This is a genomic window from Massilia sp. NBRC 108631 (genome assembly GCF_059704565.1).
This window is the reverse complement of the sequence record NZ_BAAKJE010000133.1, coordinates 1-56,402: the sequence shown is the minus strand read 5'-3', so window position 1 is coordinate 56,402 and position 56,402 is coordinate 1. Positions and strand designations below refer to the sequence as shown.

Genomic DNA, 56,402 nt, shown 5'->3' with positions numbered 1-56,402 from the left:
GTTCGAGGTGGCCCGCGCGCGCGCGCTGATGCTGAGCGGCGCGCCGCTGGCGGTGCGCCTGCGCGGGCGCATCGGCCTTGAGCTGCGCATGGTGGTGCAAGGCGGCCTGCGCATCCTGGAGTCGATCGAGGAAGTCGAGTACGACGTCTTCCGCCGCCGCCCGAAACTGACCCGCAAGGACTGGATGAAGGTGATCTGGCGCGGCCTGCGGATGAAAGCGCGGATGAAACGCGCCATGAAAAGCCCCTCCGGCGCGGCGCTTCCCTTAGAATAGCGGCTTCGATCGCCTCACCCTTGCTTTTTTGACCATGTCACCAGACGAATACTGCCAGCAAAAAGCCGCCGCCAGCGGGTCCAGTTTCTACTACAGCTTCCTGTTCCTGCCGCAGGAGCGGCGCCGCGCCATCATGGCCTTGTACGCGTTCTGCCGGGAAGTGGACGACACCGTGGACGAATGCACCGACGAATCGGTGGCGCGCGTGAAGCTGGCGTGGTGGCGCAAGGAGATCTCCGGCATGTACGAAGGCAAGCAGACGCACCCGGTGACCCAGGCGCTGCAGCCGCACCTGGCCAGCTATCAGCTGAAGCAGGAACACATGCAGGCCATCATCGACGGCATGGAGATGGACCTGAACCAGACCCGCTACCTGGACTATGTGGGCATGTCCAAATACTGCTGGCACGTGGCCAGCGTGGTGGGCATCCTGTCGGCCAGCATATTTGGCGTGAGCAATCCGCAAACCTTGCAATTCGCCGAGAAGCTGGGCCACGCTTTCCAGCTGACCAACATCATCCGCGACGTGGGCGAAGATGCGCGCAAAGGCCGCATCTACCTGCCGGTCAATGAGCTGCAGCAGTTCAATGTGACCGCCGCCGACCTGCTGAACGCGCGCCACAGCGAGAACTTCGAGAACCTGATGAAGTTCCAGATCGCCCGCGCGCACAAGGCTTACGACGAAGCGTTCGCGCTGCTGCCGAAGGAAGACCGCCGCGCGCAGCGTCCCGGCCTGATGATGGCGGCCATCTACCGCACCTTGCTGACCGAGATCGAGAACGACGGCTACCACGTGCTGACCCAGCGCATCTCGCTGACGCCGATCCGCAAGCTGTGGCTGGCGTGGAAAACCTACATCCGTGGCTGACGCAAAATGACACGGGGGACTGCGCGCACCGTTGCCGTGGTCGGCGCCGGCTGGGCCGGCTGCGCGGCGGCGCTGGAGCTGGCGCGCGCCGGCTGCACGGTAACGCTGCTGGAGGCGGCCCGCACGCTGGGCGGACGCGCGCGGCGCGTGGAGATGGACGGCCGCCAGCTCGATAACGGCCAGCACATCATGCTGGGCGCCTATGCCGAATCGCTGCGGGTGATGAAGCTGGCGGGCGTGGACCTGCCTGCCGCGATGCTGTCGCTGCCGCTGCAGATGCGCTACGCGCCGGGCGCCGGCGGCATGGACTTCCTGGCTCCGCGCCTGCCCGCGCCGCTGCACCTGCTGGGCGCGCTGCTGCGCGCGAAGGGCCTGGCGCGCGAAGACAAGCTGTCGCTGGCGCGCTTCTCGACCACCGCGCGCTGGATGGACTGGCAACTCAACACCGATTGCAGCGTCGATGAACTGCTGCAGCGCTTCGACCAGACGCCGCGCCTGATCCAGCTGATGTGGCGCCCGCTGTGCCTGGCCGCGCTGAACACGCCGACCGACCGCGCCTCGGCCCAGGTATTCCTGAACGTGCTGCGCGACAGCCTGGGCGCGCGCCGCAAGGCATCCGACATGCTGATCCCGCGCGCCGACCTGACCGCCCTGTTCCCCGACGCCGCGGCCGCCTGCGTGGCCCGCCGCGGCGGCACGGTGCACGCCGGCGCCAAGGTAACCGCCCTGGCGCAATTGCCCGATGGCCGCTGGCGACTTTGCGCCACCGGCGCCGGCCTTGCACAGCTTGCCGGCCCGGCTGCGGCAAGCGGCGCGGCCTCCCCCTGGAGCGCCGAATTCGATGCCGTCATCCTGGCCCTGGGCGCGCCGGGCACCGCCGCCATGCTGCGCGGGCTCGCGCCGCTGCAGGCACTGGCGACGCAGCTGGAAGCGTTTACACCCGAGGCCATCACCACCTGCTACCTGCAATACGATGGGAACGTGCGGCTCGGCATCCCCTTCTACGCGCTGCTGGACAATCCAGACCATGGCCACTGGGGCCAGTTCGTGTTCGACCGTGGCCAGCTCGATGCGGCGCAGGCGGGCATGCTCGCCGTGGTCATCAGCGCGTCCGGCAAGGCCGCAGGACTGGGACAGGCCGCGCTGGCCGCCGCCATCGCCGCGCAGCTGGCCGCCGTGCTGCGCCGCCCGGAGCTGGCGCAGCCTTCCTGGAGCCGCGTCGTCACGGAAAAGCGCGCCACCTACGCCTGCACTCCCGCCCTCGCCCGTCCGGCCAACGCCACCGGCCTGCCCGGACTACTGCTGGCAGGCGACTACACTGCGGGCGATGACGCGGCCGCCAACTACCCCGCCACGCTGGAAAGCGCCGTGCGCAGCGGTGTGGCGGCAGTCAAAATATTGCTTAAAAACAAATAACCGCCCCAGCATGGCTCAGCTGCAAACCATCCCCGGCTATCCCCGTCATACGTCGTCTGCCCCGTCATTTATGCATCCTGTCGCACACCGGTGGTCTGTACAAGTTCGTTTGCGTACAGTCGCATCATCGGTAGTGAATCAATATGGACCTAAGGACGGAGCAGCAAATGACACTCGGACTGACTTTGAAAACCCTGGCAGTGCTGGCCATCGTGGCCGCCAGCACGGTTGCCATCGTGCTGAGCGAACACTTCAGCGCGGCAGTTTCCCTGTCGCAACACGTATCGTTTTAACCGCGGGAGTTCTGGATGGATAAGCAGGCTTACCTGGACGCGCTGCAAAAAGCCCTGGCGGGACTGCCGCCGGACACGGTCGCCAAGACCCTGGCCTACTATGAGCAGCGTTTCGTCGACGGCGTAATGGCCGGGCGCACCGAGCAGGAAATCGCCGCCGACCTGGGCGAACCGCGCAAGATCGCCATGACGCTGCGCGCCAACGTCCACCTGTCCGCCTTTGAACAAAAGAAAACCCCGGTCAACGCCGCCCGCATGGCCGTGTCGGTGGCCGGACTGGCCATCTTCAACCTGTTCATGGTGGTGCCGGCCATGGTGTACGCCGCGCTGCTGGCCACCATCTACGTGTGCGCCTTCAGCTTCTACCTGAGCGGCATCGTGATCACCGCCAGCGGCCTGTCGGGCACCAACGAACTGGTACTGGATGGCCCGCTGCGCGAATTCATCCACTTCGACGGCCGCGACGGCGAAGGCCACCGCACCCAGACCAAGATCGCCATCGACCACCAGGGCATCCAGATCTACCAGGAACCGATGGACGGCTACGACGCCGCGCCGGACGCCGGCCAGGCCGATGCGGACAACGCCGACGGCGACGACAGCAACAGCCGCTCCGGCAAGATCATCGAGAAAGCCGAGCGCATGGCCACCAGCGCGGTGCACATCTCGACCGACCTGGACGGCGAATCGCGCACCACGCAGTCGGTGCTGGGCATGACGCTGGTGATAGTCGGCATCCTGCTCAGTTTGCTCAGCCTGGTGGTGACCAAGTACACCATCGTCGGCATCAAGCGCTATATCCAGATGAATTCCTCGCTGTTGCGGGGCCGCTAAGGCGGACAGGAGCACACCATGAAAGCCTTACTCAAAGTCGGAATCAGTATGCTGTTGCTGGCATTCGTGCTGATCGCCGTCTCCTACAGCATGCTGCGCGCACACGGCGCCACCAATCCGTCCAGTGCGCAAGGCCGGGCGCCGGCCAGCGAGACGCGCGATATCAGCCACGGCATCACCTCCGTCGAACTGAGCGGCCCGATCGACCTGACCCTGCGCCAGGGCGACAAGCCATCCCTCAAGGTGCGCGGCGAACAGCGCCTGCTGGGCAACGTGGAAACCGAACAGGAAGGCAACACACTGCACATCGGCACCAAGGGCATGCTGTTCCACCACCGCCGGCCGTTGCAGGTGGAGCTGGTACTGCCTTCGCTGTCCGAGCTGGAAATCCACGGCAGCGGCGACAGCACGGTCAACGGCTTCAGCGGAGAAAAGCTGTCGGTGCAAGTGCACGGGCCGGGCAACCTGAACTTCAACGGCCGCTTCAAGAAAGTCGACGCGGGCCTGCACGGCAGCGGCGACCTGACGCTGAACACCGGCGCCAGCGACGTGGTGACGCTGGAGATGGTCGGCTCCGGCCAGATCCGCAGCAGCGGCAGCTGCAAGAGCCTGAACGCCGAATTGACCGGCTCGGGCGACCTGGATGCGCAGCACCTGGCGTCGGACCAGGTGGTGGTGAACCTGAAAGGCTCGGGCACCACCAACGTGTTCGCCCGCAAATCGGTGGAGCTGACCCTGAACGGCAGCGGCGACATCCGCGTGTTCGGCAACCCCGACAACCGCAATGTGAGCCGCACCGGTTCCGGCGAGGTTAGCTGGGATCATTGAGCCGGGCCGCGGCTGATACGCGCTGCGCCTCCCCCCGCGCCCCGCGCGTGGCAGCTGTCGCAGGGCGGCTTAGCTCCGCAGGGGCGCCACCGGCCGCAGCCAGCGCAGCACATCCTCACCCGCCGCCTGGCCGCTGGCCAGGCAGGCCGTCAGCAGATAGCCTCCGGTGGGCGCTTCCCAGTCCAGCATCTCCCCGGCCACGAACACACCCGGCTTCGCCTTCAGCATCATCCCCTCCATGGCTTCAAAGCGCACTCCGCCGGCGGTGCTGATCGCCTCGTCAATCGGGCGCGGCGCGCGCAAGCGCACCGGCAGCATCTTCAGCGCCCGCGCCAGCTGCGCCGGGTCGGCATACTGTTCCGCGCTGGCGCACTCGCGCAGCAAGCCTGCCTTCACGCCCTTGATGCCCAAACGGCTCTGCAAGTGACTGGCCATGGAGCGCGAGCCGCGCGGGCGGCTGAGCTCATCCAGCACCCTGGCCGCGTCCAGGTCCGGCAGCAGATCCAGGTGGATCAGCGCACTGCCATCGGCAGCGATCTGGTCGCGCAAGGCGGCCGACAGCGCGTAAATCAAGCTGCCCTCGACGCCGGTGGCGGTGACGACGAACTGGCCCTGCTTGCGGAACAGCTGCCCGTCCGCCCCGGTCGAGGTGATGGCCACCGTGGTCAGCGGCTCCCCCGCGTGCCTGGCACTGAAATGCGCGCTCCAGTGCACGTCGAAGCCGCAGTTGGCCGGAAGCAGCGGCGCCACTTGCACGCCCCGTTGCTCCAGCACCGGCACCCAGGCGCCGTCCGAGCCCAGCCGCGCCCAGCTGGCGCCGCCCAGCGCCAGGATGGTGGCGTCGGCCGCAACGGCCAGTTCGCCGTCCGGCGTGGCCAGCAACAACGCGCCATCCTCGTCCCAGCCTGTCCAGCGGTGGCGCTGGTGGAAATGCACGCCCAGCTCGCGCAAGCGGTGAAGCCAGGCGCGCAGCAGCGGCGCGGCCTTCATCTCGGTGGGGAACACGCGGCCGGAGGTGCCGACAAAGGTCTCGATGCCCAGGCCATGCACCCAGTCGCGCACGTGCTGCGGCCCGAAGGCGTCCAGCATGGCCTGCAGGATGGCGGCACGCTTGCCGTAGCGGGTGACGAAGGTCTGGTACGGCTCGGCGTGGGTGATGTTCATGCCGCCGCGCCCGGCCAGCAGGAACTTGCGGCCCACCGAGGGCATGGCGTCGTAGACGTCGATCTGCAGCGGACGGGCGGGGTCGGCACGCTGCGCCAGCGTTTGCGCCGCCATCAGGCCGGCCGGGCCGCCGCCAATGACGGCGACGCGAAATACATGATTGTTCTGAGACTGCATGGGGGAATCCCGGGTGAAATATTGAGGCAATCCGGCATTCTAGGGCATACTGGCACGCATCTACCACATCCACCAACTCGAGGGGCAGTCATGGGTGCAGCATTCTGGATCAAGCGCTATTTGCTGGCGGCGGTGCCGCTGTTCGCCATACTGGCCGGTGTGGAATACGTGAAGGGCACGCCAACCCAGGCCGACATCCTGAGCGCCGGCGTGTGGGCCGCCGTGGCGGCCGCCATTTTCGTCGGCACGCAGTACCGGCGCTACCGCAAGAATCAGGAGTGCGCGCCCTGCGACGCGGTGGGCAAGCCCACCAAGGCGAACAAGCCCAACACACGGTCCTGATTCGTCCCGGCCTCAGCCGCCGGTAACCGGCGGGAAGAACGCCACTTCGGCGCCCTCTTTGACCACCGTCTCCGGCTGGCACATCACCTGGTTGCAGGCCATGCGCAAGGCGCGGCCTTCACCCAGGGCTTGCGCCCAGGCGCCGCCACGCGCCACCAGCAGCGCGCGGATGGCCGCCACCGTGTCCACACCGGCGGGCAGTTCAAGCATTTCGGTGGAGGTGCCCACCGCTTCGCGCACGCTGGCGAAGAATTTCAGAGTAACGTTCATCTCAACTATCAAATCAATTCGGAAAATGGGATAAATCGCACCGTGTCGCCGGGCTGGATGGCCTGGCCGGGAGGGTTGTCGACCAGTCCGTCGCCCCACACCGTGGACGTCAGCACGCCGGAGCTTTGGTTCATGAACAGCTCCAGCCCGCCCTGCTCGTTCAGCCGCGCCCGCAGGAATTCGTTGCGCCGGTCCGCTTTCGGCCAGCTGAAATCGGCGCGCAGCTGGTAGGCCTTCGGCGCCAGCGCTTTCGCATCGCCCACGCCTTGCATGCGCAGGATGAACGGCCGCACAAACAGCAGGAAGGTGACAAAACTCGACACCGGATTGCCGGGCAAGCCGACAAAGAATGCATCCCTCACCTCGCCAAAGGCCAGCGGCTTGCCCGGCTTGACGGCGATCTGCCACATGTTCAGGCGGCCCTCCGCTTCCACCGCAGGCTTGATATGGTCTTCCTCGCCGACGGACACGCCCCCGGAGGTGATGATCAAGTCGTTGCCTTCTGCGGCCTGGCGCAGCACGGAGCGGGTGGCGTCGAGCGAGTCGGGCACGATGCCGAAATCGCTGATTTCGCAGCCCAGGTTTTCCAGCAGCGCGCGCAGGGTGAAGCGGTTGGAGTTGTAGATGGCTCCCGGCGCCAGCGGCTCGCCGGGCATGGCCAGCTCATCGCCAGTGAAAAACACCGCCACGCGCAGCTTGCGCCGCACCGGCAGTTCGGCCAGGCCGACCGAGGCGGCCAGCCCCAGTTCCTGGCTTCGCAGGCGGGTACCCGCGGGCAGGATCACGCTGCCGTTGCTGATGTCCTCGCCGGCACGGCGTATCCACTCGCCGGACTTCGGGGCGTGCCCGATGGTGACGACGTTGCCGGTCAGCTCGCACTGCTCCTGCATCACCACCGCGTCCGCGCCCTCGGGTATCAGGGCGCCGGTGAAGATGCGCGCCGCCGTGCCGGGCAGCAGCGGCTGGCCGACGTGGCCGGCCGGGATGCGCTGCGACACGGTCAGCGTGGCAGCGCCGCTGGCGCAGTCGGCCGCGCGCACGGCGTAGCCGTCCATCTGGGTGTTGTCGTGCGTGGGCACGTTCATGCCCGAGACCTGCGCCTGCGCCAGCACGCGGCCGTTGGCTGCCAGCGTGGACAGCGTTTCCACGTCCGCCACCGGGCGCGCCGCGGCCAGCATGAAGTCGAGCGCCTCGCGCACCGGCATCAGAGGTTTCATCAATTACAGTCCCGTATTAGTGGCGATGTAGTCCTTCATTTTGGCCACGTCGGCCGGCATCACGACGAAACGCTGCTCCAGCGCCTCGATGTTTTCGAAGCCGGCCGGACGCTCGGCATCCTCGCCCAGCGCTTCCAGAATGGTTTCGTTGAACTTGGCCGCCAGCGCGGTTTCCAGCACGATCATCGTCACGCCCGGTTCCAGGTTCTCGCGCGCCACCTTGATGCCGTCGGCGGTGTGGGTGTCGATCACGATGCCGTAGTCGTCGGCCACGTCGCGGATGGTGTCGAGGCGGTCCTTGTGGGTGGACTTGCCGGACTTGAAGCCGTACTTGGCCACCTTGGTGAACTCGTCGCCGTCGCTGCCAGGGTAGCCGGACAGGTCGAAGCCGCCGTGGGTTTCCACCTTCAGGAACAGCGCGCGGGTGCGCTCGGCGTCGCGGCCCACCAGGTCGTAGATGAAGCGCTCGAAGTTGGAAGCTTTCGAGATGTCCATCGACGGGCTGCTGGTATGGTAAGTCTCGGCGGACTTGCGCACGCGGTACACGCCGGTGCGGAAGAATTCGTCCAGCACATCGTTTTCATTGGTGGCGGCCACCAGCTTGTCGATCGGCAGTCCCATCATGCGGGCGATGTGGCCGGCGCAGATGTTGCCGAAATTGCCCGACGGGACGGTGAAGGACACCTTCTGGTCGTTGCTGGCGGTGGCGGCCAGGTAGCCGCGGAAGTAGTACACCACCTGGGCCACGACGCGCGCCCAGTTGATGGAGTTGACGGTGCCGATCTTCTGTTTAGCCTTGAAAGGCAGGTCGTTCGATACGGCCTTCACCATGTCCTGGCAGTCGTCGAACACGCCTTCGACGGCGATATTGAAGATGTTCGGATCTTGCAGGCTGAACATCTGCGCGGTCTGGAAGGCGCTCATCTTCTTGTGCGGCGACAGCATGAATACGCGGATACCCTTCTTTCCGCGCATGGCGTATTCGGCGGCGCTGCCGGTGTCGCCCGAGGTGGCGCCGAAGATGTTCAGTTCAGCGTTCTTCTTGGCCAGCGCATATTCAAACAGGTTGCCCAGCAACTGCATGGCCATGTCCTTGAAGGCCAGCGTGGGGCCGTTCGACAGCGCCTGCAGCACCAGTCTCCGGCCCTTGGATTCTTCCAGCACGCGCAGCGGCGTGATGTCGGCGGGCGATTCGCCCTCGCGCGCGTTGCGGTACACGTCGGCGGTGTAGGTCTTCGCGGTCAGCGCCTTCAGGTCGGCTTCCGGAATGTCGGTGGCGAACTTCTTCAGGATCTCGAAAGCCAGTTCGGCATAGGACAGCTTGCGCCAGGCGTCGAGCTCGGCGCCGGTCACTTGCGGGTACTCGGTGGGCAGATACAGGCCGCCGTCCGGCGCGAGGCCGCCCAGCAGGATATCGGAGAACTGTTGCGGAGACTGCGATGCGGCCGACGCTGCGGCGCGGGTAGACACATATTGCATAGATGAGAAAGTCCGGTTGGCGTGCGAAATCGAGCGCCTATTATAGTGCGGCTCGGCCTTTGCTGTTATATCGCATTGTTTTATGTATATTTCGAATAAGGGCGCGACAGGTGGTTTTACCAAAAAAGCAATCTGGTATGATTGTCATTTCCGCACTCTCGTACTCCCATGAAACCGCAAAAGATCCTGCTCCTCAGCGTGTCGGCCGGCGCCGGCCACATGCGCGCCGCCGAGGCGATCCGCGCCCATGCCGGCGACAGCGTGCAAGCCATCCATCTGGACGTGATGGATTACGTCAGCGCCGGCTTCCGCAAGCTCTACACCGACTTCTACATCACGCTGGTGAACAAGCTGCCCGCGCTGTGGGGCTATCTGTACCAGGCCACGCATGACGCGCCGGCACGCAGTTCCATGCAGCGGCTGCGGCGCGGCGTGGAGCGGCTCAACACGCGCGCACTGATGAAGGAAATCGGCGCCTTCCAGCCCGACGCCATCATCTGCACCCACTTCCTGCCAGCCGAGCTGCTGTCGCGCGCCATTGCCAAGGGCGAGCTGCATTGCCCGGTGTGGGTGCAAGTGACCGACTTCGACCTGCACCGGCTGTGGATACAAGACAACATGGCGGGCTACTTTGCCGCCAATGACGAGGTGGCGTTCCGCATGCGCGCCGCAGGTGTGTCCGCCGCGCGCGTGCACCAGACGGGCATCCCCATCATGCCGGCGTTCGGCCAGCCGCTGCCGCGCGCGGCCTGCGCGGCAGCGTTCGGGCTGGACCCGGCGCGCCCCACCTTGCTGATGATGGGCGGCGGCGCCGGCCTGGGCAGCCTGGACACCGTGGCCGCGCGCCTGCTCGCATTGGAGGGCGACTTCCAGCTGATCGTGCTGGCGGGTAAAAACGCGCAGGCGCTGACGGCCCTGCAGCAGCTGGCTCTGCGCCATCCGGGCCGGCTGCTGGCGCAAGGCTTCACCAGCCAGGTGGAGCGCCTGATGGCATGCGCGGACCTGGTGATCACCAAGCCGGGCGGGCTGACCACGTCCGAGTGCCTGGCCATGGGTCTGCCAATGATCGTCAACTCGCCCATCCCCGGCCAGGAGGAACGCAACGCCGACTTCCTGCTCGAGCAAGGTGTGGCGCTGAAGGCCTTCGATCCCGTAACGCTGGAGTACCGCGTGCAACTGCTGCTGCGCGATCCGGCGCGCCTGGCGGAAATGGCCGGGAAGGCGCGCGCGCTGGGCAGGCCCGACGCGGCCCGCCGGGTGCTGGAGCGCGTACTCGCTCAACCGGAAGCGCCGCGGCAGTTCGCCAGCGCGCGTGCGGCATGAAGGCGCCGTCCGCCATGGCCTGCGCCGCGTTGCTTGCAGCCCTCATGACTGCCACCGCAGCAGCGACAGCGACGGCTGCTTCGCCGGCTAAGCCCGCGCAAGTTGAGGCAGTGACCGCGCGCAACCAGGACTGGGCCACCCTGATCCACGAGCCCGGCAACCTGTACAGCGTGACGCCGACTTTGTTCCGCAGCGCGCTGCTGCGGCCGGACGACGTCAAGCGGCTGCAGGCCCTGGGCATCAAGACCGTGGTCAGCCTGCGCGCCTTCCACAATGACAAGAAAGTCCTGCGCGGCAGCGGCATCAAGCCGGTCAGTGTGCCGATCAACACCTGGGACATCAGCGACGGCAAGATCATCCAGGCGCTGCGCGCCATCCGCGCGGCCGAGCAGCACGGGCCGGTGCTGCTGCACTGCCAGCACGGCGCCGACCGCACCGGCCTGGTGACGGCCATGTACCGCATCCTGTACCAGCAGCGCAGCAAGGAAGACGCGCTGCGGGAAATGAAGGAAGGCGGCTACGGCTACCATTCGGTCTGGAAAAATATTGAATCGTACCTGCGCAAGGTGGATGTGGAAGCTATCCGCGCAGGCGTGGAAAGGGAACTGTGATGCAGCGCACCACCCTGCTGGCACTGCCCGCCGCCCTGCTGTGCCTGGGCGCCGGTGCGGCCGAGGCGATCGACCCGGCCAGGCTGTCCGAGAAGGAAGTCACACTGCACGAAGTGCACTCGAAGGCTGAGCCGAAAGGCAAGGCCTTCGTCGCGGCCACCATCATCGGCGCACCCATGTCCAGGCTGTGCGCCATCATCCAGGACTACGCCGCCTATCCGGGCTTCATGCCCAGCGTGTCGCACACGGCCCTGTCCAAGGCAGCCAGCGGCAATCCGCTGGTCGATATGACGCTCAAGTTGCCACTTGGAAAAGTTAAGAAATACCGCTTGGAAATGACGCCAACAGTCAGCGCGCAGCAGTGCCGGCTGGCGTGGATCATGGCGCCGTCCGCCGGGTTGAGACCCGAGGAAACCATCGCTGGAACGGACGGCTACTGGCAGCTCTCGCCCGTCGCCGGCGACGGCGCCAGGACCGTGGTGCAGTATTATGTCTACACCGATCCCGGTCCCGTACCGCTGGGCGCTGGCTGGATCGTGGACAGCATGAGCAAGGACAGCCTGCCCAAAACGCTGGAAGCGCTGCGCGCCAGGGCTGCGCGCTAGGCGCCAGGCAGGCCGGCCCCCTTGCCATCCACGGCGGCGCCCCCACCTGAACCGCTATGAACAAGCGCACGCCTTTGCCTGGCCTTGCCGGGGACTTCCATCCCGCCGTTGCGGCGTGGTTCGGTGCGGCTTTCCCATCCGCCACCGAGGCGCAGCAACGCGCCTGGCCGCAGATCCAGGCCGGCCGGCCCACGCTGGTGGCCGCGCCCACCGGTTCGGGCAAGACCCTGACCGCCTTCCTGGCCGCCATCGACGCGCTGGTGCGCGCCAGCAGCGGCGGCCCGCTGCCGGACGAAACCCGGGTACTGTATGTATCGCCGCTCAAGGCGCTGTCGAACGACATCCGCCTGAATCTGGAGGCGCCGCTGGAAGGCATTGGCGCGCAACTGACGGCCATGGGCATGCCGCCGCACGGCATCCGCGCCGCCGTGCGCACCGGCGACACCACCACCGCCGAGCGCAACGCCATGCGGCGGCGCGCGCCGCACATCCTCGTCACCACGCCCGAGTCGCTGTACGTGCTGCTGGGTTCCGACAGCGGACGCGCCATGCTGTCGACCGTGCGCACCGTGATCGTGGATGAGATCCACGCCGTGGCGGGCAGCAAGCGCGGCAGCCACCTCACGCTCAGCCTGGAGCGGCTGGATGCGCTGTGCGCGCTGAATGCACCGGACGGGCAACGTCCGGTGCGGGTGGGCCTGTCGGCCACCCAAAAGCCCTTGTCCGCAGTGGCCGATTTCCTGGTCGGCGGCGGCGGCGACCATGCATGCGCCGTGGTGGACGTGGGGCACGTGCGTGCGCGCGACCTGGCGCTGGAACTGCCGCCGGTTCCGCTTGACGCAGTGCTGCCGAACGAAGTGTGGGAGCGTGTCTACGACCGCATGGCCGAGCTGGTGGTACTGCACCGGACCACACTCATTTTTGTCAATACGCGGCGCCTGTCGGAGCGCATCGCGCGCCACCTGGGAGACCGGCTGGGCGCCGGGCACGTGGCCGCGCACCACGGCAGCCTGGCCAAGGAATACCGGCTGGCGGCCGAGCAGCGGCTCAAGAAGGGCGAGCTGCAGGTGCTGATCGCCACCGCGTCCCTGGAGCTGGGCATCGACATCGGCGACGTGGACCTGGTGTGCCAGGTGGGCTCGCCCCGCAATATCGCCTCCCTGCTGCAGCGCGTGGGCCGCTCGGGCCACCACGTGGGCGGCATGCCCAAGGGGCGCCTGTTTCCCACCTCACGGGACGACCTGATCGAGTGTGCCGCGCTGCTGGACTGCGTGCGGCGCGGCGAGCTGGATGCGTTGCGCATACCGTCGGCGCCGCTGGACGTGCTGGCGCAACAGATCGTAGCCGAAGTGGCGTGCCGCGAATGGAGCGAGGACGAGCTGTTCGAGCTGGTGCGCCGTGCGCAGCCCTACGCGCAGCTGGGGCGGGCGCGCTACGACCAGGTGCTGCGCATGCTGGCCGAAGGCTACACGACGCGCAACGGCGTACGGGGCTCCTACCTGCACCGCGACGCGGCCAGCCGTTCGCTGCGCGGACGGCGCGGCGGCAAGCTGGCCGCCGTCACGTCGGGCGGCACCATCCCGGACAATGCCGACTATACGGTACTGCTGGAGCCACAGGGGCAGTCGGTGGGCACGGTGAACGAGGACTTCGCCGTGGAAAGCCTGGCGGGAGACGTCTTCCAGCTCGGCAACACGTCCTACCGTATCATGAAGGTCGAGGCAGGCAAGGTGCGGGTGGAGGACGCGCACGGCGCAGCGCCCAACATTCCGTTCTGGCTGGGCGAGGCGCCCGGACGCAGCGATGAACTGTCCGCCGGCGTGGCGCGCCTGCGCAGCGAGATCGAGCGGGAGTTGGCTGCGGCCGCCAGCGGCGGCGGTGAGGCAGCGCTGGACCGCGCCGTGGCCTGGCTGGAAGAGCATCTCGGCATGCACGACGCAGCCGCGCGCCAGATCGTCGACTACCTGGCCGTGGCGCGCGCCGCCCTGGGCGCCCTGCCGACGCAGAATACGCTGGTGATGGAACGCTTCTTCGACGAATCCGGTGGCATGCAGCTGGTGATCCACGCGCCTTACGGCAGCCGCATCAACCGCGCCTGGGGCCTGGCGCTGCGCAAGCGCTTCTGCCGCACCTTCAACTTCGAACTGCAGGCCGCCGCCACCGAAGACGCCATCATCCTCTCTCTATCGACCAGCCACAGCTTCCCGCTGGACGAAGTATGGCGCTACCTGCGCTCCAGCAGCGCCGAGCAGATCCTGGTACAAGCCCTGCTGGACGCCCCGCTCTTTAACGTGCGCTGGCGCTGGAACGCCACCACCGCCCTGGCCCTGCCACGCTTCACCGGTGGCCGCAAGGTCGCGCCGCAACTGCAGCGCATGAAAAGCGACGACCTGCTGGCGTCGGTGTTTCCGGACCAGGCGGCGTGCCTGGAAAACATCGTGGGCGAACGCGAACTGCCCAGCCATCCCCTGGTGGACCAGACGCTCGATGACTGCCTGCATGACGCCATGGACAGCGAAGGCTGGCTGGCGCTGCTGCGCCGCATGGAGGCGGGTCACGTGCGCCTGCTTGCGCGCGACCTGCCCGCGCCTTCCCCGCTGGCCATGGAAATCCTGAACGCCCGCCCCTACGCCTTCCTGGACGATGCACCGCTGGAAGAGCGCCGCACGCAAGCCGTGATCAACCGCCGCTGGACCGATCCCGCCAGTGCCGGCGATCTGGGCGCGCTGGACGCGGACGCCATCGCCGGGGTGGCTGAGGACGCTTGGCCAAACGCGCGCACCGAAGACGAAATGCAGGAAGCACTCGTTGCGCTGGCCTGCCTGACCCACGAAGAGGCGCAGCGGCAGGAGGGCTGGCCGGCATGGCTGGCGGCCCTCGCGCAGCAAGGCCGCGCCACCCGCCTGCGGGGCGGCGGCAGCGGTAGCGCCGGCGATCCCGCAGCCACAGGTGGCGGCGGACCTGATCTGTGGGTCGCCCTCGAACGCCTGGACTGCCTGCAAGCTGTTTATCCCGGCGCCACGGCGGCCCCGGCGCTGACTGTCCCCGATAGCCATCGCGGCAACGGCCCGGACGACTGGACGCGCGACGCCGGGCTGGTCGAGCTACTGCGCGCCCGCCTCACCGGCTTCGGGCCGCAGCCGCTGGCCGCCATCGCAAGCGCACTGGCACTGCCCGAAAGCACCGCCGCCATCGCCCTGGCCCAACTGGAAAGCGAAGGCTACGTCATGCGCGGCCGGTTCACACCCGGCGTGGCGGAGGAAGAATGGTGCGAACGGCACCTGCTGGCGCGCATCCACCGCTACACCATCAGGCGGTTGCGGCGCGAAATCGAGCCTGTCGAGCAGCAGGACTTCATGCGCTTCCTGTTCGACTGGCAGCACCTCACGGACGACACGCAACTGCAAGGCCAGGACGCGCTGCCCGCCGTGCTGGCCCAGCTGGAGGGCTACGAAGCGGCCGCCGGCGCCTGGGAAGCCGACCTGCTGGCGCCGCGCCTGCGCGACTACTCCATCCTGTGGCTGGACGACCTGTGCCGCGCCGGCAAAGTGGTGTGGACCCGCGTCGGCGCGCCGCGCTCAGCAGCGGGCGGTCCGGTGCGCAGCACGCCCATCGTACTGCTGCCGCGCCGCCAGGCCGCGCTGTGGCACGGCTTGAACGGCGCCAGCGAACCGCCCGAGGTGTCGTCCCGCGCCGCCGCCGTGCTGGAACTGCTGCAGCGCCACGGCGCCATGTTCCTGGACGAACTGCAGCAAGACGCGCGCATGCTGCCGGTGGAGCTGGAAAACGCGCTCGGCGAGCTGGTGTCGCTCGGCCTGGTGAACGCCGACAGCTTTGCCGGCATGCGCGCCATGCTGCTGCCCGCATCCAAGCGCGCCAGCAACGACAAGCGCCGCCGCCGGGGCGCCGGCCCTACCATGGAAGAAGCGGGCCGCTGGGCGCTGGTCCGGCGCGACGCCGCAAACACGGCCAGCGCGCTAGCCCCGCCCGCAGCCGGGCTCTCGGCGGTCCGCCCCGCCGGAGCCAGCGCCAGCACCTCCACACCCGGCAAACCTGCCCGCAAGCCGCGCCTGCCACCCGAGACGCTGGAGTACGTCGCCATGATCCTGCTGCGGCGCTATGGCGTGATGTTCTGGCGCTTGCTGGAGCGCGAGGCATCGTGGCTGCCGTCCTGGCGCGAACTGCTGCCGGTTTACCACCGGCTGGAAGCGCGCGGAGAAATCCGTGGCGGGCGCTTCGTGGCGGGCTTCTCCGGCGAACAGTTCGCGCTGCCCGAAGCCATCCCCTTGCTGCGCGAAGTGCGGCGGCGCCAGCACAACGGCAGCCTGGCCTGCATCTCCGGCGTGGACCCGCTCAACCTGTGCGGCACGCTGCAGCCCGGCGACAAGGTGCCCGCCGTGCCGGGCAACCGCATCCTGTTCCGCGATGGACTGCCTGTGGCGACCATCGTTGCCGGCAAGCTCAGCTATCTGTCTCCGCCCGGCGCCGAACGCGAACTGTTGCACGCGCGCCTGGTGGGCAGGCGCTAACGCGATCAACCACGCCCGCCAGCCGCTGTGCCCAAACCCCGCGCAGCAGAAGATCGGCAAGCTTCCCTATGGTCACTACGGTGCCGTCTACCTTCTTGAGCGCGACCGGTTAGGGATCATCCCGAACGTGGAAAACCGGGCGCTGGCGGGAGTCAAGTACGTAAACGTAAGGCCCGGCCAGCACCAGCATTTAATGCTAAAATCCGGCGACGTACTTTGATGTCATTTTTACATTGGAGGCATTCATGCGTCGTCTGCTGCTGGCAATTTCCTTTGTGTGCGGACTGGGCAGCGCTCCAGTGTACGCCACGCCCACTCAAACCAGTTTTGCCGCTGACGGCTATTCCGCCACATGGGACTGCCGCTACCGGTCCGATATGTCGCGCTGCAACCCGGTCAACCCGACGCTGAATGGCAGCACGACGCGCTGGCAGTCGGGTGCCAGCTCCAGCGCTTCGAGCCCCCGGGGCGAAGCATGGTCGCTGGCCACGGCTGACGCGGGCGCGTATTTGCCTATCCTGAAAACCTATGCCGCCAGCAATGCCGACTATGTGCCGGATGCGCCGAACGGCGAGACGTCCATGGCCGACGCCAATATTTGGGGCGTGCAAGGCTACCGCTACTCCGGCGCGACGCCGTTCGAGCTGACAGTGAGCGTAACGCTCGACTCGCAGTTCTCCCCTGCCGTCGCCGGCGCGGGATACAACCATTCGTTCTTCGCGGTGAGCCTGTTCGACGTTGAAGGCTATGCGTTCGACTACAATCAGAATGCGGCGAGCGGCAGCACCTGCCCGATTCTTCGGACGGCAACCGGGCCTGGCTGCGCAAGCTTGCCCGCGATCTTCGCGCGGGACCAGAAGTTCCTCTACGACACAGGCTCCGTCACCACCACGGTTTCATACCTGCTCAATCCCGGCCAGGCCTTCTATGTCGGCGCCTACCTGGATGCGAACGTATGCTGTGGCGGCGTGGTGGACTCGTCGCACACGCTGACCATGCGCTTCAACGACGCCACCATGCTGGACAGCTTTGCAGTAACCATGGTGCCCGAGCCGGGCCAATGGGCGCTGATGCTCTCCGGCCTGGCGCTGCTTGCCGTTGTCAGCAGGCGGCGTGGTTCACGGTGACTACGTGGATGGCGAGGCCGCCCAGCGAGGTTTCCTTGTATTTGACCTGCATGTCGGCGCCGGTCTGGCGCATGGTTTCGATCACGTCGTCCAGGCTGACGAAGTGGGTGCCGTCGCCTTTCAGCGCCAGCGAGGCGGCGGTGATGGCCTTCACCGCGCCCATGCCGTTGCGCTCGATGCAGGGGATCTGCACCAGCCCGCCGATCGGGTCGCAGGTCATGCCGAGGTGGTGCTCGATGCCGATTTCGGCCGCGTTCTCGATCTGCAGATTGGTGCCGCCCAGTGCCGCCACCAGGCCCGCCGCGGCCATCGCGCAAGCCACGCCGACTTCGCCCTGGCAGCCGATTTCGGCGCCCGAAATGGACGCGTTGCGCTTGCACAGCATGCCGATGGCCGCAGCCGTCAGCATGAACTCGCGCACGCCCTTGACCGGATCGCTCGGATGGCAGTCTTCCGCGTAGTAGCGCAGCACTGCCGGGATGATGCCCGCCGCGCCATTGGTGGGCGCCGTGACAACGCGGCCGCCGGCTGCGTTTTCCTCGTTCACCGCCATCGCGTACAAGCTCACCTGGTGCAGCGCGTCGTGCGGCAGCGCGTTGGCGACGTCGCCGCCTCTGGCTTGCAGCCACAGGCCGGCAGCGCGGCGTTTCACGTTCAGGCCGCCCGGCAGCTGGCCGGCGGTTTCCAGCCCGTGCGCGATGCAGTCGCGCATCACGTGCCAGATCCGGTCCACGCCGGCGTTCAGCTCATCTTCCGAAACGCGCATCAGCTCATTGGCGCGCAGCATTTGCGGGATGGTCAGGCCGGTGCGTTTGCCGTGTTCCAGCAGCTGGGCCATGGTGTCGAACGGATATGGCAACTCGACCGCTGGCCGGCCGTCGATGCCGCCGGTCTCGCCCTTTTCGCGAATGAAGCCGCCGCCCACCGAGTAGTAAACTTTGCTCAGCACCGAGCCGTCGGCGCGCTTGAGCGTGAAGCGCATGCCGTTCGGGTGCTCGGGCAGCGTTTCGGCCTTGTGGAACAGCAGGTTCTGCGCGCGCGTAAACGGCACCGCATGGGTGGCGAGCAGCTTCAGCTCCTTGTTCGCTTCGGCCGCAGCGAGCATGGCGTCCACTTGCGTGGGGTCGACATGCTGCGGCGTTTCGCCCATCAGGCCCAGGATCACCGCCTTGTCGGTGGCGTGGCCGACACCGGTCAGCGCCAGCGAGCCGTACAGGGCAGCTTCCACCTCTACCACGTCATCCAGCGGACCGGCGTCGACCAGGAAACGGCGCGCCGCCACCATCGGTCCCACGGTGTGGGAACTGGATGGCCCGATGCCGATTTTAAACAGGTCGAAAACGCTCATGTCCATTGGATGTCTCTTTATAGTAGTTAGCGGGTAGCTATTCAGGCGGCCTGGCCCAGGCTGACGTCGATGTTCGCCAGCATGTCCTTGACCATCTCTTCGGTGCCGACCTTGGCTCGCCAGCCCCAGTCGGCGGTCGCGTGGCAGTCGTCCAGACTGTGCGGCCAGGTATCGGCAATCGCCTGGCGGCTGTCCGGCTTGTATTCGATCCTGAACCCCGGCACGGAGCGGGTAATCGCCTCGGCCAGCTGCGCGGGATTGAACGACACGCCGGCCACATTATATGAGGAACGGACTTTAATTTGTGACGCAGGTGCCTCCATCAATTCCACAGTTGCGCGGATGGCGTCGGGCATGTAGATCATCGGCAGCGTGGTCTGCGGGCCGAGGAAGCACTCGTAGGTCTCGCCGCGCAGCGCCGCGTGGAAAATGGCGATGGCGTAGTCGGTGGTGCCGCCGCCCGGAGGCGACTTGTAGCTGATGATGCCGGGGTAGCGGATGCTGCGCACGTCCACGCCGTATTTCAGGAAGTAGTACTCGCACAGGCGCTCGCCGGCCAGCTTGCTGATGCCGTAGATGGTGGTCGGGTCCATGATGGTCAGCTGCGGCGTGTCGTGCGACGGCGTGTTGGGGCCGAAGGCGGCGATCGACGATGGCCAGAACACGCGCAGCGGCTTGCCCTCGGCGCCGCGCACCCGCGCAACTTCCAGGATGTTGAGCAGGCCGTCCATGTTCAGGGTCCAGGCCTTCAGCGGGGCCGCCTCGCCGGTGGCCGACAGCATGGCCGCCAGCTGGTACACCTGGGTGATGTTTTCGGAAGCCACCAGGGTTGCCAGTGCGTCCTTGTCCAACACGTTCAGCACCTGGTAGCGCGCTGCGTTGTAGACATTTTTGGCGCCGATGTCGGTGGCGATGACGTTTTGGGCGCCATGTTTCTGCGCCAGCGCGTCCACCAGTTCACTGCCGATCTGGCCGTTTGCGCCAATTACTAAAATGCGTTCCATGCTGTGCTTTCTGTTCTCTGAGTTAGTTCTTCAGCAAGCCGAGTTCCCGGCCTGCCTGCTCGAATGCTGCCAGTACCGTGTCCAGTTGCGCGCGGGTGTGGGCGGCGGACAGCTGCACACGGACGCGGGCCTGGCCCATCGGTACTACGGGGTAGAAGAAGCCGCTGAGCAAAACGCCCAGCTCGTACATTCGTGCAGCGAACTTCTGCGCTACGGGCGCTTCGAACAGCATCACCGGCACCACCGGGTGGGTGCCCGGCTTGATGGTGAAGCCGATGCGCTCGATCTCCTTGCGGAAGTAGGCGGTGTTCTCGTGCAGGCGGTCACGCAGCTCGGTGGAGGCGGACAGGCGCTTGAGCACGGCCAGCGAGGCGCCGGCGATCGAGGGCGCCAGGGTATTGGAGAACAGATAAGGGCGCGACTTCTGGCGCAGCGTGTCGATCACTTCCTTGCGGCCGGAGGTGAAGCCGCCCATGGCGCCGCCCAGGGCCTTGCCCAGGGTGCCGGTGATGATGTCGATCTTGCCCAGCACATTGTGATGCTCGTGGGTGCCGCGCCCGGTCTTGCCCATGAAACCGGAAGCGTGGCATTCGTCGATCAACACCAGCGCGCCGTATTTCTCGGCCAGCTCCACGATCTTGTCCAGCTGGGCGATGGTGCCGTCCATGGAGAACACGCCGTCGGTGACGATGATCTTGTTGCGCTTGCCGGCGGCGTCCTGCAGCTGCTTTTCCAGGTCGGCCATGTCGTTGTGGGCGTAGCGGAAGCGCGCGGCCTTGCACAGGCGGATGCCGTCAATGATGGAGGCGTGGTTCAGCGCGTCCGAAATGATGGCGTCGTTCTCGTCGAACAGCGGCTCGAACACGCCGCCGTTGGCGTCGAAGGCGGCTGCGTACAGGATGGTGTCTTCGGTGCCCAGGAAGGCGGAAATGGCCTGTTCCAGTTGCTTGTGCACGGTTTGCGTGCCGCAAATGAAGCGCACCGACGACAGGCCGTAGCCGTATTTCTCGGTCGCTTCGATGGAAGCCTGGGCCACCCACTCTTCGCCGGACAGGCCCAGGTAGTTATTGGCGCACATATTGATGAGCGTGCGGCCGTCCTGCGCCACCACTTCCGATCCCTGGCGGGAAGCGATCACGCGCTCCGGCTTGTACAGGCCCTGTTCGCGCAGGGTATCCAGATTCTGCTGCAGGCCGGTGTAGAAGGCGTTTTTCGCTTGCTCGCTCATGATCTTCCTCTTTTGGTGGTGTGGGGTTATGCTGTGGGTTGAGTGGAGTTTACTCCAATTTTTTCACCGCACTCCTGAAATCCGTTATTTCGAACTCAAGTTCAATATAATGGATATTACCGAAGGCCAGTGAACTTTGCAACATATAAAAGAATGAAAACCGCATGAGCGCATCCGTCCCAAACAACGCCCCGCCGGAAGTCGGCGCCGCCCTGCAACGCCTGCGCCTGGCGCGCGGGCTGACGCTGGAAGACCTGTCGCGCATCGCGGGGGTATCGAAGTCCATGCTGTCGCAGATCGAGCGCGAGAAGGCCAACCCCACTATCGCCATTACGTGGCGGCTGGCCAATGCGCTGGGCGTGGCCATCGGCGAACTGCTGTCCGAGTCGGGCAAGAGTGTGGAAACGATCAGGGTGCTGGACGCCCACGAGACGCCCACGCTGCCCGGCGCCCACGCCGGCTACACGATGCGCATCCTGGGCCCGATGGAACTGGCAGGCAAGTATGAGTGGTACGAACTGACGCTGGCGACCGGCGGGGAACTGGTATCGCAGGCGCACGACCCAGGCACCACCGAGCACCTGACGGTGCTGCACGGGGCGATGGAACTGGAAGTGGGCGGCAGCAAGAAGAAGGTCAAGATGGGAGGCACCGCCCGCTACCCGGGCGACCTCGATCATGCCATCCGCAATGCGGGCAAGACCGAGGCCAAGGCGATTCTGGTGGTGATCCACCGCTAAGCGGCGCCGGGCTGAGCAGGGCTACACAGGACGCGGCGCCGGGGGCCATTTACAACGGAAAATCGACGGTACGGCGCTCGCGGTGACTGGCTTGGGCTGCCTCGATTACGCGCACCACGTTGAGCGCATCCGCCGCCGCCACCGGGACCGGCAGGCCGGCGTTGATCGCCCGCCCCATGCCGGCGTAGTAACTTTCGTAGCTGCCGGCCAGCGTGGGCAAGCGTTCGGCCACCGGGACGCCGGCGGCCATCACGGTCACCGTGGCGTAGTGAGCGCCTTCGTCGCCGCCCCAGCCCTTGTCACCCGGCCTGGCGCCATGCTTCAAGGCGGTTTCCTGCCCGTCTATGCCGTATTTTGAGAAGCTGCCTTGCGTGCCGTGTACCTCGTAGCGCGGACCGGGCGCGCACACCTGCATGCCGGCACGCAGCACCGCCTTGCAATGGCCGTAGTCCATCGTAAGGTGGAAATAGTCCTCCACCAGCGCGCCCGCGCGCTGCACGGACAGGTCCGCCGTCACTGCGCGCGGCATGCCAAACAGCTGAAGCGCCTGGTCTATCAGATGGGAGCCCAGGTCCCACAGGATGCCAGCGCCCGGTTGCTGCTCCTCTTTCCAGCGCGTCTTCACCTGCGGAGCATAACGGTCGAAATGGGCGAAGTAGGAGTGCACCTGTCCCAGCCGGCCGGATTCGATGCAGTTGCGCAGCGTAAGAAAGTCGTTGTCCCAGCGGCGGTTGTGAAAGGCGCTGAGAAGCAGGCCTTTCCCGTTCGCCAGCGCGACCAGGGCTTCGCCCTGCTCCGACGACACCACGAAGGGCTTGTCGATCACCACATGCTTGCCGGCTTCCAGCGCGGCGCGCGCCAGCGCATAGTGGCTGGCGTTGGGTGTGGCGACGACGATCAGGCCGATGTGCGGGTCGGCCAGCATGGCCTGCGGCCCGGCGTCCAGGACCACGCCCGGATAGCTGCACCGCACCTCGTCCGCGTCGGCGCTGCTGCTGGAAATGCGCGCCAGCCTCAGGCCCGACGAAGCGGCGGCGGCGATCAGCGGCGCGTGGAACACTTTGCCGGCGAGGCCATATCCGATCAGGCCTACGGAGCATGCTAGCATGGCTTGCCTTTCTGTTCATGTTGATCTATCGCACACCCCGCAACTATAGCCTATCGGAACGGAGGCTTACCAGTTCGCCTCGCGCTCCGGGGTGGATGTGATGCGGTGCACCGACAGGTCGGCGCCCTGGAATTCCTGTTCGGGGTCGAGCCGCAGGCCGAGGGTGGCTTTCAGCAGGCCGTAGATGACGTAGCCCGACACACCGGCGATGGCCACGCCCAGTGCGGTGCCGGTCAGCTGCGAGACGAAGGACACGCCGCCCATGCCGCCCAGCCCCTTCAGGCCGAAGATGCCGGCCGCGATGCCGCCCCAGGCGCCGCACAGGCCGTGCAGCGGCCACACGCCCAGCACGTCGTCGATCTTCCATTTGTTCTGCGCCAGAGTAAACATCCACACGAACACGGCGCCGGCGATGCCGCCGGTGACCAGCGCGCCCAGCGGGTGCATCAGGTCGGAGCCGGCGCATACCGCCACCAGCCCGGCCAGCGGGCCGTTGTAGGCGAAGCCGGGGTCGTTCTTGCCCATCAGGACCGCGACCAGGGTGCCGCCCACCATGGCCATCAGCGAATTCACCGCCACCAGGCCGTTCATCTTGTCGAGCGCCTGCGCGCTCATCACGTTAAAGCCGAACCAGCCCACGGTGAGTATCCATGCGCCCAGGGCCAGGAAGGGGATAGACGACGGCGGATGCGCCGCGATGGCGCCGTTCTTCATGTAGCGTCCGCGCCGCGCACCCAGCAGCAGCACAGCCGGCAGCGCGATCCAGCCGCCCATGGCGTGCACCACCACCGAACCGGCGAAGTCGTGGAACTCCGCACCAAAGCTGTGCAGCAGCCATTGCTGGAAGCCGAAGCGCTGGTTCCAGACCATGCCTTCAAAGAAGGGATAGACAAAGCCGACCAGCAGCGCGGTGGCGATCAGCTGCGGATTGAAGCGCGCCCGTTCGGCGATGCCGCCGGAGATGATGGCAGGAATGGCGGCGGCAAAGGTGAGCAGGAAGAAGAACTTCACCAGCTCGTAACCGTTCCTGGCCGCCAGCACCTCGGCGCTGGCGAAGAAGTCCACGCCATAGGCGATGCCGTAGCCGATGAAAAAATAGGCGATGGTGGACACGGCGAAATCGACCAGAATCTTCACCAGGGCGTTGACCTGGTTCTTCTTGCGCACCGTGCCCAGTTCCAGGAAGGCAAAACCCGCGTGCATTGCCAAAATCATGATGGCGCCGAGCAGGATAAACAGCGCGTCTGCACCAGAATTGTTACCAGCCATACCAGCCACTCCCCAAAAGAATGCAAAGTCAAATAAAGAATGTTCTTATAAGCAAATTTCGTACCAATTTGGTGCGAATTGCTAAGCGCTTGATTTGACTGGGTTTGGGCAATGCCAGCGACGCCGCGCGACGGTGCGTTCGCACCATTGCGGGGCGCCAGCTTGGTGCGCAGATGGTCAGATCGGCGCGCCGGGCGGGACGGACGGCATGGCGCGCAGCTTCACGCTGCGCGGGTCGGCCAGGTAGGCGCGCACCAGGTCGGCAGCCTGCTTGCGGCTGGCCGCCGTGGCGCCCTGCCCCGGATTTTTCGCCAGCCACGCGGCAAACTCGCTCGCCACGCCGCGCAACTCGGCCTGCACGACCGCATGCAGCTTGCCGCCGTCGAGCAAGTTCAGCGTGGCGTCCAGCAGCACCCAGTTGGCGGCTGTCTGCACCGCCTCGCCCCCCACCACGGACGCCGGGATGGGTTCGCGTTTCCAGGTGCGCTGCAGCAGCAGGTTCAAGGTCTCCGCCGCGCCGGGCTGCTGCGCGTCGCGCGCGTGCTGCCAGGACAGGCGGTTCAGGCGCGCCGGGTCCAGCAGGAAGCCGGCACTGTGCGCAGCCCCGGCCTCCGCCGCCGACAACGCGTCGAACACACTGTCCATGCGGCCCTGGAAGTACTCGCGGCTGCGCTCATAGCCTTGCGCCGGCGGCGTGAGCGCGTCCAGCACCTTGGCCGGCAGCGCCAGGTATTCGGCGCGCAAGGTGTCGGCCAGCCGGGCCAGCGCCTGGCGCTGGGTTGCAGCGGGAACGGTGCGCACCCCGCCCTTTGCCAGCCCGGCCTTCACGTCGCCGCTGGTGGCGTATTCAAAGTCGCCGCCACCGATCAGGCGCGCCAGCGCTTCGCCCTGGTAGCGCTGCAGCAGATACACCGGCACCAGGCGCGCTTCCAGTTCGCCGGCCTGGCGCTCGTCCGGCAGCACGTCGAAGGAAAAGCGCTCCAGCGCGCGGCGGCGCACGGCGGTCAGGTTGTCCCAGGTCTTGATGGAGTCGGGGCCGAAGTCCCACAGCAGGCCTTGCGGATGGACGGAGCCGGCCGAGCGGGCGTCGCTGTCGCCGCTGTACTCCAGGCCGGCGGCACGCGCTTCGGCGCGCAGTTTGGCCAGCGCCGCCTGCTCGTCGCCGGGGAACTGGCCGTAGACGTGCTTGACCACGTAGTCGTCCCACGGGCCGAGGCCGGCGCCATAGGCGTCCTGCAAGTCGATCTCGCCCTGCGCATTGATCTTCAGGACCGGATGGGGATAGTCCATCACCGAGCCGTTGCCGTGGCGGCTGGCGGCAAAGTTGTGGGCGAAGCCCAGCGTATGGCCAACCTCGTGTGCGGACAGCTGGCGCAGGCGCGCCAGGGCCATGGCTTCGGCCAGTTTCTGTTTGTCCGGGGCGGCGTCCTTGCCGTACGGCGCCAGCAGGCTCTCGGCGATCAGGATGTCCTGCCGCACGCGTTGCGAGCCGAGGTTGACGGCGCCACGAATGATTTCGCCGGTGCGCGGATCGGCCAGCGCATTGCCATAGGACCAGCCGCGCGTGGCGCGGTGGGTCCAGGTGATGACGTTGTAGCGCACGTCCATGGCGTCCGCACCTTCGGGCAGCAGTTCCACGCGGTAGGCATCCTTGAAGCCGGCCTTCTCGAAGGCGCTGGCCCACCAGCGCGCGCCGTCCAGCAAGGCGCTGCGCACCGGCTCAGGTGCGCCACGGTCGACGTAGAAGACGATGGGCTTGTTCACCGGACTGGGCAGGCCTGCGGCCGCCGCGGCGGCATCGGACTTCTCCAGGCGGTGGCGTACCTGCCAGCGCACGTCCAGGCTCTTGGCCAGCGGCGTGGCGAAGTCGGAATAGCCGGTGTCGAATCCGCCGGATGCGGGATGGTAGGGGCGCGGCTGGTAGCGTGACACGGCGCCGGGACCGGTGTCCGGCAGGCGCACCAGGCTGATGTGCTGGCGCATGGACAGGCTGGCCGGGTCGGCCGCCACCTGCTTGACGAAGTCACCCTGGCCCGGCCCCTGGAAGGTCAGCAATGCTTCAAGCTCCGTATTGTCGGGGAAGCTCCTGGCCAGGTCCGGCAGCACCGCGCTGCGCTTGGGGTCCACGCTGTAGGCGCCTTGCCTGGCGGCGGCGATGCGGCCCGCCACGCCGTGCTGGTCGGCCAGCAGGAAGCTGGAGAAGTCCACCAGGTGCTTGCCGCCGTCGCTGGCCAGGATGTCGCCGGCCCACAGCACGGCGCCGGCGAACGATTCGGCCACCGCAGCGCGCTCGCCGGCGTCGCGCGAGTTGGCCACGAAGCGGGTGTTGTCCTGCACAAGGAACAGGCGGGCGCCGTGCTTCTGGAAACGCACCACTTTCACCTCGCCCGGCTGGCCACGGTCCAGGCCCACGTCGTTCGAGCCCAGCGCGTACGGCAGGGAGCTGACCAGCAGGAAGGGCTGCTCGAGCGCGGCCACGGACAGCAGCACCCTGCCCTTGTCGCTGTCGCGCCAGAGGTCGATGAAGCCGGGCTGCGCTTGCAGGCCCCTGGTGTGGTCGGAGGCCGTCCCGGGGGGCTCGGCGGCGAGGACGGGCATGGCGCTAAGCAGCGAGGTGGCGAACAGCGTAGCAAGGAGCGTGGCGGGCTTGGTCATGGGCATGGTCGATGGATGGTAAAACGCGCCCCGGAGGGCGCGTGTGAATTAAAGCCGGGGGCCGGCCGGCAAGGCGGTTGCAACCCGCCCTGCCGGGCCGTATTACTGGCTGCCGCCCGAGACCGGCGCTGCTGGCGCGTCCATCTGCAGGGCGCGGGTCAGGAAGCCCCAGCGGTCGGCCACTTCTTCAATCTGTTTCGCGGTCGGCTTGCCGGCGCCGTGGCCGGCTTTGGTATCGATGCGGATCAGGATCGGGTTGGCGCCGGCTTGCGCGGCTTGCGCTGCGGCGGCGAACTTGAAGCTGTGCGCCGGCACCACGCGGTCGTCATGATCGGCCGTGGTGACCATGGTGGCCGGATAGCAGCTGCCGGCCTTCAGGTTGTGCAGCGGCGAGTACTTGACCAGCGCCTTGAACTCTTCCGGGTTGTCCGACGAACCGTAGTCCGAGGTCCAGGCCCAGCCGATGGTGAACTTCTGGAAGCGCAGCATGTCCATCACGCCCACGGCCGGAATGGCAGCGGCGAACAGGTCGGGACGCTGCGTCATGGCTGCGCCCACCAGCAGGCCGCCGTTGCTGCCGCCGCCGATCGACAGCTTGGCAGGCGAAGTGACCTTGTTGGCCACCAGCCATTCGGCCGCGCCGATGAAGTCGTCGAACACGTTCTGCTTCTGCAGCTTGGTGCCGGCCTTGTGCCAGGCTTCGCCGTACTCGCCGCCGCCGCGCAGGTTGGCCAGCACGTACACGCCGCCCATTTCCAGCCACGCCAGGTTGGCCACCGAGAACGACGGCGTCATCGAGGCGTTGAAGCCGCCGTAGCCGTACAAATAGGTCGGGTTGCTGCCGTCCAGCTTGATGCCCTTCTTGGCCACGATGAACATCGGCACCTTGGTGCCGTCGCGGCTGGTGAAGAACTGCTGGCGGGTTTCGTACGCTGCCGGGTCGAAGTCCACTTTCGGCTGGCGGTAAACGCTGCTCTTGCCGGTCTTCATGTCGTAGCGGTAGATGGTGGACGGCGTGGTGAAGCTGGTGTAGGCGTAGAAGGTTTCGCTGTCCTTGGCCTTGCCGTTGAAGCCGGCCGCCGAGCCGATGCCCGGCAGGTCCAGCGTGCGCACCGGCTTGCCCTTCAGGTCGAAGATCTTGACGGCGCTGTGCGCGTCGGTCAGGTAGTTCAGCACCAGTTGCTTGTTGATGATGTTGGCGGAGGTCAGCGTTTCGGCAGCTTCGGGCACCAGCTCTTTCCACTGGTCCGGCGCCGGCTTGCGGATGTCGATCGCGATGATGCGCGACTTCGGCGCGTTTTTGTCGGTGCGGAAGTAGAACAGCGGGCCTTCGTTGGCGATGAAGTCGTAGGAGGCGTCGAACTGCTCCAGCAGGCCGACCACTTTGGCGTCCTTCTTGCTCAGGTCTTTGACGAAGACACGGTTCTTGCGCTCGGTGCCATGGCTGCCGTTGATGATCAGGTAGCGGCCGTCGTCGGTCACCTCGGCGCCAAAGCCCCACTCCTTCTGGTCGGGGCGGTCATACACCAGCACGTCCGCGCTTTGCGGCGTGCCGATCTTGTGGAAGTACAGCTTCTGGAAGTAGTTCACGCCGGCCAGCTTGGTCGCTTCGGTCGGCTCGTCGTAGCGGCTGTAGTAGAAGCCGGAACCGTCGTGGTTCCAGGCAGTGCTGGAGAACTTGACCCACTTGATGTGGTCCTCGGTGTCCTTGCCGCTGTCGATGGCGCGCACCTTGATCTCGTTCCAGTCGGAGCCGGAAGCGGCAGTGCTGTAGGCCAGCAGCTTGCCGTCCGGGCTGACGGCGGCGCCGGCCAGCGCCACGGTGCCGTCGCTGGACAGCGTGTTCGGATCGAGCAGCACGCGCGGCGTGTCGGTCAAGGTCTTCATGGTGTACAGCACGGACTGGTTCTGCAGGCCGTCGTTGCGGCTGTAGAAGTAGCGGCCGCCTTCCTTGTACGGCACGCCGTAGCGTTCGAAGTTCCACAGCTTGGTCAGGCGCGCCTTGATGGCTTCACGCGCCGGAATCTGGCCCAGGTAACCCTGCGTCAGCTTGTTCTGCGCGTCCACCCATTCCTTGGTCTCGGCGCTGTTGGCGTCTTCCAGCCAGCGGTAAGGATCGGCCACCATGGTGCCGTGGTAGTTGTCCTGCTGGTCGACCTTCTTGGTCAGCGGATAGCTGACCGCCGAGCCGTTGCCGGGGCAGGTTTGCGCCAGCGCGGCGCCGCTGAAGGCTGCGGCCAGCGCGAAGATCAGGGAAGCACGTCGTAATTGCATAGGAATTATTCTCGTCCAATGTTGTTCGGGGAAGGCACGGCTATTGCCACGCCGAAATCGATCATAGCGTGGAATGTGACAAATTTGAAATGTTCCAGAGGGCGCTGCGGCGCTTTTTATTCGGCCAGCGCGGCCGGCACGGCGCCGCTGCCGGCCAGTGCGATCGGCGGCCGCCACTGCTCCAGCCAGCCGGCCAGCTGCCCGGCCGGCATGGGGCGGCTCATGAAATAACCTTGCCCCTGGTCGCAGCCCATGCGCGCCAGCAGGCGCCACACGGCTTCGGTCTCGATGCCCTCGGCCACCACCCGCAAGCCCATGTTGTGGCCCAGGTCGATGGTGGAACGCACGATCTTGGTGTCGCCGATGTCGTGCTCCATATTCATGACGAAGGACTTGTCGATCTTCAGCTCGTCCACCGGCAGCCGTTTCAGGTAGGCCAGCGACGAGTAGCCGGTACCGAAGTCGTCGATGGACAGCTCCAGGCCCATGGCATGCAGGCGCTCCAGCGTATTTTGCGCACGCACCGGATCGTCCATGATGGCGCTTTCGGTGATCTCCAGGCAAAACGAGCCGGGCCCCAGCTGGTGCTGCGCCAGCAAGTCGGCGAACTTCACCGGCAGGTCCTGGTCCATCAGGTCGCGCGTGGACAGGTTGACGGAGATTTTCAGCGCGATGCCCTGCTCGGCCAGCTGGCGGCACAGCACGGCCGACTGCTCCATCACCCAGCGCGTCAGCACGCGGATGAAGCCGGTCTGCTCGGCGAAGGGAATGAACTGGTCGGGGAACACATTGCCGCGTTCCGGGTGCACCCAGCGCACCAGCGCCTCGGCGCCCACCGCCTTGCCGGAATCGAGCAGGATCTTCGGTTGCACGAACAGCCGGAACTCGTTGCGCTCGATGGCGTTGCGCAGCTCGGTGAGCAGCGACAGGCTTTGCTCGCTGGACTTGTCGAAGCCGGCGTCGTACACCACGGCGCCGTCGTTGCGCTGTTTGGCGGTGTACATGGCCACCTCGGCCGCGCTCAGGATGGCCTCGGCGCTGTCGCCGTGCAGCGGATAGCCGGCAATGCCCAAGCCGGCGCCGATGTCGACCATCTGGTCTTCCAGCGACAGCGGGGTTTCCAGCGCGGCCAGGATTTCCCGCGCAATCAGCTGCGCCTGTTCCAGCGCGGTATCGGGCAGCAGCACCACGAACTCGTCGCCGCCCAGGCGCGCCACTTGCGCAGACGTGTTGCGGCGGTTGGCCAGTTGCAGCTGCAGCCGCCCCGCCACCTGGCGCAGCAGCGCGTCGCCGAAGCTGTGGCCCATGACGTCGTTAACGTGCTTGAAGCGGTCCAGGTCCATCATCAGCACGAACACCGAGGACTCGCGTTTGCGCGCCTCGGCGAGGGAATCGTTCAGGTGCAGCACGAACTGGGCGCGGTTGGGCAGGCCGGTCAGGGTGTCCCAGTATGCCAGGCGGCGGATTTCCTGCTCGCGCTTGGCAATCCCGTCGCGCATGCTGTCGAACGCCTGCGCCAGCGCGCCGATTTCGTCCTCGCGCTTGAATTCGATCTGGCCCTTGTAGTCGCCGCGCTCGAGGCGTTTGGCGGTGTCGGCCAGCAGCGTCAGCGGCTGCGCGATGCGCTTGGCGGTGAAGACGCTGACGGCGGCCGAGATCAGGATGCCGGCAATGGCCAGGCCCAGCAGCCAGCGCTCCAGCCGTGCATACTCGGAAATCGCTTCATCGATGGAGCGCGCCAGCAGCACGGTAACGGCCTGGCCGGCATCCTCGCCGATCAGCAGCTGGCGCACGCTGTAGCGCGCGTCCTGCACGTCGAGGTCGAACGGGGCGTCCGGGCGCGCCGGCGCCGCGCGCAATTGCTGCACCAGCCCGGAGATGACGGGCACGCCGAACGTGGACGCCACCGGCAGCAAATTGCCCTGGCGGTCGCGCGTGAGGATGGAGGTGTGCAGGCCGCTTACGCTTTGCATCTCGGCCGCCAGCTGGCCGTCGATCGGGAAGGTCATCACGATGTAGCCGATGACGATGGGCGCTTTCACCGGCATCACCACCACCTGGTAGGGATAGCGGTCGACCACGGCAATGCCGTTGGCGCCGTCCGACGCTTCGGCCTGGTCCAGCATGCTCATGACCAGCTTTTCCAGGCCGGCCGACTGCGCCTCGCTGGTGGTGGCGGTAATCTTGCGCTCGGCCGATACCAGCATGGAGGCGGTGGCCTTGATGCGGCGCCCGCTGTTGGCCAGCGCCGACTCGATGGTGGCGCGGTCCGATTCGTCGTTGTTGCCGATGGCGGCCACGAAGGCGGTGTCGCGCGCCAGCAGGCGCGCGCCGAAACGCAGGCTTTGCGCGTTTTGCTCCAGCAGGCGGCGGAACACCTTGGCGCCGTTGTTCAGTTCCACGCCGATGGCGGCGCGCGCGTTGCTGTCGATGCCGCCCTGGATCACCAGCAGCCCCACCACCTGCACTGCGACGATCAGCACCAGGAATAAGGTGGCGATGCGGCTTTCCAGGCTGCGGAATCGGAAGCGCATGCAGGCTCCTACAGCGCGTCGCCGCCGGCGGGCGGCTTCATGGCCAGGCGCAAGCTGGCCGTGCCGTACGCCTCGCCGGCCTTAATCGCCACCGCCTGCTCGGAAGGCTGGCCGCCGGCCATATTGAAATGCCAGACCTTGAGCACGTACTTGCCGGCCGGCGCGTCCACGCGGCCCAGGCCGCTGGCGTCGGCCTTGGCGAAGTACGGCGTGTCCACCACCCGCACGTAGGCCACCATCTTGTCGTGGATATTACAGCCCAGCACCACCACACCGGGCTTGTCGAAAATCTGCGGCGTGGCCGAGGTGCCCGAGTACAGTTTCTGGTCGAACTTGTGTGCCGGCGAGAAGGAATAGATGTGGTGGCGCACCTTGTCGTTGTTCGGGAAATCAATGCGGCTGCCGGTCTGCACCACGGTCACCAGCGGCAAGAATTTAAGGCCCTTCTGCTCGATTTCCGCGCCCTTGGCCGGCTTGGCCTGGCCCTGGCCGGCTTCCGGCTCCAGCCAGGCCACGGCGTCCGGCAGTGGCGCGCCGGCAGTGTCGGCCACATGCACGGCCAGTCCGGAAGCGCCGGCGCCGCCCGCCGTGAGGCACAGGGTAGCGGCGGCTGCCATGCGGTGAATCAGTATGCTCATCGGGAGAGACGCGGCGCGGAATAGAGAAAAACCTATTGTAGCGCCAGCCGCCTGAGGCGTTAAGTAGTTTCCTGAATTCATCACCCTGTCATATTCGATGCCTAATATGGCAGGGTTGCTACTTTCTTGCCTGCCTATCATGAACAATGTGGCCTACCTGCGGCCCGCGCCCGACGACGATGCCTTGCTGCGCATGCAACTGAACGACATCATCGAGCGCCGCCAGCTGAGCGCGCTGCTGCAGCCCATCGCCCGCATGCAGGACGGCGAGATCATCGCCTACGAAGGGCTGATCAGGGGGCCATCCGACAGCCCGCTGCACTCGCCGCTGAACCTGTTCAAGGCGGCGCGCGCCTGCGGCCGCACGGTGGAGGTGGAGCACCTGTGCCGGCGCGTGGTGCTGGAGCGCTTCGCCGAACTGAAGCTGCCGGGCAAGCTGTTCCTCAACGTGAGCCCCGAATGCCTGTTGCTGCAACCCGACGGTACGCGCGGCGAAACCTTGCAATACATACACCAGATCGGCATCAACCCGGACCGCGTGATCATCGAGCTGACAGAGAACCAGCCCACCTACGACTATGAGCTGATGCGCGAAGCGGTGCTGCATTACCGCAACATGGGCTTCCAGATCGCCATCGACGACCTGGGCGAGGGCTTCTCCAGCCTGCGCCTGTGGTCCGAACTGCGGCCCGAGTACGTGAAAATCGACATGCACTTCATCCAGGGCATCAACCAGGACCCGGTGAAGCTGCAGTTCGTGCGCTCGATCCAGGAAATCGCCGACAAGTCGGACACGCTGGTGATCGCCGAAGGCATCGAAACACAGGCCGAACTGCTGGTGCTGCGCGACATCGGCGTGGCCTACGGCCAGGGCTACCACCTGGGACGGCCGCACAGCGCGCCGGCGCGCGCCCTGCCAGCCGAGGTGGCCAAGGCGCTGAGCCGCAATGGCGTGGCGGTGTATCCGCAGCGCAGCGGCGAGAAGCAGGCCGCCACCATTGCCAAGCTGCTGCACGAGGTGGCGGCGGTGGCGCCGTCGCTAAGCAACAACGAAGTCTACGAAATCTTCATGGCCGAGCCCAAGCTGCTGATCATCCCGGTGGTGGACGACGGCGTGCCGCTGGGGCTGATCAGCCGCTTCGACATGATCGACCACTTCGCGCGGCCCTACCAGCGCGAACTGTACGGCAAAAAATCCTGCCGCCAGTTCATGGACCCCAAGCCGCTGATCGCCGACAAGGACACCAGCCTGCAAGACCTGTCCTACCGCATGGTGGAATCGGCCGCGCACCACCTGTTCAACGGCTTCATCATCACCGAGCACGGGCGTTACCTGGGCATGGGCACCGGCCACGACCTAATGCGCGAGATCACGCAGATGCAGATCCATGCGGCGCGCTACGCCAATCCGCTGACCCAGCTGCCGGGCAATGTGCCGATCAACGAGCACATCGACCGCCTGCTCGAGAGCGGCACCCGGTTCTGGGTGTGCTACTGCGACCTGGACCACTTCAAGCCCTTCAACGACGTGTACGGCTACCGGCGCGGCGACGACGTGATCCAGATGACGGGGCGCATCCTGAGCAGCCATTGCGACCCGGACCGCGACTTCATCGGCCACATCGGCGGCGACGATTTCATGCTGCTGTTCCAGAGCGAAGACTGGGAAGCGCGCTGCCGCGCCATCCTGGCCGATTTCGAGGCCGGCGTGCTGGACTACTACAGCCTGGAAGACCGCGAGCGCGGCGGCTATATCAGCGAGGACAGGCAAGGCAAGAAAGTGTTCTACTCAATGATGAGCTTGTCACTTGGCACGATACGGGTGGAGCCGCACCAGTACTATTCGCACCACCAGATCGCCACCCAGGCCTCCGACGCGAAAAAGCAGGCCAAGAAGATCCACGGCAACAGCCTGTTCGTGGACCGCCGCCAACCGGCTTGAAGCCGGCTCAGGCATCCGCTTGCGGACCGTTTGGGCGCCCGCCCTGGCCGGGGACCGGCAGGAATTGCGCCGCCAGCGCCTGCGCGTCGGCCAGTTGCGCCTCGCTCAGCCTGGCGCGCATCTGCTCGCGCTGCACGGCGGCGCTGGCGTTGCCGCTGGCGGCCGCCACCGAGATCCACATATAGGCTTGCACCGGATCGCGCGCCACGCCGCGCCCGCCGTTGTACATGCCGCCCAGGTTGTACTGCGCCAGCGCATGGCCCTGCTCAGCGGCCTGGCGGTAGCAGGCCACGGCCTCCTCGTCGCTGCGCGCCAAGCCCTGGCCGTTGGCGTACATCACGCCCAGGTTGTTCAGGGCGCTGGCGTCGCCCTGCCCGGCCGCCGCCTGGTACCAGGCCACGGCGCGCGCCTCGTCCCGTTGCACGCCCTGGCCGTTGGCGTACATGACGGCGGCGTTGAACTGCGCGTTGGCCACGCCCTGCGCGGCGGCCAGGCAATACCATTCCAGCGCGCGCCCCGCGTCGGCCGCCACGCCGCGCCCCTGCGCATACATGGCGCCCAGGTTGTACTGCGCCAGCGCATGGCCGGACTCGGCGGCGCGGCGGTACCAGATGAACGCTTCCGGCTCGTCGCGGTCCACGCCGAAGCCGTTGGCCAGCAGCACGCCCAGGTTGAATTGCGCATCGACGTCGTCCTGCGCGGCGGCGCGCGCCAGCCAGCAGTACGCGCGGCGCTGGTCGGGCGCCACGCCGCGCCCTTCGGCATAGGCCACGCCGACCTGGCGCTGCGCCGCCGGATGGCCTTGCGCGGCGGCTTGCCGGAACCAGGCCAGCGCGGCCGCGTCGCTGGGCGGCACGCCCTGGCCGCGCCGGTGCATCAGCCCCAGGTTGAGCTGGGCGCCGGCGTCGCCCTGCAGCGCCGCCTTGCGCAGCCAGGCCAGCGCCAGTGCTTCGTTGCGCGGCGCGCCCAGGCCCAGCAGGTAGGCTTCGCCGGTCAGCGCCTGCGCGCTGGCCACGCCCTGCTCCGCGGCACGGCTGAACCAGGCCAGCGCATCGGCCTCGCTGTGCGGCACGCCGCGTCCCTTGCGGTACATCTGGCCCAGGTTCTGCTGGGCCGACGCGTCGCCCTGGTCGGCGGCCTGGCGGAACCAGAACGCGGCTTCCCCGTCGCGGCAGGGCGTGCCGCGCCCGTTGTAATACATGGCGCCGACGTGGTTCTGGGCGAAGGCCAGGCCTTGCAGCGCGGCCAGCCGCATCCAGACGAAAGCGCGTTCCTCGTCGCGGCGCACGCCCTGGCCTTTTTTGTACAGCAATGCCAGGTTGAACTGGGCATAGGGATCGCCGCGCGCGGCCGCATCCCGGTACCAGGTGAAAACAGAGGTGTCGGCTGTGGGATGGCGGTGGTCCATGATGGCCCTTTGCGTCGCGTGTGCCTCAAGCTTAGACAGTCAGGCGGACGCGCGTTTGATCCCGCTCAATCGAAATTGCGAATTGATAGCCTTGTGGAAATACTAACGTTGTGCGCCGGCGTCCGCCTGCTTGAGCAGGTAGGCATGCACTTTGGCGGCGGCCAGTTTGTTGACCGACAGCAGCAGTTCCGGCGCCACGGCGGGCAGGCCGTAAGTGTCGCCCAGGTGGCGGGCAATGTGCAGCAGCACCTGCGCCGCCACTTCCGCGTCGGACTCGGCCCGGTGGGCCGCGCTCTTGAAGCGGATGCCGAGCTGGCCGGAGAGCTGGCCCAGCTTGTAGCTGCCCAGCGCGGGGAACACCCGGCGCGACAGCTTGAGCGAACACACCGTGCCCTGGTGCGCGGGCGCCAGGCCCAGGCGGGCGCTTTCGGCGCGCAGGAATTTCTCGTCGAAACTGGCGTTGTGCGCGGCCAGCGCGTCGGCGCCGATGAACGCCAACAACGCCGGCACCACTTCGTCCACCGGCGGCGCCGTGTCCACCATGCGCTGCGTAATGCCGGTCAGCCCGGTGATGAAGGACGGAATCCGCACCCCGCAATTGATCAGCGAGACGTAACGCTCGGTGATGCGGCCGTCCTCGATGCGCAGCGCCGCCACTTCGGTGATGCGGTCGCCCATGTCGGGCGAGAGCCCGGTGGTCTCGAAGTCGATCATCACGATGGGCTTGCTGTACACCGCCATCACGCGCCCCCGAACTTGCGCACCGCGTCCAGCGCCAGGCCAGCGCCGATGCTGCCGAACAGGTCGCCTTCCACCTTGCGCGCCGCCGGCAGCACCGCGCCGATGCGTTCGCGCAGCGACTGCACGCCGCTGGAGCCGCCGGTGAAGAACACCGTGTCCACCTGCTCCGGCTTGACGCCGGCGTCGGCCAGCATCTTCTGTACGGTTTGCTCGACCGAGCCCACCAGGTGGCCGATGGCGGCATCGAAGCCGCTGCGGCTCAGGTCCAGCGTGACGGCCGGCGACAGGCGGTCCAGCTCCAGCGCCACCTGCTCGGCGCCGGACAACGCGATCTTGCCCTCCTCCACCTTCATCGCCAGCCAGTGGCCGGCGCGCTCGTCGATCAGCTTCTGCAGGCGGCTCAGCTTGTCCTGCTCGCGCGCGTCGCGCACCAGTTCGGACAGCTGGGTCCACATCTTCTTGGTGTAGGCCAGGTTGATGGTGTGCCAGGTGGCCAGGTTGAAGTAGTAGCTCGACGGCACTTCGCTGTTGTTGTTCAGCTGGCTGCCATAGCCCAGCAACGGCATCACGGCCGACAGGCTCAGGTATTTATCGAAATCGGTGCCGCCGATGTGCACGCCGCCGGTGGCCAGGATGTCGTCGCGCCGCTCGGCCTTCCTGGCCAGTTCGGGCGACAGGCGCACCAGCGAAAAGTCCGAAGTGCCGCCGCCGATGTCGGCGATCAGCACCAGCTCTTCGCGCTCGATCTGCGACTCGTAGTCGAAGGCGGCGGCGATGGGCTCGAACTGGAAGGCGATGTCCTTGAAGCCCACCGAACGGGCGATCTCGGCCAGCGTGTCCTCGGCCAGCTGGTCGTTCGCGGCGCTGTCGTCGATGAAGTGCACGGGGCGGCCGAACACGGCCGAGTTGAACTGGCGGCCGGAGGCCAGTTCGGCGCGCTTCTTGACTTCGCCGATGAAGTTGGCCAGCAGCATGCGGAACGGCAACGCGCGTCCGCCCACTTCGGTCTGGCCATCGATCAGGCTGGTGCCCAGCAGGCTTTTCAGCGAGCGCATCAGGCGGCCTTCGTAGCCGGCCAGGTATTCGCCCAGGGCGGCGCGGCCGAAGGTGACTTCCTCGTCCTCGGCGTTATAGAACACCACCGAAGGCAAGGTGGTTTTGCCGTCCTCGAGGGCCAGCATGGTGGGATGGCCGGGACGCACCCAGCCAACCGTGGAATTGGACGTGCCAAAATCGACTCCGCAAGCTATGGCCATGTCTCTCTTCCAGTGTGTTGAAGGGGCGGTAGTCTACCAGAAACGGCCGGGTCCGGCTACCGCCCCGCGGCGTAAGTCTTGCTGCGCCGAAATAGCGACACTTGCTTGCCAAATCAGTGCAAACTATTGCCACAAGGTAAGATCCTGAGCTATCCTCAAGTCACAACTATAAACATGCAACGGCTGGCCTACGAGACAATGAGAACCACAAAAGACGCGCCGGCACCCACTATCGCCGAGCACAAGGCCGCCATTCAGCGGGAAAACCGCCGCGTCACCTCCTACGACGTGGCGCTGGTGGCGGGCGTGTCGCAATCGGCCGTGTCGCGCTGCTTCAAGCCCGGCGCCAGCGTTTCCAAGCATACCTATGCGCGGGTAATGAAAGCGGCCGACGGCCTCGAGTATATTCCCAACGCGGCGGCGCGCAGCCTGATCACGCGGCGCAGCAATATGGTGGCGGTCATCATCTCCAACGCCGCCAATCTGTTCTATCCCGAAGCGCTCTCCGAACTCAGCAAACACGTGGCCCGTGGCGGCAAGCGCGTGCTGCTGTTTACGCTGCACAAGGAAAGCGAGCTGGACCTGGTGCTGAACGACGTCTGGCAATACCAGGTCGACGGCGTGATCGCCGCCGCCACGCTCAGCGAAGCGCAAGTGGCCGAGTTCGAGCGCCGGCGCGTGCCGCTGGTGATATTCAACCGCAACCTGCGCGGCCAGGCCGCCAATACGGTAGCGTGCGACCAGTACGAAGCGGGGCGCGCGCTGGTTTCGCGGCTGGCGGCGGCGGGGCACCGCGTGTTCGGCATGATAGACGGCGCGCAGGACAACGCGGTGGCCAGCGAACGCCGGCGCGGCGCCTGCGAGCGCCTGGCCGAACTGGGCTTGCCGGAGGCCGTCATCGTGCGCGGCAACTTCGACTACGCCAGCGGCAAGCTGGGGCTGCGCGAAATCATCGCCCGCAGCGGCGGCCGGGTGCCAGACGCCGTCATCTGCGGCAGCGACGTGATGGCCATCGGCTGCCTGGACTGCGCGCGCCACGAGTTGGGGCTGGCCGTGCCGGCGCAGCTGTCGGTGGCGGGTTTCGATGCGGTCGAGGCGTCCAACTGGCTCAGCTACAACCTGACCACCTTGCGCCACCCGATGCAGCAAATGACTGCCGCGGCGGCCGAACTGCTCTACAGCCTGATCGACAATCCCGGCGGCGCGGCCGAAAAGCGCATGTTCGCGCCCCAGTTCGTCGAAGGCGCCACCGCGCGGCTCGTCGCCCTGCCCCCTGCCGCCGTCTCGCTCGCGGCCTGAAAACGCTGTTCGGCTGCGCCGGCCTACTCGTGGCCGCGCCTGGTTGCCAGCGCCACCACGGCGGCGCCTGCCGCCACCACCAGCGCATCTTCGATCAAGCCGCTGCGGGTTTGTCCGATGCGCGCCATGGCTTGCTTGCGGACGGACAACGTCAAGTAGGCAAGCGGCACGGCGGTTGCGATGGCGACCGCCGCGCCTGCGCCCTCCCGGCCTTTCGGGGCCAGCGCGGCACCTGCAATTCCGGCGCTCATGACACGCGCAAGCAGCCCCAGGAACACGGTGCGGTCCGGCGCACTCTTCATCTTGTCGCCGGCCAGTTCGCCCAGCCCCATCGCCAACGCACCGGCCTTGACCACCGGCCGATCGAGGAGGACCAGTTCGCCGCTGGTACGGCGGTGCGCCAGGCGCGCTGCAGCGAGAGTCGCCATGGGCGTCATGGAGCGGGCGCTGGCGACAGCGCCCATCAGGGCGGAGGAAAGCAGGCTGGGAATCTTCATCGTTGTACCCCTATGCAAGTGGAATGCTTGAGGTTCAACCATACAGGCAATTGCGCATTCCATCTGTTAGATGGAACATATAAACTCTGGCTTCATGGCGGTTCCAGGAGAATTGACGATGTCCAATCACCCTCTTTTCACGATGCCGTTCGCCAAGGTCTACCCGCTCTATGTCAAGAAGGCGGAACGGAAGAATCGCACCAAAAAGGAAGTCGATCAGATCATTTGCTGGCTGACGGGCTACGACCAGGCCGGGCTGGAGCGGCAAATCGCACAGCAAAACGATGTTGCCGCTTTCTTCGCACAAGCGCCCGCCATGCACCCGCACGCCGCACAGATCAAGGGCGTGGTGTGCGGCATACGTGTGGAACTGATCGACGATACGCTGATGCGCAACATCCGCTATCTGGACAAGCTGATCGACGAGCTGGCGAAGGGAAAGGCGATGGAAAAGATCCTGCGCTAGCTGCGCCGGCGCCGCGCTAGGCGCCCAGCGCCGCCAGCCGCTTGGGCTTGCTCAGGCTGGATAGCGCCTTGTCGTAGGACCACTGCACCAGCTCGGCCAGGTAGTCTTGCGGGAAGTGCTGGACATTGACGATGGTGACCCAGTGGAAGCGGCCCATATAGCGCGCCGGCTTGACGCCGGGCACGCCGGTCAGTTCCAGAAAGCGGTCCGGCAAGGCGCGGAAGCTGAAGCGCCAGCGCTCAGGGTCGCTGGTCTTGAAATAGGCGAACGACTTTTCGCCCACCGCGTACACCAGGATGTTGCTCGGGGCGCCGTGCAAGGTGGCCACGGCGCCGGGAAACTGCGCGCAGTGCGCTTTCAGCTGTTCAACATCCATTCCGGTGCGGCCGCCTTAAGCTTCGGCGACGCGCTTGGCGATATGCGCCAGCGATTCTTCCACCTGGTCCACCAGCACCAGGCACAGGTCGCCCGGCTGCAGGCGGGCCAGCGCCGTGTCGATGGCGATGAACTCGCCGTTGATCTCGTCGACGTAGTTGGTGCGCGGCGCGCCGGCCAGGCCCTGGCGCAACAGCGCGACCACTTCGCCGTCGGCGCGGCCGCGCTGGCACTGGTCCTGGTAGAGCAGCACGTCGTCGAAGGCCTTGCCCAGGATTTCGGTCTGCTGGCGGATGTCTTCGTCGCGGCGGTCGCCGGCGCCGGAGATCACCACCGAACGGCGCTTGGCCGGCAGCGCGTCCACCGCCTGCACCAGTGCCAGCATGGCGTCCGGATTGTGGCCATAGTCGGCGATCACGGTGGCGCCCTTGTACGAGAACATGTTGAAGCGGCCCGGCGCGTTGTCGCTGTCGTTGGCGAAAGTGGCCAGACCCTTGCGGATCGACTCCCAGTCGATGCCGGCGCCCCATGCCGCCGCCACGGCGGCCATCACATTCTCCACCTGGAAACCGATGGCGCCGTTGCGCGTGATCGGCACTTCCGACAGCGCCACCGCTTCGGCGTGCTTGCCTTCGGCGGCGATCAGCTGGCCGTCTTCGATGTAGACCGTGCGGCGGCCCTGCGCCAGGTGGGTGGCGATGACCGGATGCTCGCGGTCGGCGCCAAAGAAGGTCACCTTGCCTTTGCACGACGCCGCCATGCCGGCCACGATGGGGTCCATCGCGTTCAGCACGGCCACGCCGTTCTTGTCCACGTTCTGCACGATGACGCGCTTCAGCACCGCCAGGTCTTCCACGGTGGTGATGTAGTTCAGGCCCAGGTGGTCGCCGGCGCCAATATTGGTCACCACAGCCACCTTGCAGCGATCGAAAGCCAGGCCTTCGCGCAGCACCCCGCCACGCGCGGTTTCAAACACGGCCGCGTCCACGTCCGGGTGCTGCAGCACGTTGCGCGCGCTGCGCGGGCCGGAGCAGTCGCCGCTGTCGGTGCGGCGGCCGTTGATGTAGACGCCGTCGGTATTGGTCATGCCCACGCGCAGGCCGCTGGAAGCCATCAGGTGCGCGATCAGGCGCACGGTGGTGGTCTTGCCGTTGGTGCCGGTGACTGCCACCACGGGAATGCGGCCGTCGTCGCCCTCGGGGAACATGGCCGAGATGATGGCTTCGCCCACCGGACGGCCCTTGCCGTAGGAAGGTGTCAGGTGCATGCGCAGGCCCGGCGCGGCGTTCACTTCCACCACCCCGCCGCCTTGCGCTTCGATCGGCTGCAGCACGCTGTCGCACACCACGTCCACGCCGCAGATGTCGAGGCCGATCATCTGCGCCGCTTCCACCGCGCGCGCCGCCACTTCAGGGTGCACGTCGTCGGTCACGTCGGTGGCCGAACCGCCGGTAGACAGGTTGGCGTTGTTGCGCAGGATCACGCGCTGGCCTTTCGGCGGCACCGAGTCGGCCTCGTAGCCTTGCAGCGCCAGGCGCGCCAGGGCGATGTCATCGAATCGGATCTTGGTCAGCGAGGTGGCGTGGCCGGAGCCGCGGCGCGGGTCCGCGTTCACCAGTTCCACCAGTTCGCGCACCGAGTGCACGCCGTCGCCGACCACGTGCGGCGGGTCGCGGCGCGCGGCGGCGATCAGCTTGTTGCCGATCACCAGCAGGCGGAAATCGTGGCCTGGCAGGAAGCGCTCGACCAGGATGTCGTCGCGGAATTCGCGCGCGGCGGCAAAGGCCTTGAAGACCTGCTCGCGGGTGGTGATGTTGACCGTCACGCCCTTGCCCTGGTTACCGTCCTTCGGCTTGATCACCACCGGCAGGCCGACTTCGTTGGCGGCCTTCCAGGCGTCTTCCTCGTCTTCGGCCGCGCGGCCGTGCGGTACCGGCACGCCGGCCGCGTCCAGCAGTTTCTTGGTCAGTTCCTTGTCCTGCGCGATGGTCTCGGCGATGGCACCGGTGGAATCCAACTCCGCGGCCTGGATGCGGCGCTGGCGCGAGCCCCAGCCGAACATCACCATCGAACCCTTGGTCATGCGCTTGAAGGGGATGTTGCGCACCACGGCGGCGTGCACGATGGCGCCGGTGCTCGGCCCCAGGCGCACGTCCTCGTCCAGGTCGCGCAGCTGCGCCAGCGCGCCGGGCAGGTCGAACGGCGTGTCGTCCAGCGCGGACTTCAGCAGCTGCTCGGCCAGTTCCACCGCCAGGCGGCCCACTTCTTCTTCGGTGTACTCCACCACCATCTGGTAGATGCCGGTTTCCAGCGTCGGCGTGGTGCGGCTGAAGGTCACCGGGCAGCCGGCCTCGGCCTGCAGGGCCAGCGTGGCCAGCTCGAGCACGTGCGCCATCGGAATCGCGTCGTCATGGCCGATCGGCTGCAGCGCAGCGATCCCCGGGAAGCGCGCGCGCAGGCGTACTTCGAAGCCGGGCAGCTTGTCGATGTTCTCTTCATCTGCCGTGCATTTGACGATGGCTTCGACCGCCGTGTGGTGACTCCAAAGATTGGGACCGCGCAGCGCGCGGATGCGAATAACTTCCATTACCTGTGTCCTGTATGTGAACTGGGTGATCTGCTGATCTGTCTACGTGAGCTGAGTGATGTTTCAGTTGGCCTTGAAAGTGCGCAGCGCGGCGGCGATCAGGCCCGGTTCCAGGCCCAGCGCCCAGCCGGCGGCGATGGCGGCCAGCACGGCTTCCTCGTTGCCTTTCTGGCTGGCCGGCATGCAGGACAGCGGCAGCATCGCCACTTCATTGGCGCCGGCCGCCAGCACAAAGCCGGTGGCGCGCATGAACACCGCGCGCTCGCCGTCCTGGCGGTGCTCGACAATGGCTGGCAGCTGCTCGTCCAGGCCGTAGAAAATCACCGCGCCGTCGCACAGCTCGGCCATTTCCACCACTTGCGGCTCGGCGGCGTTCAGCACCGCGGCGCCGTCCGGCAGCACCACATCGACCTGGGTGCGCAGCACGCCGTACATGTCGTCTTCGTCGCCGATGTAGAACTCGGACAGGTCGCCGTGGCCGGCCACGTCGGTGACGATGCCCACCGAGCACTTGTCGTAGGCCAGGCCTTCGGTCAGGATCATGCGGCTGCCGTTGTGGAACACGGCCGCTTCCACGTTACGGTTGAGCAGCAGGCGCTGGCCCGATTCCCAGGCCGTCAACGGGCCGCGCGGCACCTTGCGGCCGTTCAGGTAAATGCCTTCTTCGCAGCTCAGGCCGACCGACTTGCCGCTCACTTCGAGCAGCCAGGCGGTCAGGTTGGCGATCAGCACGCTGTGCCGTTCGCCGGCCACGCCCACCACCGGGATGCGGCCGGTGTCGTCATGCGCGAACAGCTGGTCGACTATGGCGGCGCCCACCGGGCGCGGCTGGCCGCCTTCGGCCGGCTTCAAATGGGCCAGCAGGCCCGGGCTGGCGTTCACTTCGATGACGGCGCCGCCCTGCTGGTCCAGCGGGCGCGAAATGTCCTGCGCCACCAGGTCGATGCCGGCGATGTCCAGGCCGATCACGCGCGCGGCCAGGGTAGCCATGTCGGCGATGTCCGGATGCACCAGATCGGTCACGTCCACCGCCACGTTGCCGTTCGGCTGGATCAGCACCTTGTGGCCGGCGGCCGGCACCGATTCGTGCGTCATGTTCTGGCGCTTGAGCTCGAGGATGATCTCGGCCGACTCGTGCGGCTTGATCAGGCCCAGCGGCGAGCCTTCGGTCTCGCCCCGGCGCGGGTCGATATTGATGTGCAGGTCGCACAGCTGCTTGATGGTGTGCTGGCCGTCGCCCGTCACCCACAGCGACTCGCCCTTGGCGGCCGCGATCAGCTTCTTGCCCACCACCAGCAGGCGGTGCTCGTCGCCGGCAATGAAGCGTTCCACGATCACGCTCTTGCTGCCGCCCTTGCGCGCGGCCAGCTCGTAGGCCGCGTGCACGTCGGCTTCGGTGGTCAGGTTCAGGGTCACGCCGCGGCCGTGGTTGCCGTCGTAGGGTTTGACCACCACGGGCAGGCCGATGTCTTCGGCCGCTTCCCACGCCTCTTCGGCGCTGCGTACCAGCTCGCCTTCCGGCACCGGCACGCCGGCCGAGGCCAGCAGGCTCTTGGTCAGGTCCTTGTCGCTGGCGATGCCTTCGGCAATGGCGCTGGTGGCGTCGGTCTCAGCGGTCCAGATGCGGCGCTGGCGCGCGCCGTGGCCCAGTTGCACCAGGTTGCCGTCGGTCAGGCGGATCGATGGGATCTTGCGGTCGGTGGCGGCGTCGACGATGTTGGCCGTGCTCGGACCCAGGCACAGCGACTCGACCATGTCGGTCAGCTCGGCCACGGTGGCGGCCAGGTCGTAAGGCCGGTCTTCGATGGCGGCCATCAGCAGTTCGCGGCCGGCGGCCAGCGCGGCGCGCCCCACCTGTTCCTGGCGGGTGCGGAAGGCCATCTTGTAGATCACGCCATCCTCGGAGGTCTGGCGCGTCTTGCCGAAGCCGGTACGCATGCCGGCCAGGTTCTGCAGCTCCAGCACCACGTGCTCGAGGATGTGGCCGGCATAGGTGCCGTCCCGCAGGCGTTCGTTGAAGCCGCCGCGCTCGCCCACGCCGCAGCGGTGCTCCACCAGGTGCGGCAGGATAGCCGTCAGGCGCTCGTACAGACCGGGGATTTTGTCAGAGGGGAAATTTTCGAGCTCGCCAATATCCAGCCACGCCTCGATCACCGGGCGGTAGGTCCAGATATTTGGTCCGCGCAAGTGTGTTACACGGAGAAATTCAATGTCTTTCTTCTTTGTCATGTTTTTGCTCTTGTACCTCTTGCGGTATACTCCGCAAAAGCAGGCCGCACTTGGCGGTCCCCCTCTTTTATTTCGTCAAATGATGAATAACTGACAGAATACCGTAAATCACTGCCTAGCTACGACGCGCTTACGACTATCCTGCTTCGCTATTTTCCCACTGTTTCTCTTTCCTTGCCAATTGGCAAAGCCCGCACTGGAGTATGTTGCACAATGATAACAAAACAGCTTTCCCCGGAACTCAGCCATACGGAACTACCAGAAGTATGGCGTGCCGAGGTGCAACTACAACTTTCCTCCGGGGAAAACGTTTCAAGTGCGCTCGAGGTTGACCTCGACGCGCGCCTTCATTTTTCCAAGGGCCTCATCCTCGTTACCGAGCGCCGCATTATGGCACGCGCGCCGGGGGAAACGGTATGGCAATCTTGGCCTTACGAACAGGATTTGACCTTAAAACTGCACGACCATGCGGGCGTCGGCCACCTGGAGTTATTCAACCAACAAGGCCGCCTGGCTAACTGGCGCTTCACGCTGGGCCAGAACCTGCTGGCCATCCGCCTGGCCGAAAAGTTCGCCGCGCTGCGCGACAGTTTCGTCAGCGGCCAGCCCATCGTACAGGACGAGGAGCACATCTGCCCGTCCTGCAAGGCGCCGCTGGAGCCGGACCAGGACGAATGCCCGATCTGCACCAAGGTGGTATACACGCCGCCGTCCACCTGGACCCTGTTCCGCCTGTGGCGCTTTGCCGCGCCCTACCGCTGGCCGCTGCTGGCCGGCTTCCTGCTCATGCTGCTGAGCACAGCGGCGCACATGATCCCGCCGTATCTGACCATGCCGCTGATGGACAACGTGCTGATCCCTTACCAGAACGGCAAGCCGGTCGACACCGGCCTGGTGACCATGTATATGAGCGGCCTGTTCGGTTCAGCGGTGCTGGCCTGGATCCTGGGCTGGGGCAAGACCTATGTGCTGGCCCTGGTGTCCGAGCGCATCGGCGCCGACCTGCGCACGACTACCTATGAGCACCTGCTGCGATTGTCGCTGGAATACTTCGGCGGCAAGCGCACCGGCGACCTGATGTCGCGCATCGGCAGCGAATCGGACCGCATCTGCGTGTTCCTGTCGCTGCACCTGCTGGACTTCGCCTCCGACGTGCTGATGATCATCATGACCGGCGTGATCCTGGTCTCCATCGACCCGTGGCTGGCCGCCATCACCCTGCTGCCGCTGCCCTTCATCGCCTGGCTGATCCACCTGGTGCGCGACCGCCTGCGCACCGGTTTCGAAAAGATCGACCGCGTGTGGGGCGAAGTGACCAATGTGCTGGCCGACACCATTCCCGGCATCCGCGTGGTGAAAGCCTTCGCCCAGGAATCGCGCGAAGCGGGCCGCTTCCGCACCGCCAACAAGCACAACCTGGCCGTGAACGACAAGCTCAACAAGGTGTGGTCGCTGTTCTCGCCCACCGTGTCCTTCCTCACCGAGCTGGGCCTGCTGGTGATCTGGGTGTTCGGCATCTACCAGGTGTCGCAATCGAACATCACGGTCGGTGTGCTGAGCGCCTTCGTGGCCTACTCCAGCCGCTTCTACGGCCGCCTGGACTCGATGAGCCGCATCGTCTCGGTGACCCAGAAGTCGGCCTCCGCCGCCAAGCGCATCTTCGACATCCTGGACCACGTGTCGTCGGTGCCGGAGCCGGTCAAGCCGGTCAAACTGGGCAAGGTGGAAGGCAATATCGCGCTGCGCGACGTCGGTTTCCGCTACGGCAACCGGGCCGTCAACCGCAACATCAGCATCAACATCAAGGCCGGCGAAATGGTGGGCCTGGTGGGCCACTCCGGCTCCGGCAAGAGCACGCTGGTCAACCTGATCTGCCGCTTCTACGACGTGACCGAGGGCGCCATCCTGCTGGACGGCGTGGACATCCGCGCGCTGGGCGTATCGGACTACCGCCGCAACATCGGCCTGGTGCTGCAGGAGCCGTTCCTGTTCTTCGGCACCATCGCCGAGAACATCGCCTACGGCAAGCCGGACGCCACCCGCGAGCAAATCATTGCCGCCGCGCGCGCCGCCCATGCGCATGAATTCATTCTGCGCCTGGCGCAGGGCTACGACTCCATGGTGGGCGAGCGCGGCCAGGGCCTGTCCGGCGGCGAGCGCCAGCGCATCTCGATCGCGCGCGCACTGCTGATCGACCCGCCTATCCTGATCCTGGACGAAGCTACCGCCTCGGTGGACTCGGAAACGGAGAAAGAGATCCAGAAAGCGCTGGACAACCTGGTTACCGGCCGCACCACCATTGCCATCGCGCACCGCCTGTCCACGCTGCAAAAGGCCGACCGCCTGGTGGTGCTGGACCGTGGCCGCGTGGTCGAGGAAGGCGGCCACGACGAGCTGATGGCCGCCGAAGGCGCCTACTACCGCCTCTACATGGCACAGGCGCGCAACGTCGACACCGACCTTGACGACGCCCCCGGAAAACGACATGACGACTGATTCCATGACTACGCTGAGCATTCACAACTTCACCCTGGCGCGCGACTCCTTCGGCCGCCTGAACCTGACCGACGCCGCCGGCGTGCTGCACGAAAACGTGGCGCCGGTACGCGCCTTCCCGATCCAGGCGCCGGAACAGGGCATTTCGCTGGTGACCACGGACGGCAAGGAGATCGCCTGGATCGACGCCCTGGCCGACCTCAGCGGCCCCAACGCGGCACTGGTGCGCGAGGAGCTGCAAGGGCGCGAATTCATGCCCGAAATCGCGCGCATCCTGGCGGTGACCAGCTACGCCACGCCATGCACCTGGACCGTGGACACCAACCGCGGCCAGACCGAATTCGTGCTGCGCGGCGAGGAAGACATCCGCCGCATCGGCAGCGATACGCTGCTGGTGTCGGACACCCATGGCATCCACTTCCTGATCCGCAACCAGTACGAATTGGACAAGCACAGCAAGAAAATCCTGGACCGTTTCCTGTGACCGCACGCTCATGAAACAAAAATCGCTCTCGGCCGGCGCAGTAGTTCTGCATGGCAACGGCGACACCCGCCGCTACCTGCTGATGCGCTGTTTCCAATACTGGGACTTCCCGAAAGGCATGGTGGAGCCGGGCGAGTCGCCCTTCCTCGCTGCGCAGCGCGAGATTGCTGAAGAAGCAACCCTGACAGACCTGGATTTCCCGTGGGGCGAACAGTTCACCGAAACCGCGCCCTACGGCGACGGCAAGGTGGCGCGCTACTACCTGGCGGTGAGCGCCACGCGCGACGTGGTGCTGGGCGTGAGCGAAGAACTGGGTTTCCCGGAACACGACGAGTTCCGCTGGGTCGATGTTGACGAAGCGCGCTCCCTGCTCGGCGCCCGCGTGCGGGCGGTGCTGGAATGGGCGCACCAGCTCAGCGCCACGCCGCCGCAGGCATCCAGCTCTGGAAGTAGCTGAAAAGCAACATCTTTTTCCTCACAGAGCCGCGCCAGTCGCGGCTTTTTGTTTACTTGGCGGCCGCCAGGGGCTAGCATGATAAACATAAGCAACGAAAGTTGCTACATGTGAAATTTGCAAGACGCCTCAATGCCGGAGACCGCCATGTGCCGCACCCCAACCGCCCGTCAACTATGCCAGCTGCTTGCAGCCGGCTGGCTGGCTGCGGGCGCGCCGCTGGCTTTTGCCGCCGCCATCGCTGATGCGGGATCTTCCGGCGGCGCGCCTGCAGCAGCCGTCCCGGCCATCGCGTCCGCTCCGCGCAGCACCCCAGCGTCGCCGACGGCAGCGCAAGCAGCGGCAACGCCAGCGCCTACCGGCCCGTCAGCTGCCTTCGAAGCACTGGATCAAACGGAACCGCCGCTGCTGGCAGCCGCCGGCAGCGTCGCACAGGGCTATGTAACGCCAGCCAGTTTCTCCAAGCCGCAGGCCTACGACCACAGCGCCAACCGCTTGCACCTGCCGCGCCAGGACGCGGACCTCGATTCCCTTGATCCATTCAAAGGCAAAGCTGCCAAGGCGGATGAAGGCATGAATCCGGCCCTGCTCTGGCTTTCCATACTGGGCCTGGCCACGGCCGCCATTTCAGGCATCCTGCAATACGCGCGCAATCCCATTACGCGCAAACGCAAATACCGCAACTACGACCGCACCACGCCGTAGCCGGGCGTCTCACATTCCTTTGAAGCGATGCTGGAAGCGCTGGCTCACCGTCGCTGTGGCGGTTGGCCGCTGCGATGCGTTTCACCGCCACCACATGTCTGCGGTGCACCTGCCAAAATCCCGCCTCGTCCAGCGTTTCCGCCAATTCCTTGAGCGGCGTGCGGATTGGCGGAATACGAGGCCGGAGAGAACTATTCCTTCCTGCAGTTCGTCGGCATGAAGGGCGACGGCATGGCTTCCAAAATCGACCTATCTGCGCTGGGCACCTCCTTGACTGTGCCGGTGTTCCTGGTGCAAGGCGAAGAAGACCTGCTGACCGTACCGGCCGGCACGCGCCGCTACTACGACGGCATCCGCGCGCCGCAGAAGGACTACGTCAGCATCCCGCGTGTGGGCACGATCCCAACCAGGCCATGGTGGACAGACAGTTCAAGCTGCTGCAAGAGCGCGTGCGGAAACTGGCACAATAGGCGCGCCCGGCCAGCTTTACGAGCTCGACCTACCAGCTGCGTTCAAGCCCCGCGCGCAGCGTCGGAGAGACGTCGGTCCGTGTCAGCAAGCGCTGGACACCGCCGGGAATGTCGGCGCTGGCCCAATCCGTTGTGTCCTTACGCATCAGGTTCGCCGCACCCAGCCGCACCCGGGTTGCGCTGTCCAATTCCCACACCGCGTACAAATCCAGCTTGCGCACACTGCCAACCGACGACGCCTCCACCAGCGACACCTGGGTACGCGCCCCGCGCTGATAGTTCAGGTCCGCGCCGGCCTTCAGTCCCGGCCGCACCTGCCAGTCCAACCCGGCGTTTGCGCTCAGCGGCGCCTGGCGGTCCAGCCGGTTGTCCGGCCCCGTCACGCTCTCCACGCGCGACCAGTTGCGGGCCAGGTTCGCCCGCAGCGACCAGCCGGCCGACAAAGCCGCCTTCGCCTCCAGCGCCAGGCCATGCGCAACCGCCCGTCCCTGGTTCGACGGCGTCCGCACCCAGCGGGTGCTGTCCTTGAACAGCAGCGGCAGCGTGACGTCGCTGATCCTGCGCGCATAGGCGCTGGCGCTGACCATGCCGTCCTTGCCGAAATAGTGGTCGTAGCCCGCGTCCAGACCCCACGCCAGTTCCGGCCGCAGGGCCGGGTTGCCCTGTGTGTCCGGGTTGGTGGCGCTATTATTGTTGTCGGCCGTATAGCGGCGCGGAATCAGGTCCACCATGGTCGGCGCCTTGAAGGTGCGGGCCAGTCCAAGGCGCACTTGCCGTTCGGGCGACAGCTTGACCATCCCCTGCAGCACTGGGCTCAGCACCGGCGAGCGCTGCGCGATGGAACCAGCCTCGCGCTGCCTCACCGACGTCTCCAACGCCTCCCAGCGCACGCCCGCCGACAGCGACCAGCCGCCGGCCAACTCCCACTCATCCTGCGCGAACACGGCCAGGCGGGTGATCAGGCCTCGGTAACGCTCATCGTATGCCTGCGCGGTGGTGTGGTCCTGCTCCTCCCGGCTCTGCGTACGCCGTGTCCGGCCAGTGTCCCAGCCCACCGCAAGCGCATGGCCGCCGCCCAGCGGCCGCTGGTACTTGCCGCTGAAGGTCAGGCCTGCCTCGCCGATATCAGCGTGCACCACTTTCAGGTCCGGCGAGCGAATCCCGCCTGCCAGCGAATGAAACTCGAAGGCCGAGCTGCGCGGATTGGCCAGCAATCCCACCTTGGCCTCCAGGCGCGCGCCCTGCTCCAGCACGCGTTGCCAGGTCAGATCGCTGCGCAGCAGAATGCCTCGCAAATCCACATGGCGGCCGTTGTCGGGAAACTGCGTCGGCGCGCCAGCCAGCACCGTCTCATGCGACTCCACACCGATGCTGCGTTCGTACAGGTTCACAAAGGTTTGCGACGCCAGCGTGTCCGTACCCCGGTTCCAGGTGAGGCGCGGCGCCACGCTGGCCGTCCGCGCCACATTGAAGTTCAGTTGTGGGCTCACTCGCGACAGCGACGGGGCGCCGCTCGGCCCATCCTGCGCGGCCACCGTTTCGTACTCCACGCGCCAGTCCGGCGCCGACACCCTGCTGGCTGTGGCGGCAACCGAGTAGCTGTAGCCTTCGCCCTTGTCCGACGCCTGCCATGCCAGGCTGGGTGAAAGGGCTCCCGCCAGCGCATCCACTCCCAGCTTGGCCTCCTGCCGCGCACGCGGCGCGCTCTTGCGCAGAATGATGTTGACGGTACCCGCAATGGCTTGCGTGCCCAGTTCAACCGACGCGCTGCGCAGGATTTCCACCTTCTCGACCAACTCCGGCGCCAGGCTCTCGATATTGAATCCGGGCGGCACCGCAACGCCGTTCAGCAGGATTTGCGTATAACCATTGCCCAAGCCACGCATGCGGATCTCGCTGCTTTTGCCGGCGCCGCCCTCGCCGATCATGATGCCCGGCACGCGCTTTAGCGCGTCTGCCAGCGTGCGATCCCCTTGGCGCTGTAACTCCTGCGCTCCAATGACGATGGCCGCCGCAGTCTGCTCGCGGCGCTGATCCAGCTTCGCACCGGTCACTTCGACCTTTTGCATCTCTTGCGCCCCGACGGCAGCCGGAAATGCCACAACAAAGGCCAATGCACAGACGTGTAATTTCATGGTTCTCCTCGAATGGATGGACGTGCGAAGTCCTGCCACGCAGGCACGGACTTCGTTAAAGCAAAGGGGATTAGTTGACCAGTGCGGCCGAACGCGCACGAAGCGCGGATGGGAGTGCGTTGCGATCCAGGTCGGCGATCAGTTGCGCAGGGTCGATATGCTCGCCGTTCCGCAGCACCTCAAGATGCAAATGCGGTCCGGTGACGCGCCCGGTGGCGCCGGACAAGCCGATCGCCTGCCCCTCTGCCACGCTCTCGCCGACACGCACAGAGCGCCGGTCCAGATGCGCGTACATCGAACGCAAGCCCTCGCCATGGTCGATCACAATGACCTGGCCGTATTTGGGCTGCCCGTCATACATGGCAGTGGACTCCACCACTTTGCCGGCAGCAGGCGCCAGCACGGGCGTACCGCGCCTGGCGGCGAAGTCTACCCCATGGTGGAAGGCGCTGCTCGAAGCCAGCGGCTTGCTGCGCGCCCCATAGAAGCTGCTGACACGCGCCGCCTCGAGTGGCGCGCGCCACGACGGCACAGACGGAACTGCAACGCTGGCCGCAGCCGGCACACGCTGCACGTCGCCGGCGCGCCAGGCAAACGCGGGCTGGAGCAGCACGCTGGCAGCCAGCAGCGCCAACGCTGCGCCACCCAGCAAAAGCTTGCCGGCCGCGCCCAGCACCCTGGCCCCGCCTCCTCGTATCAGCTTGATCCTGTCCGCCAGCGCCGCTACGCCAGCGCCGCCGAATGCGGTCGCCGGGTACCCGCCCGCCATCATCCCCTGCTGCAATTTAAGCTGCGCCACCAGCGCCGCCGCATAGCTGTGCCGCTGCTGCTCCGGGCGCCCAGCCAGCACCTGCTGATCGCAGGCCAGTTCCTGTGCCCAACTCATTTTCGACCGCATCAGCCCAACCGCTGGATTGAACCAGAACAGCGTCTGCAACAGGAGACTCGCATGCAGCCAGACGTGATCGCGCCGGCGCCAATGGGTAAGCTCATGCGCCACGATCAGCTGCTGTTGCTGCGCGTCGAACTGCGCCAGGTGGCAAGGGAGCAGCAGGCGCGGCGCCAGCAAGCCAACCAGCATGGGAGACACCGGCACCGGCGTTTCCAGCACAGGCGGGCCGCGGTACGGCGACACCTCGGCGAAACCCTGATGCGTTTTCAGCGCCGCGCCGCTCACGCGGTCCGCCGTGCGCAATACCGCGCGCAGCGCCTGTTGCGCGCGCACCCAGCGTCTCACCGCGTACAGCAAACCGGCGCAATAGCACGCCAGCCATGCCTGCGACAACAGCGAGAGCCAACGGGGCGCAGCCATGGTCGGCGCTGCGTCCAGGTCGGCGTCGCCTGCGGCGCCGTCCAGAACACCCCAGGGCCAGCCATCCTGCGGCGTCAGCGTGCCCGGTATTGGCGACGCCTGCTCCGGTCCACTCGGCGCGGCGCGCGACAATTCGATGGCAGGCACCACACTCAGCGTCGCAGTGCGCGGCGCCAGCGCCAGCGCGAACGTCACCGCCACAACCAACTGCGCCGCCAGCCACACCGCGCGCTGGGCCGCGATACCCGGCCACACACGCTCGGCCAACTTCAACAGCGCCCACGCAAGGGCGCCCGCCGCCAGGCACGTGGCGCTGGCCAACAAAAACAGGAATGGGGAAAATCCGGGCATGCTCAGTCCTTCCCGGCAGGCCAGTCTTGCAGCAGTTGATCCAGCGCAGCGAGCTCTTGCTGGTCAACCAGTTTGCTGCCCGTGAACATATTGACCGGCAGCGGCGCGTCCATTTCCATCACGCGCTTGCCGAAGTCGTGCGCGAAAGCGGCCAGCGTGGCCACCTTTTCCACTGCGGCCGAATACACGTTCACACCGTGCACCGCTTGCAGCGACACCATTTGCTTCTCCAGCATCCGGTCCAGCGTCTTGCGGGTGGACGAGTACGACCACTCCAGCTCTTCCACAACCCGCTCATGGATCTCGCGCGCGCTGAGCGGCTGTTCCTTCCACAAGCACTTCAACAAACTCAATTCCGTTACCGATGGCGTAGACATGGATCGCCCCTATGTGACTAGAGACGCCATCATACGACAGCTGTCGCACTCCTGCAATTACTTTGTGCGACAACTGTCGCAAACCCGGCTCCGGCTGCTTTAACGGTTCTGCTTTCCGCCGCCGGATGAGCTGCCCGAGCCACCGGACTGCTTGCTGCCCGACGAGCTGGCGTTGTCATTCTTGTGGCTTTGACGGCCAGCCTCCACATGCTGCTCGTGCGTGCCGCCCTGCGTGCCGGCGCGCGAGCCGCTGGATTTACCGCCGCGTTTTTTGTCGTCCTTGGATTGGTTCGGCATGATGCTTTCTCCTGTCAAGTTGATAGCTACCGGCACCATGCCGGTATGTGCGCATGATGCATGCCACGATTTCCGCGAAACATCGGAGCGCAGGCAACAAGCGCGTAGGACTGAACTGAGTTCCGGAAGAACATAAAAGCGTTGTGACGATTAGGTGAACTAGCGCACCGAGCCAAGTGCGGTGCGGCATCAGACTGGCCCCTGCTCTGTTCACACCAACAGCCTGAGGAGGCCACCATGCGTACCGAAAAAAACCCATCCAAAGCCATGCCCAAAGCGATGCCCACCAAATCCGGCGACACTGACGCGATCAGCCTGCTGATGGCCGACCATGAAAACGTCAAGGACATGTTCGAGCAATTTGAAAGCATGACCGACCGGGCCGTGGTCAGCAAGAAGAAGCTGGCTGACGAAATCTGCAGCGAACTGACCAAGCATACCCAGGTGGAAGAAGAGATCTTCTACCCGGCCGTGCGCGCCGCCGGCAAGGAGTTTGAAGATCTGATCGACGAGGCCGTTGTGGAGCACGGCTCCGCCAAGCAGCTCATCGCCGACATCGAGGCCATGGACCCCGGCGACGACCTGTACGACGCCAAAGTGAAAGTGCTGTCGGAAATGATTGAACACCACGTGCAGGAAGAGGAAGGCGAACTGTTCCCGAAAGTGCGTAAGGCCAAGCTGGACTTGGTTGAACTCGGCCAGCAGATGGCCGAACGCAAGGACCAAATATCGGGATAACTCTGCAAGCGTGGCGCCCAGGTCACCAAACGGCACAGCGAAAGGAATAAACTAGCATTCCCTAAGCTGGCCACGGTGACGCATGAGGCGAACATGGAACGGTTCAAAGAAGGCGATCTCGTGCAATTGCGCGGCGGCGGCCCGGAGATGCTGGTCGTCGGCGCGTATGAAGGACTGCAATGCGGCGACGAAGCCGTGGTGGGCATATTCTGCGTCTGGGACTGCGAACATCAGCTAAGCGAAAGGGTGTTCGCCCCGGACGAACTCGACATCATTCGCTACGAGCGCCGCCGCTATCCACGTCCCGGTTCGATCAGCGTTCCGCAGGGCTAGCCGCCACGGCCTTGGTCGATGCCGTGGTCGGCAGTCTCAGCAGATAGATCGTGACGCCGCAGGCAATGAAGAACAACATCACTTTCAGCCCCGTGTAGGGGACGCGGTACATCGAATACACCATCGACGGCCACATCAGCCCCAGCGCCAGCACCTTGCCGCGCAAGGGTATGCCACGCCCATCCTCGAAGTCCGTCAAATAACGCCCCAGCGCGCCATGGTTGCGCAGCCAAGTGTGCAAACGCTCCGAACTGCGCGCGAAACAGGCAGAGGCCAGCAGCAGGAACGGCGTGGTCGGCAGCAAGGGCAGGAACACCCCCAGTACCGCAAGCGCGAGGAAGATGCAGCCGAGGACGATGAGGAGGAGTTTCATATGGGATACAGTATAGCTTAGCCTGTGTGAACCGGACCGGAAATCTGGGAGGCTCCAATCTTTGAGAGAATGGAGCTATGAATAAAAAATCTACCCGATACTCCCCCGAGGTGATGGAGCGTGCGGTGCGCTTGGTCGAAGAGTCGGCCAGCCAGTACGACTCGCAGTGGGCCGCGATCACGTCCATCGCCAACAAGATCGGCTGTACGCCTGAAACGCTGCGGCGCTGGGTGCGGCAGCGCGAAAGCGATGCTGGGCTGCGTGCCGGGCCGAGTTCTGCAGAGCAAGAACGAATCCGCGCTTTGGAGCGCGAGGTGAAGGAGTGCGCAAGACGAATGAAATCTTGCGCTTGGCCAGTGCTTTTTTCGCCCAGGCGGAACTCGACCGCCGCTTCAAGCCTTGATGGCCTTCATCGATCAGCACCGAAGCGCATACGGGGCCGAGCGGCTGTGCAGGCAGTTGCAGCTTGCTCCTTCGAGTTACTGGCGCCACGCTGCCCTGCAACGCAATCCGGCGCTGCGCTGCGCCCGCGCCCATCGCGACGACTTTATGAGTGCCCACATACGCCGTGTTTGGGAAACCAACTTCCGGGTCTACGGTGCCGAAAAGGTCTGGCGCCAGCTGCTGCGCGAGCGGTTCAAAGTGGCGCGCTGCACCGTGGAGCGCCTGATGCGGCGCGACGGGCTGCGCGGCGTAATACGTGGCAAGGTTGTGCGCACCACGGTGAGCGATACGGCAGCGCCATGCCCGCTGGACCGGGGGACCTGCCAGAAATTTTGTGTGCGGGGCCAAAGTTTAATTAGCTGATCGCGTTGGTAAAACGCTCCCCATACATGATGGCGAACTGGTTAACTGCCTGCTTCCAGGTTCGTGCAGGCATCTTCCAATCTTTTTCAATATTGCGCAAGGCCAGGAAGAGTAG

48 protein-coding genes, 1 pseudogene and 1 other annotated feature (1 of these 50 running past the window's edge) are annotated in these 56,402 nt (G+C 66.1%); of the genes and pseudogenes, 23 read left to right on the top strand and 26 right to left on the bottom strand.

The features are described from left to right. From hpnC to AC6H42_RS14915, 6 genes are all read left to right on the top strand, one after another. A protein-coding gene (gene hpnC / locus AC6H42_RS14940; protein ID WP_057156652.1) for a squalene synthase HpnC crosses the window boundary here: on the top strand, nt 1-274 show its final stretch. It extends 602 nt beyond the left edge of the window; 274 of the gene's 876 nt are visible here — the last part of the coding sequence; its start codon lies off the left edge, out of view; its stop codon occupies nt 272-274. A gap of 34 nt (nt 275-308) precedes the next feature. Beyond that, a complete protein-coding gene (hpnD, locus tag AC6H42_RS14935; protein WP_057156790.1) occupies nt 309-1,142 on the top strand; it encodes a presqualene diphosphate synthase HpnD in 834 nt (277 codons plus the stop codon). A gap of 6 nt (nt 1,143-1,148) precedes the next feature. Beyond that, the gene (gene hpnE, locus AC6H42_RS14930; protein ID WP_497548388.1) at nt 1,149-2,558 is read left to right on the top strand and encodes a hydroxysqualene dehydroxylase HpnE; all 1,410 of its coding nucleotides are present in this window, start codon (nt 1,149-1,151) and stop codon (nt 2,556-2,558) included. A 167-nt stretch (nt 2,559-2,725) separates the two neighbouring features. Next, complete coding sequence (locus tag AC6H42_RS14925) at nt 2,726-2,851, top strand: hypothetical protein (RefSeq protein WP_267877831.1); 126 nt, start codon at nt 2,726-2,728, stop codon at nt 2,849-2,851. A 15-nt stretch (nt 2,852-2,866) separates the two neighbouring features. Next, the gene (locus AC6H42_RS14920) at nt 2,867-3,685 is read left to right on the top strand and encodes a DUF1700 domain-containing protein (RefSeq protein ID WP_057156654.1); all 819 of its coding nucleotides are present in this window, start codon (nt 2,867-2,869) and stop codon (nt 3,683-3,685) included. Nucleotides 3,686-3,703: 18 nt separating this feature from the next. Beyond that, a complete protein-coding gene (locus AC6H42_RS14915) occupies nt 3,704-4,513 on the top strand; it encodes a head GIN domain-containing protein (RefSeq protein ID WP_057156655.1) in 810 nt (269 codons plus the stop codon). A 69-nt stretch (nt 4,514-4,582) separates the two neighbouring features. Here the strand turns inward: AC6H42_RS14915 and AC6H42_RS14910 are convergent, their stop codons facing one another. Beyond that, nucleotides 4,583-5,854, bottom strand: a complete 1,272-nt coding sequence (locus AC6H42_RS14910) for a TIGR03862 family flavoprotein (protein ID WP_497548387.1) — start codon at nt 5,852-5,854, stop codon at nt 4,583-4,585. Nucleotides 5,855-5,944: 90 nt separating this feature from the next. Between AC6H42_RS14910 and AC6H42_RS14905 the strand changes: the two genes are divergently transcribed. Continuing rightward, nucleotides 5,945-6,196, top strand: a complete 252-nt coding sequence (locus tag AC6H42_RS14905; protein WP_057156657.1) for a hypothetical protein — start codon at nt 5,945-5,947, stop codon at nt 6,194-6,196. A 12-nt stretch (nt 6,197-6,208) separates the two neighbouring features. Here AC6H42_RS14905 and moaD read toward each other — a convergent pair whose 3' ends face one another. Genes moaD through thrC form a run of 3 tightly spaced genes read right to left on the bottom strand, consistent with a single transcriptional unit; the run spans nt 6,209 to nt 9,162 of the window. Next, a complete protein-coding gene (gene moaD, locus AC6H42_RS14900) occupies nt 6,209-6,466 on the bottom strand; it encodes a molybdopterin converting factor subunit 1 (protein ID WP_497548386.1) in 258 nt (85 codons plus the stop codon). An 8-nt stretch (nt 6,467-6,474) separates the two neighbouring features. Further along, nucleotides 6,475-7,683: a molybdopterin molybdotransferase MoeA gene (locus AC6H42_RS14895; protein WP_497548385.1), complete on the bottom strand. Its 1,209-nt coding sequence runs from the start codon at nt 7,681-7,683 to the stop codon at nt 6,475-6,477. 3 nt (nt 7,684-7,686) lie between these two features. Continuing rightward, nucleotides 7,687-9,162 carry a threonine synthase gene (gene thrC / locus AC6H42_RS14890; protein WP_497548384.1) on the bottom strand — a complete coding sequence of 492 codons (1,476 nt, stop codon included), beginning with the start codon at nt 9,160-9,162 and terminating at the stop codon, nt 7,687-7,689. A gap of 168 nt (nt 9,163-9,330) precedes the next feature. Here thrC and AC6H42_RS14885 point away from each other — a divergent pair, with 168 nt between their 5' ends. The 5 genes from AC6H42_RS14885 (at nt 9,331) to AC6H42_RS14865 (ending at nt 17,357) form a co-directional block, all read left to right on the top strand. Continuing rightward, entirely contained in the window at nt 9,331-10,485 is a 1,155-nt protein-coding gene (locus AC6H42_RS14885) for an MGDG synthase family glycosyltransferase (RefSeq protein ID WP_497548383.1), read from the top strand. Nucleotides 10,486-10,529: 44 nt separating this feature from the next. Beyond that, complete coding sequence (locus tag AC6H42_RS14880; protein WP_082551992.1) at nt 10,530-11,096, top strand: dual specificity protein phosphatase family protein; 567 nt, start codon at nt 10,530-10,532, stop codon at nt 11,094-11,096. Next, a complete protein-coding gene (locus AC6H42_RS14875) occupies nt 11,096-11,701 on the top strand; it encodes an SRPBCC family protein (RefSeq protein WP_497548382.1) in 606 nt (201 codons plus the stop codon). The genes AC6H42_RS14880 and AC6H42_RS14875 overlap by 1 nt, the downstream gene beginning before the upstream one ends. Nucleotides 11,702-11,757: 56 nt before the next feature. Next, the gene (locus AC6H42_RS14870; protein WP_497548381.1) at nt 11,758-16,230 is read left to right on the top strand and encodes a DEAD/DEAH box helicase; all 4,473 of its coding nucleotides are present in this window, start codon (nt 11,758-11,760) and stop codon (nt 16,228-16,230) included. 245 nt (nt 16,231-16,475) lie between these two features. Beyond that, nucleotides 16,476-17,357, top strand: a complete 882-nt coding sequence (locus AC6H42_RS14865) for a PEP-CTERM sorting domain-containing protein (RefSeq protein ID WP_200954001.1) — start codon at nt 16,476-16,478, stop codon at nt 17,355-17,357. Here the strand turns inward: AC6H42_RS14865 and AC6H42_RS14860 are convergent. From AC6H42_RS14860 to kbl, 3 genes are read right to left on the bottom strand one after another with little or no spacing between them, the layout of a single operon-like run. After that, nucleotides 17,332-18,711, bottom strand: coding sequence for an L-serine ammonia-lyase (locus AC6H42_RS14860; RefSeq protein WP_497548380.1), 1,380 nt, complete (start codon nt 18,709-18,711; stop codon nt 17,332-17,334). The genes AC6H42_RS14865 and AC6H42_RS14860 overlap by 26 nt on opposite strands. Nucleotides 18,712-18,746: 35 nt before the next feature. Beyond that, on the bottom strand, nt 18,747-19,709 hold the full coding sequence (locus AC6H42_RS14855) for an NAD-dependent epimerase/dehydratase family protein (RefSeq protein WP_057156667.1): 963 nt from the start codon (nt 19,707-19,709) through the stop codon (nt 18,747-18,749). Nucleotides 19,710-19,731: 22 nt separating this feature from the next. Beyond that, a complete protein-coding gene (kbl, locus tag AC6H42_RS14850) occupies nt 19,732-20,937 on the bottom strand; it encodes a glycine C-acetyltransferase (RefSeq protein WP_497548379.1) in 1,206 nt (401 codons plus the stop codon). A 164-nt stretch (nt 20,938-21,101) separates the two neighbouring features. Here kbl and AC6H42_RS14845 point away from each other — a divergent pair, with 164 nt between their 5' ends. After that, a complete protein-coding gene (locus AC6H42_RS14845) occupies nt 21,102-21,677 on the top strand; it encodes a helix-turn-helix domain-containing protein (protein WP_057156669.1) in 576 nt (191 codons plus the stop codon). A gap of 49 nt (nt 21,678-21,726) precedes the next feature. Here AC6H42_RS14845 and AC6H42_RS14840 read toward each other — a convergent pair whose 3' ends face one another. From AC6H42_RS14840 to AC6H42_RS14815, 6 genes are all read right to left on the bottom strand, one after another. After that, nucleotides 21,727-22,785, bottom strand: a complete 1,059-nt coding sequence (locus tag AC6H42_RS14840) for an oxidoreductase (RefSeq protein ID WP_497548378.1) — start codon at nt 22,783-22,785, stop codon at nt 21,727-21,729. A 66-nt stretch (nt 22,786-22,851) separates the two neighbouring features. Next, nucleotides 22,852-24,054, bottom strand: coding sequence for an ammonium transporter (locus tag AC6H42_RS14835; RefSeq protein ID WP_497548377.1), 1,203 nt, complete (start codon nt 24,052-24,054; stop codon nt 22,852-22,854). Nucleotides 24,055-24,231: 177 nt separating this feature from the next. Further along, entirely contained in the window at nt 24,232-26,709 is a 2,478-nt protein-coding gene (locus AC6H42_RS14830) for a zinc-dependent metalloprotease (protein ID WP_497548376.1), read from the bottom strand. 102 nt (nt 26,710-26,811) lie between these two features. Then, a complete protein-coding gene (locus AC6H42_RS14825; RefSeq protein ID WP_082551961.1) occupies nt 26,812-28,983 on the bottom strand; it encodes a prolyl oligopeptidase family serine peptidase in 2,172 nt (723 codons plus the stop codon). Between the two features lie 116 nt (nt 28,984-29,099). Beyond that, nucleotides 29,100-31,517, bottom strand: a complete 2,418-nt coding sequence (locus tag AC6H42_RS14820) for a putative bifunctional diguanylate cyclase/phosphodiesterase (RefSeq protein WP_057156672.1) — start codon at nt 31,515-31,517, stop codon at nt 29,100-29,102. Between the two features lie 8 nt (nt 31,518-31,525). Then, nucleotides 31,526-32,155 (bottom strand): methylamine utilization protein, encoded by a 630-nt coding sequence (locus AC6H42_RS14815; protein ID WP_229418267.1) that lies wholly within the window; start codon nt 32,153-32,155, stop codon nt 31,526-31,528. A 139-nt stretch (nt 32,156-32,294) separates the two neighbouring features. On the opposite strand from AC6H42_RS14815, the gene AC6H42_RS14810 reads away from it, so the two are divergent. Next, on the top strand, nt 32,295-34,097 hold the full coding sequence (locus AC6H42_RS14810) for a GGDEF domain-containing protein (RefSeq protein ID WP_057156674.1): 1,803 nt from the start codon (nt 32,295-32,297) through the stop codon (nt 34,095-34,097). 7 nt (nt 34,098-34,104) lie between these two features. On the opposite strand, the gene AC6H42_RS14805 is transcribed toward AC6H42_RS14810, so the two are convergent. From AC6H42_RS14805 to AC6H42_RS14795, 3 genes are all read right to left on the bottom strand, one after another. Beyond that, nucleotides 34,105-35,505 (bottom strand): tetratricopeptide repeat protein, encoded by a 1,401-nt coding sequence (locus tag AC6H42_RS14805; protein WP_497548375.1) that lies wholly within the window; start codon nt 35,503-35,505, stop codon nt 34,105-34,107. Between the two features lie 102 nt (nt 35,506-35,607). Continuing rightward, complete coding sequence (locus tag AC6H42_RS14800) at nt 35,608-36,246, bottom strand: 3'-5' exonuclease (protein WP_057156676.1); 639 nt, start codon at nt 36,244-36,246, stop codon at nt 35,608-35,610. Then, nucleotides 36,246-37,502: an Hsp70 family protein gene (locus tag AC6H42_RS14795; RefSeq protein ID WP_057156677.1), complete on the bottom strand. Its 1,257-nt coding sequence runs from the start codon at nt 37,500-37,502 to the stop codon at nt 36,246-36,248. The genes AC6H42_RS14800 and AC6H42_RS14795 overlap by 1 nt, the downstream gene beginning before the upstream one ends. Nucleotides 37,503-37,700: 198 nt before the next feature. Here AC6H42_RS14795 and AC6H42_RS14790 point away from each other — a divergent pair, with 198 nt between their 5' ends. Further along, complete coding sequence (locus AC6H42_RS14790; protein ID WP_057156678.1) at nt 37,701-38,801, top strand: LacI family DNA-binding transcriptional regulator; 1,101 nt, start codon at nt 37,701-37,703, stop codon at nt 38,799-38,801. 23 nt (nt 38,802-38,824) lie between these two features. Here AC6H42_RS14790 and AC6H42_RS14785 read toward each other — a convergent pair whose 3' ends face one another. Then, nucleotides 38,825-39,298, bottom strand: a complete 474-nt coding sequence (locus tag AC6H42_RS14785) for a hypothetical protein (protein WP_057156793.1) — start codon at nt 39,296-39,298, stop codon at nt 38,825-38,827. A gap of 118 nt (nt 39,299-39,416) precedes the next feature. On the opposite strand from AC6H42_RS14785, the gene AC6H42_RS14780 reads away from it, so the two are divergent. Continuing rightward, entirely contained in the window at nt 39,417-39,764 is a 348-nt protein-coding gene (locus tag AC6H42_RS14780; protein WP_497548374.1) for a DUF2200 domain-containing protein, read from the top strand. A gap of 16 nt (nt 39,765-39,780) precedes the next feature. Here AC6H42_RS14780 and AC6H42_RS14775 read toward each other — a convergent pair whose 3' ends face one another. From AC6H42_RS14775 to AC6H42_RS14765, 3 genes are all read right to left on the bottom strand, one after another. Beyond that, nucleotides 39,781-40,140, bottom strand: coding sequence for an MmcQ/YjbR family DNA-binding protein (locus tag AC6H42_RS14775; RefSeq protein ID WP_497548373.1), 360 nt, complete (start codon nt 40,138-40,140; stop codon nt 39,781-39,783). A gap of 15 nt (nt 40,141-40,155) precedes the next feature. Next, the gene (gene cphA / locus AC6H42_RS14770) at nt 40,156-42,726 is read right to left on the bottom strand and encodes a cyanophycin synthetase (protein ID WP_497548372.1); all 2,571 of its coding nucleotides are present in this window, start codon (nt 42,724-42,726) and stop codon (nt 40,156-40,158) included. A gap of 63 nt (nt 42,727-42,789) precedes the next feature. Next, nucleotides 42,790-44,955, bottom strand: a complete 2,166-nt coding sequence (locus tag AC6H42_RS14765; protein ID WP_057156682.1) for a cyanophycin synthetase — start codon at nt 44,953-44,955, stop codon at nt 42,790-42,792. Nucleotides 44,956-45,168: 213 nt separating this feature from the next. Between AC6H42_RS14765 and AC6H42_RS14760 the strand changes: the two genes are divergently transcribed. From AC6H42_RS14760 to AC6H42_RS14745, 4 genes are all read left to right on the top strand, one after another. After that, nucleotides 45,169-47,451: a cyanophycin metabolism-associated ABC transporter gene (locus tag AC6H42_RS14760; RefSeq protein ID WP_082551962.1), complete on the top strand. Its 2,283-nt coding sequence runs from the start codon at nt 45,169-45,171 to the stop codon at nt 47,449-47,451. Further along, nucleotides 47,441-47,935 (top strand): cyanophycin metabolism-associated DUF1854 family protein, encoded by a 495-nt coding sequence (locus tag AC6H42_RS14755; RefSeq protein WP_229418268.1) that lies wholly within the window; start codon nt 47,441-47,443, stop codon nt 47,933-47,935. The genes AC6H42_RS14760 and AC6H42_RS14755 overlap by 11 nt, the downstream gene beginning before the upstream one ends. 10 nt (nt 47,936-47,945) lie before the next feature. After that, nucleotides 47,946-48,392, top strand: coding sequence for an NUDIX domain-containing protein (locus AC6H42_RS14750; RefSeq protein ID WP_057156685.1), 447 nt, complete (start codon nt 47,946-47,948; stop codon nt 48,390-48,392). A 144-nt stretch (nt 48,393-48,536) separates the two neighbouring features. Continuing rightward, complete coding sequence (locus AC6H42_RS14745) at nt 48,537-49,094, top strand: hypothetical protein (protein ID WP_497548371.1); 558 nt, start codon at nt 48,537-48,539, stop codon at nt 49,092-49,094. Here the strand turns inward: AC6H42_RS14745 and AC6H42_RS14740 are convergent. The 5 genes from AC6H42_RS14740 to AC6H42_RS14720 all read right to left on the bottom strand — a co-directional run bounded on the left by AC6H42_RS14740 (nt 49,048) and on the right by AC6H42_RS14720 (nt 54,036). Next, nucleotides 49,048-49,203, bottom strand: a complete 156-nt coding sequence (locus AC6H42_RS14740) for a hypothetical protein (protein ID WP_373888193.1) — start codon at nt 49,201-49,203, stop codon at nt 49,048-49,050. The genes AC6H42_RS14745 and AC6H42_RS14740 overlap by 47 nt on opposite strands. Nucleotides 49,204-49,593: 390 nt before the next feature. Beyond that, nucleotides 49,594-51,699, bottom strand: a complete 2,106-nt coding sequence (locus AC6H42_RS14735) for a TonB-dependent receptor plug domain-containing protein (RefSeq protein WP_497548370.1) — start codon at nt 51,697-51,699, stop codon at nt 49,594-49,596. A 70-nt stretch (nt 51,700-51,769) separates the two neighbouring features. Next, nucleotides 51,770-53,362 (bottom strand): M56 family metallopeptidase, encoded by a 1,593-nt coding sequence (locus AC6H42_RS14730; protein WP_497548369.1) that lies wholly within the window; start codon nt 53,360-53,362, stop codon nt 51,770-51,772. Between the two features lie 2 nt (nt 53,363-53,364). After that, complete coding sequence (locus AC6H42_RS14725; RefSeq protein ID WP_057156689.1) at nt 53,365-53,739, bottom strand: BlaI/MecI/CopY family transcriptional regulator; 375 nt, start codon at nt 53,737-53,739, stop codon at nt 53,365-53,367. A 99-nt stretch (nt 53,740-53,838) separates the two neighbouring features. Further along, a complete protein-coding gene (locus AC6H42_RS14720; protein WP_057156690.1) occupies nt 53,839-54,036 on the bottom strand; it encodes a hypothetical protein in 198 nt (65 codons plus the stop codon). A 237-nt stretch (nt 54,037-54,273) separates the two neighbouring features. Here AC6H42_RS14720 and AC6H42_RS14715 point away from each other — a divergent pair, with 237 nt between their 5' ends. Continuing rightward, nucleotides 54,274-54,774, top strand: a complete 501-nt coding sequence (locus AC6H42_RS14715) for a hemerythrin domain-containing protein (RefSeq protein ID WP_082551964.1) — start codon at nt 54,274-54,276, stop codon at nt 54,772-54,774. Between the two features lie 93 nt (nt 54,775-54,867). Continuing rightward, a complete protein-coding gene (locus AC6H42_RS14710; RefSeq protein WP_497548368.1) occupies nt 54,868-55,107 on the top strand; it encodes a DUF2158 domain-containing protein in 240 nt (79 codons plus the stop codon). On the opposite strand, the gene AC6H42_RS14705 is transcribed toward AC6H42_RS14710, so the two are convergent. Beyond that, the gene (locus AC6H42_RS14705; protein ID WP_057156692.1) at nt 55,088-55,480 is read right to left on the bottom strand and encodes a YbaN family protein; all 393 of its coding nucleotides are present in this window, start codon (nt 55,478-55,480) and stop codon (nt 55,088-55,090) included. The genes AC6H42_RS14710 and AC6H42_RS14705 overlap by 20 nt on opposite strands. Before the next feature lie 77 nt (nt 55,481-55,557). Here AC6H42_RS14705 and AC6H42_RS14700 point away from each other — a divergent pair. Next, nucleotides 55,558-56,239, top strand: a pseudogene (locus AC6H42_RS14700) (IS3 family transposase); the annotation flags it as partial. After that, nucleotides 55,838-55,954, top strand: a sequence feature (AL1L pseudoknot). Its footprint overlaps the pseudogene before it by 117 nt. Nucleotides 56,240-56,402: the final 163 nt, after the last annotated feature.

Bases quoted from the DNA above. Each gene is read 5' to 3' on its own strand.
- hpnD (WP_057156790.1), top strand. From the start codon at position 309: ATGTCACCAGACGAATACTGCCAGCAAAAAGCCGCCGCCAGCGGGTCC.
- hpnE (WP_497548388.1), top strand. From the start codon at position 1,149: ATGACACGGGGGACTGCGCGCACCGTTGCCGTGGTCGGCGCCGGCTGG.
- AC6H42_RS14925 (WP_267877831.1), top strand. From the start codon at position 2,726: ATGACACTCGGACTGACTTTGAAAACCCTGGCAGTGCTGGCCATCGTG.
- AC6H42_RS14920 (WP_057156654.1), top strand. From the start codon at position 2,867: ATGGATAAGCAGGCTTACCTGGACGCGCTGCAAAAAGCCCTGGCGGGA.
- AC6H42_RS14915 (WP_057156655.1), top strand. From the start codon at position 3,704: ATGAAAGCCTTACTCAAAGTCGGAATCAGTATGCTGTTGCTGGCATTC.
- AC6H42_RS14910 (WP_497548387.1), bottom strand. From the start codon at position 5,854: ATGCAGTCTCAGAACAATCATGTATTTCGCGTCGCCGTCATTGGCGGC.
- AC6H42_RS14905 (WP_057156657.1), top strand. From the start codon at position 5,945: ATGGGTGCAGCATTCTGGATCAAGCGCTATTTGCTGGCGGCGGTGCCG.
- moaD (WP_497548386.1), bottom strand. From the start codon at position 6,466: ATGAACGTTACTCTGAAATTCTTCGCCAGCGTGCGCGAAGCGGTGGGC.
- AC6H42_RS14895 (WP_497548385.1), bottom strand. From the start codon at position 7,683: ATGAAACCTCTGATGCCGGTGCGCGAGGCGCTCGACTTCATGCTGGCC.
- thrC (WP_497548384.1), bottom strand. From the start codon at position 9,162: ATGCAATATGTGTCTACCCGCGCCGCAGCGTCGGCCGCATCGCAGTCT.
- AC6H42_RS14885 (WP_497548383.1), top strand. From the start codon at position 9,331: ATGAAACCGCAAAAGATCCTGCTCCTCAGCGTGTCGGCCGGCGCCGGC.
- AC6H42_RS14880 (WP_082551992.1), top strand. From the start codon at position 10,530: ATGACTGCCACCGCAGCAGCGACAGCGACGGCTGCTTCGCCGGCTAAG.
- AC6H42_RS14875 (WP_497548382.1), top strand. From the start codon at position 11,096: ATGCAGCGCACCACCCTGCTGGCACTGCCCGCCGCCCTGCTGTGCCTG.
- AC6H42_RS14870 (WP_497548381.1), top strand. From the start codon at position 11,758: ATGAACAAGCGCACGCCTTTGCCTGGCCTTGCCGGGGACTTCCATCCC.
- AC6H42_RS14865 (WP_200954001.1), top strand. From the start codon at position 16,476: ATGCGTCGTCTGCTGCTGGCAATTTCCTTTGTGTGCGGACTGGGCAGC.
- AC6H42_RS14860 (WP_497548380.1), bottom strand. From the start codon at position 18,711: ATGGACATGAGCGTTTTCGACCTGTTTAAAATCGGCATCGGGCCATCC.
- AC6H42_RS14855 (WP_057156667.1), bottom strand. From the start codon at position 19,709: ATGGAACGCATTTTAGTAATTGGCGCAAACGGCCAGATCGGCAGTGAA.
- kbl (WP_497548379.1), bottom strand. From the start codon at position 20,937: ATGAGCGAGCAAGCGAAAAACGCCTTCTACACCGGCCTGCAGCAGAAT.
- AC6H42_RS14845 (WP_057156669.1), top strand. From the start codon at position 21,102: ATGAGCGCATCCGTCCCAAACAACGCCCCGCCGGAAGTCGGCGCCGCC.
- AC6H42_RS14840 (WP_497548378.1), bottom strand. From the start codon at position 22,785: ATGCTAGCATGCTCCGTAGGCCTGATCGGATATGGCCTCGCCGGCAAA.
- AC6H42_RS14835 (WP_497548377.1), bottom strand. From the start codon at position 24,054: ATGGCTGGTAACAATTCTGGTGCAGACGCGCTGTTTATCCTGCTCGGC.
- AC6H42_RS14830 (WP_497548376.1), bottom strand. From the start codon at position 26,709: ATGACCAAGCCCGCCACGCTCCTTGCTACGCTGTTCGCCACCTCGCTG.
- AC6H42_RS14825 (WP_082551961.1), bottom strand. From the start codon at position 28,983: ATGCAATTACGACGTGCTTCCCTGATCTTCGCGCTGGCCGCAGCCTTC.
- AC6H42_RS14820 (WP_057156672.1), bottom strand. From the start codon at position 31,517: ATGCGCTTCCGATTCCGCAGCCTGGAAAGCCGCATCGCCACCTTATTC.
- AC6H42_RS14815 (WP_229418267.1), bottom strand. From the start codon at position 32,155: ATGAGCATACTGATTCACCGCATGGCAGCCGCCGCTACCCTGTGCCTC.
- AC6H42_RS14810 (WP_057156674.1), top strand. From the start codon at position 32,295: ATGAACAATGTGGCCTACCTGCGGCCCGCGCCCGACGACGATGCCTTG.
- AC6H42_RS14805 (WP_497548375.1), bottom strand. From the start codon at position 35,505: ATGGACCACCGCCATCCCACAGCCGACACCTCTGTTTTCACCTGGTAC.
- AC6H42_RS14800 (WP_057156676.1), bottom strand. From the start codon at position 36,246: ATGGCGGTGTACAGCAAGCCCATCGTGATGATCGACTTCGAGACCACC.
- AC6H42_RS14795 (WP_057156677.1), bottom strand. From the start codon at position 37,502: ATGGCCATAGCTTGCGGAGTCGATTTTGGCACGTCCAATTCCACGGTT.
- AC6H42_RS14790 (WP_057156678.1), top strand. From the start codon at position 37,701: ATGAGAACCACAAAAGACGCGCCGGCACCCACTATCGCCGAGCACAAG.
- AC6H42_RS14785 (WP_057156793.1), bottom strand. From the start codon at position 39,298: ATGAAGATTCCCAGCCTGCTTTCCTCCGCCCTGATGGGCGCTGTCGCC.
- AC6H42_RS14780 (WP_497548374.1), top strand. From the start codon at position 39,417: ATGTCCAATCACCCTCTTTTCACGATGCCGTTCGCCAAGGTCTACCCG.
- AC6H42_RS14775 (WP_497548373.1), bottom strand. From the start codon at position 40,140: ATGGATGTTGAACAGCTGAAAGCGCACTGCGCGCAGTTTCCCGGCGCC.
- cphA (WP_497548372.1), bottom strand. From the start codon at position 42,726: ATGGAAGTTATTCGCATCCGCGCGCTGCGCGGTCCCAATCTTTGGAGT.
- AC6H42_RS14765 (WP_057156682.1), bottom strand. From the start codon at position 44,955: ATGACAAAGAAGAAAGACATTGAATTTCTCCGTGTAACACACTTGCGC.
- AC6H42_RS14760 (WP_082551962.1), top strand. From the start codon at position 45,169: ATGATAACAAAACAGCTTTCCCCGGAACTCAGCCATACGGAACTACCA.
- AC6H42_RS14755 (WP_229418268.1), top strand. From the start codon at position 47,441: ATGACGACTGATTCCATGACTACGCTGAGCATTCACAACTTCACCCTG.
- AC6H42_RS14750 (WP_057156685.1), top strand. From the start codon at position 47,946: ATGAAACAAAAATCGCTCTCGGCCGGCGCAGTAGTTCTGCATGGCAAC.
- AC6H42_RS14745 (WP_497548371.1), top strand. From the start codon at position 48,537: ATGTGCCGCACCCCAACCGCCCGTCAACTATGCCAGCTGCTTGCAGCC.
- AC6H42_RS14735 (WP_497548370.1), bottom strand. From the start codon at position 51,699: ATGAAATTACACGTCTGTGCATTGGCCTTTGTTGTGGCATTTCCGGCT.
- AC6H42_RS14730 (WP_497548369.1), bottom strand. From the start codon at position 53,362: ATGCCCGGATTTTCCCCATTCCTGTTTTTGTTGGCCAGCGCCACGTGC.
- AC6H42_RS14725 (WP_057156689.1), bottom strand. From the start codon at position 53,739: ATGTCTACGCCATCGGTAACGGAATTGAGTTTGTTGAAGTGCTTGTGG.
- AC6H42_RS14720 (WP_057156690.1), bottom strand. From the start codon at position 54,036: ATGCCGAACCAATCCAAGGACGACAAAAAACGCGGCGGTAAATCCAGC.
- AC6H42_RS14715 (WP_082551964.1), top strand. From the start codon at position 54,274: ATGCGTACCGAAAAAAACCCATCCAAAGCCATGCCCAAAGCGATGCCC.
- AC6H42_RS14710 (WP_497548368.1), top strand. From the start codon at position 54,868: ATGGAACGGTTCAAAGAAGGCGATCTCGTGCAATTGCGCGGCGGCGGC.
- AC6H42_RS14705 (WP_057156692.1), bottom strand. From the start codon at position 55,480: ATGAAACTCCTCCTCATCGTCCTCGGCTGCATCTTCCTCGCGCTTGCG.